This window comes from Metabacillus sp. 22489 (genome assembly GCF_052044855.1).
In the GTDB taxonomy this organism is placed as follows: Bacteria; Bacillota; Bacilli; order Bacillales; family Bacillaceae; genus Metabacillus; species Metabacillus niabensis.
Map to the genome: position 1 here is coordinate 57,672 of NZ_JBQENT010000009.1, position 57,671 is coordinate 115,342.

65 protein-coding genes (2 of these 65 cut by a window edge) are annotated in these 57,671 nt (G+C 34.1%); 8 read left to right on the forward strand and 57 right to left on the reverse strand.

The features are described 5' to 3' along the window. A protein-coding gene (locus ACTJJ9_RS07735) for a DEAD/DEAH box helicase (RefSeq protein WP_440768583.1) crosses the window boundary here: on the reverse strand, window positions 1-658 show its 5' end (the start). It extends 1,610 nt beyond the left edge of the window; 658 of the gene's 2,268 nt are visible here — the first part of the coding sequence; it begins with the start codon at window positions 656-658; the stop codon falls past the left edge of the window. Between the two features lie 249 nt (window positions 659-907). Next, window positions 908-1,405 (reverse strand): PTS sugar transporter subunit IIA, encoded by a 498-nt coding sequence (locus tag ACTJJ9_RS07740; protein ID WP_095302181.1) that lies wholly within the window; start codon window positions 1,403-1,405, stop codon window positions 908-910. Window positions 1,406-1,595: 190 nt separating this feature from the next. Here ACTJJ9_RS07740 and ACTJJ9_RS07745 point away from each other — a divergent pair, with 190 nt between their 5' ends. Then, window positions 1,596-2,075, forward strand: a complete 480-nt coding sequence (locus ACTJJ9_RS07745; protein ID WP_170944444.1) for an Hsp20/alpha crystallin family protein — start codon at window positions 1,596-1,598, stop codon at window positions 2,073-2,075. Window positions 2,076-2,209: 134 nt separating this feature from the next. Here ACTJJ9_RS07745 and ACTJJ9_RS07750 read toward each other — a convergent pair whose 3' ends face one another. Then, entirely contained in the window at window positions 2,210-2,335 is a 126-nt protein-coding gene (locus tag ACTJJ9_RS07750; RefSeq protein WP_255451847.1) for a hypothetical protein, read from the reverse strand. A gap of 120 nt (window positions 2,336-2,455) precedes the next feature. Between ACTJJ9_RS07750 and ACTJJ9_RS07755 the strand changes: the two genes are divergently transcribed. Both ACTJJ9_RS07755 and ACTJJ9_RS07760 read left to right on the forward strand, forming a co-directional pair. Further along, window positions 2,456-2,644, forward strand: a complete 189-nt coding sequence (locus ACTJJ9_RS07755) for a hypothetical protein (protein ID WP_095302183.1) — start codon at window positions 2,456-2,458, stop codon at window positions 2,642-2,644. 6 nt (window positions 2,645-2,650) lie between these two features. Continuing rightward, window positions 2,651-2,899 carry a sigma-G-dependent sporulation-specific acid-soluble spore protein CsgA gene (locus tag ACTJJ9_RS07760; protein ID WP_095302184.1) on the forward strand — a complete coding sequence of 83 codons (249 nt, stop codon included), beginning with the start codon at window positions 2,651-2,653 and terminating at the stop codon, window positions 2,897-2,899. A 64-nt stretch (window positions 2,900-2,963) separates the two neighbouring features. On the opposite strand, the gene ACTJJ9_RS07765 is transcribed toward ACTJJ9_RS07760, so the two are convergent. Further along, window positions 2,964-3,389: a YppG family protein gene (locus tag ACTJJ9_RS07765; protein WP_095302185.1), complete on the reverse strand. Its 426-nt coding sequence runs from the start codon at window positions 3,387-3,389 to the stop codon at window positions 2,964-2,966. 121 nt (window positions 3,390-3,510) lie between these two features. Here ACTJJ9_RS07765 and ACTJJ9_RS07770 point away from each other — a divergent pair, with 121 nt between their 5' ends. Next, window positions 3,511-3,678 (forward strand): hypothetical protein, encoded by a 168-nt coding sequence (locus tag ACTJJ9_RS07770; protein ID WP_186324174.1) that lies wholly within the window; start codon window positions 3,511-3,513, stop codon window positions 3,676-3,678. An 84-nt stretch (window positions 3,679-3,762) separates the two neighbouring features. Here ACTJJ9_RS07770 and ACTJJ9_RS07775 read toward each other — a convergent pair whose 3' ends face one another. Next, window positions 3,763-4,125 (reverse strand): DUF1798 family protein, encoded by a 363-nt coding sequence (locus ACTJJ9_RS07775; RefSeq protein WP_145581516.1) that lies wholly within the window; start codon window positions 4,123-4,125, stop codon window positions 3,763-3,765. Between the two features lie 43 nt (window positions 4,126-4,168). Beyond that, the gene (locus tag ACTJJ9_RS07780) at window positions 4,169-4,429 is read right to left on the reverse strand and encodes a hypothetical protein (protein WP_095302187.1); all 261 of its coding nucleotides are present in this window, start codon (window positions 4,427-4,429) and stop codon (window positions 4,169-4,171) included. 174 nt (window positions 4,430-4,603) lie between these two features. On the opposite strand from ACTJJ9_RS07780, the gene sspM reads away from it, so the two are divergent. After that, window positions 4,604-4,702: an acid-soluble spore protein SspM gene (gene sspM, locus ACTJJ9_RS07785; RefSeq protein ID WP_095302188.1), complete on the forward strand. Its 99-nt coding sequence runs from the start codon at window positions 4,604-4,606 to the stop codon at window positions 4,700-4,702. Window positions 4,703-4,819: 117 nt separating this feature from the next. On the opposite strand, the gene ACTJJ9_RS07790 is transcribed toward sspM, so the two are convergent. After that, window positions 4,820-5,794 carry a DUF2515 domain-containing protein gene (locus ACTJJ9_RS07790; RefSeq protein ID WP_145581517.1) on the reverse strand — a complete coding sequence of 325 codons (975 nt, stop codon included), beginning with the start codon at window positions 5,792-5,794 and terminating at the stop codon, window positions 4,820-4,822. 133 nt (window positions 5,795-5,927) lie between these two features. Between ACTJJ9_RS07790 and recU the strand changes: the two genes are divergently transcribed. Continuing rightward, window positions 5,928-6,518: a Holliday junction resolvase RecU gene (gene recU / locus ACTJJ9_RS07795; protein ID WP_095302209.1), complete on the forward strand. Its 591-nt coding sequence runs from the start codon at window positions 5,928-5,930 to the stop codon at window positions 6,516-6,518. Window positions 6,519-6,591: 73 nt separating this feature from the next. After that, complete coding sequence (locus tag ACTJJ9_RS07800; RefSeq protein ID WP_145581518.1) at window positions 6,592-9,336, forward strand: PBP1A family penicillin-binding protein; 2,745 nt, start codon at window positions 6,592-6,594, stop codon at window positions 9,334-9,336. 56 nt (window positions 9,337-9,392) lie between these two features. Here ACTJJ9_RS07800 and ACTJJ9_RS07805 read toward each other — a convergent pair whose 3' ends face one another. From ACTJJ9_RS07805 to ACTJJ9_RS07885, 17 genes are all read right to left on the reverse strand, one after another. After that, window positions 9,393-9,935 carry a YpoC family protein gene (locus ACTJJ9_RS07805; protein WP_145581519.1) on the reverse strand — a complete coding sequence of 181 codons (543 nt, stop codon included), beginning with the start codon at window positions 9,933-9,935 and terminating at the stop codon, window positions 9,393-9,395. Further along, a complete protein-coding gene (gene nth, locus ACTJJ9_RS07810; protein ID WP_095302192.1) occupies window positions 9,928-10,587 on the reverse strand; it encodes an endonuclease III in 660 nt (219 codons plus the stop codon). Before nth ends, ACTJJ9_RS07805 begins: the two co-directional genes overlap by 8 nt. Window positions 10,588-10,655: 68 nt before the next feature. Then, complete coding sequence (locus ACTJJ9_RS07815; RefSeq protein ID WP_145581520.1) at window positions 10,656-11,351, reverse strand: DnaD domain-containing protein; 696 nt, start codon at window positions 11,349-11,351, stop codon at window positions 10,656-10,658. Between the two features lie 222 nt (window positions 11,352-11,573). Next, window positions 11,574-12,866, reverse strand: a complete 1,293-nt coding sequence (asnS, locus tag ACTJJ9_RS07820) for an asparagine--tRNA ligase (RefSeq protein WP_095302194.1) — start codon at window positions 12,864-12,866, stop codon at window positions 11,574-11,576. Between the two features lie 135 nt (window positions 12,867-13,001). Next, window positions 13,002-13,514, reverse strand: a complete 513-nt coding sequence (locus ACTJJ9_RS07825; RefSeq protein WP_145581521.1) for a cell wall elongation regulator TseB-like domain-containing protein — start codon at window positions 13,512-13,514, stop codon at window positions 13,002-13,004. A gap of 15 nt (window positions 13,515-13,529) precedes the next feature. Then, on the reverse strand, window positions 13,530-13,700 hold the full coding sequence (locus tag ACTJJ9_RS07830; protein WP_145581522.1) for a YpmA family protein: 171 nt from the start codon (window positions 13,698-13,700) through the stop codon (window positions 13,530-13,532). 218 nt (window positions 13,701-13,918) lie between these two features. Beyond that, entirely contained in the window at window positions 13,919-16,732 is a 2,814-nt protein-coding gene (gene dinG, locus ACTJJ9_RS07835) for an ATP-dependent DNA helicase DinG (RefSeq protein WP_145581523.1), read from the reverse strand. A gap of 243 nt (window positions 16,733-16,975) precedes the next feature. Beyond that, entirely contained in the window at window positions 16,976-17,362 is a 387-nt protein-coding gene (gene panD, locus ACTJJ9_RS07840; RefSeq protein ID WP_095302198.1) for an aspartate 1-decarboxylase, read from the reverse strand. Window positions 17,363-17,406: 44 nt separating this feature from the next. After that, a complete protein-coding gene (gene panC, locus ACTJJ9_RS07845; protein ID WP_145581524.1) occupies window positions 17,407-18,252 on the reverse strand; it encodes a pantoate--beta-alanine ligase in 846 nt (281 codons plus the stop codon). Then, window positions 18,249-19,088 (reverse strand): 3-methyl-2-oxobutanoate hydroxymethyltransferase, encoded by an 840-nt coding sequence (gene panB, locus ACTJJ9_RS07850; protein WP_145581525.1) that lies wholly within the window; start codon window positions 19,086-19,088, stop codon window positions 18,249-18,251. The genes panC and panB overlap by 4 nt, the downstream gene beginning before the upstream one ends. Window positions 19,089-19,454: 366 nt before the next feature. Then, on the reverse strand, window positions 19,455-20,438 hold the full coding sequence (locus ACTJJ9_RS07855; RefSeq protein WP_145581526.1) for a biotin--[acetyl-CoA-carboxylase] ligase: 984 nt from the start codon (window positions 20,436-20,438) through the stop codon (window positions 19,455-19,457). After that, window positions 20,408-21,622 carry a CCA tRNA nucleotidyltransferase gene (locus tag ACTJJ9_RS07860; protein WP_145581527.1) on the reverse strand — a complete coding sequence of 405 codons (1,215 nt, stop codon included), beginning with the start codon at window positions 21,620-21,622 and terminating at the stop codon, window positions 20,408-20,410. The genes ACTJJ9_RS07855 and ACTJJ9_RS07860 overlap by 31 nt, the downstream gene beginning before the upstream one ends. A gap of 29 nt (window positions 21,623-21,651) precedes the next feature. Beyond that, window positions 21,652-22,788 (reverse strand): N-acetyl-alpha-D-glucosaminyl L-malate synthase BshA, encoded by a 1,137-nt coding sequence (gene bshA, locus ACTJJ9_RS07865; RefSeq protein ID WP_095302203.1) that lies wholly within the window; start codon window positions 22,786-22,788, stop codon window positions 21,652-21,654. Then, complete coding sequence (gene bshB1 / locus ACTJJ9_RS07870) at window positions 22,785-23,498, reverse strand: bacillithiol biosynthesis deacetylase BshB1 (RefSeq protein WP_145581528.1); 714 nt, start codon at window positions 23,496-23,498, stop codon at window positions 22,785-22,787. The genes bshA and bshB1 overlap by 4 nt, the downstream gene beginning before the upstream one ends. 529 nt (window positions 23,499-24,027) lie before the next feature. Beyond that, window positions 24,028-24,432 (reverse strand): methylglyoxal synthase, encoded by a 405-nt coding sequence (gene mgsA, locus ACTJJ9_RS07875; protein WP_095302205.1) that lies wholly within the window; start codon window positions 24,430-24,432, stop codon window positions 24,028-24,030. A gap of 15 nt (window positions 24,433-24,447) precedes the next feature. Continuing rightward, window positions 24,448-25,245 (reverse strand): 4-hydroxy-tetrahydrodipicolinate reductase, encoded by a 798-nt coding sequence (gene dapB / locus ACTJJ9_RS07880; RefSeq protein WP_095302206.1) that lies wholly within the window; start codon window positions 25,243-25,245, stop codon window positions 24,448-24,450. A 15-nt stretch (window positions 25,246-25,260) separates the two neighbouring features. Beyond that, window positions 25,261-25,590: a nucleotide pyrophosphohydrolase gene (locus tag ACTJJ9_RS07885; protein ID WP_095302207.1), complete on the reverse strand. Its 330-nt coding sequence runs from the start codon at window positions 25,588-25,590 to the stop codon at window positions 25,261-25,263. A gap of 144 nt (window positions 25,591-25,734) precedes the next feature. Between ACTJJ9_RS07885 and ACTJJ9_RS07890 the strand changes: the two genes are divergently transcribed. Further along, window positions 25,735-26,607 carry a YitT family protein gene (locus tag ACTJJ9_RS07890; RefSeq protein WP_095302208.1) on the forward strand — a complete coding sequence of 291 codons (873 nt, stop codon included), beginning with the start codon at window positions 25,735-25,737 and terminating at the stop codon, window positions 26,605-26,607. A gap of 45 nt (window positions 26,608-26,652) precedes the next feature. Here the strand turns inward: ACTJJ9_RS07890 and ypjB are convergent, their stop codons facing one another. From ypjB to ACTJJ9_RS08055, 33 genes are all read right to left on the reverse strand, one after another. After that, window positions 26,653-27,444: a sporulation protein YpjB gene (gene ypjB, locus ACTJJ9_RS07895; protein WP_145581529.1), complete on the reverse strand. Its 792-nt coding sequence runs from the start codon at window positions 27,442-27,444 to the stop codon at window positions 26,653-26,655. Between the two features lie 110 nt (window positions 27,445-27,554). After that, on the reverse strand, window positions 27,555-28,151 hold the full coding sequence (locus ACTJJ9_RS07900) for a DUF1405 domain-containing protein (protein ID WP_145581530.1): 597 nt from the start codon (window positions 28,149-28,151) through the stop codon (window positions 27,555-27,557). Between the two features lie 110 nt (window positions 28,152-28,261). Continuing rightward, on the reverse strand, window positions 28,262-29,029 hold the full coding sequence (locus tag ACTJJ9_RS07905) for a menaquinol-cytochrome c reductase cytochrome b/c subunit (protein WP_095301148.1): 768 nt from the start codon (window positions 29,027-29,029) through the stop codon (window positions 28,262-28,264). Window positions 29,030-29,078: 49 nt separating this feature from the next. Further along, complete coding sequence (gene qcrB / locus ACTJJ9_RS07910) at window positions 29,079-29,753, reverse strand: menaquinol-cytochrome c reductase cytochrome b subunit (RefSeq protein WP_095301147.1); 675 nt, start codon at window positions 29,751-29,753, stop codon at window positions 29,079-29,081. Between the two features lie 4 nt (window positions 29,754-29,757). Further along, window positions 29,758-30,264: a ubiquinol-cytochrome c reductase iron-sulfur subunit gene (locus tag ACTJJ9_RS07915; RefSeq protein WP_095301146.1), complete on the reverse strand. Its 507-nt coding sequence runs from the start codon at window positions 30,262-30,264 to the stop codon at window positions 29,758-29,760. Between the two features lie 144 nt (window positions 30,265-30,408). Next, window positions 30,409-30,861 carry a YpiF family protein gene (locus ACTJJ9_RS07920; protein ID WP_145581531.1) on the reverse strand — a complete coding sequence of 151 codons (453 nt, stop codon included), beginning with the start codon at window positions 30,859-30,861 and terminating at the stop codon, window positions 30,409-30,411. 161 nt (window positions 30,862-31,022) lie between these two features. Then, window positions 31,023-31,580 (reverse strand): ReoY family proteolytic degradation factor, encoded by a 558-nt coding sequence (locus ACTJJ9_RS07925; protein WP_095301144.1) that lies wholly within the window; start codon window positions 31,578-31,580, stop codon window positions 31,023-31,025. A 78-nt stretch (window positions 31,581-31,658) separates the two neighbouring features. Further along, window positions 31,659-32,948: a tetratricopeptide repeat protein gene (locus ACTJJ9_RS07930; protein WP_440768584.1), complete on the reverse strand. Its 1,290-nt coding sequence runs from the start codon at window positions 32,946-32,948 to the stop codon at window positions 31,659-31,661. Between the two features lie 192 nt (window positions 32,949-33,140). Continuing rightward, the gene (locus ACTJJ9_RS07935; protein ID WP_145581533.1) at window positions 33,141-34,061 is read right to left on the reverse strand and encodes a hypothetical protein; all 921 of its coding nucleotides are present in this window, start codon (window positions 34,059-34,061) and stop codon (window positions 33,141-33,143) included. A gap of 153 nt (window positions 34,062-34,214) precedes the next feature. After that, window positions 34,215-35,510, reverse strand: coding sequence for a 3-phosphoshikimate 1-carboxyvinyltransferase (aroA, locus tag ACTJJ9_RS07940; RefSeq protein WP_145581534.1), 1,296 nt, complete (start codon window positions 35,508-35,510; stop codon window positions 34,215-34,217). 37 nt (window positions 35,511-35,547) lie between these two features. After that, complete coding sequence (locus ACTJJ9_RS07945; protein ID WP_095301140.1) at window positions 35,548-36,651, reverse strand: prephenate dehydrogenase; 1,104 nt, start codon at window positions 36,649-36,651, stop codon at window positions 35,548-35,550. Between the two features lie 110 nt (window positions 36,652-36,761). Beyond that, a complete protein-coding gene (gene hisC, locus ACTJJ9_RS07950; RefSeq protein ID WP_095301139.1) occupies window positions 36,762-37,847 on the reverse strand; it encodes a histidinol-phosphate transaminase in 1,086 nt (361 codons plus the stop codon). 102 nt (window positions 37,848-37,949) lie between these two features. After that, a complete protein-coding gene (gene trpA, locus ACTJJ9_RS07955; protein WP_095301138.1) occupies window positions 37,950-38,741 on the reverse strand; it encodes a tryptophan synthase subunit alpha in 792 nt (263 codons plus the stop codon). Beyond that, complete coding sequence (gene trpB, locus ACTJJ9_RS07960; RefSeq protein ID WP_145581536.1) at window positions 38,707-39,933, reverse strand: tryptophan synthase subunit beta; 1,227 nt, start codon at window positions 39,931-39,933, stop codon at window positions 38,707-38,709. The genes trpA and trpB overlap by 35 nt, the downstream gene beginning before the upstream one ends. Further along, window positions 39,917-40,570 (reverse strand): phosphoribosylanthranilate isomerase, encoded by a 654-nt coding sequence (locus ACTJJ9_RS07965; RefSeq protein WP_145581537.1) that lies wholly within the window; start codon window positions 40,568-40,570, stop codon window positions 39,917-39,919. The genes trpB and ACTJJ9_RS07965 overlap by 17 nt, the downstream gene beginning before the upstream one ends. Next, window positions 40,563-41,327 carry an indole-3-glycerol phosphate synthase TrpC gene (gene trpC / locus ACTJJ9_RS07970; protein ID WP_145581538.1) on the reverse strand — a complete coding sequence of 255 codons (765 nt, stop codon included), beginning with the start codon at window positions 41,325-41,327 and terminating at the stop codon, window positions 40,563-40,565. Before trpC ends, ACTJJ9_RS07965 begins: the two co-directional genes overlap by 8 nt. Further along, window positions 41,320-42,336: an anthranilate phosphoribosyltransferase gene (trpD, locus tag ACTJJ9_RS07975; protein ID WP_145581539.1), complete on the reverse strand. Its 1,017-nt coding sequence runs from the start codon at window positions 42,334-42,336 to the stop codon at window positions 41,320-41,322. Before trpD ends, trpC begins: the two co-directional genes overlap by 8 nt. Continuing rightward, on the reverse strand, window positions 42,308-43,849 hold the full coding sequence (gene trpE / locus ACTJJ9_RS07980) for an anthranilate synthase component I (protein ID WP_095301133.1): 1,542 nt from the start codon (window positions 43,847-43,849) through the stop codon (window positions 42,308-42,310). Before trpE ends, trpD begins: the two co-directional genes overlap by 29 nt. A gap of 311 nt (window positions 43,850-44,160) precedes the next feature. Then, window positions 44,161-44,526 carry a chorismate mutase gene (gene aroH / locus ACTJJ9_RS07985; RefSeq protein ID WP_095301132.1) on the reverse strand — a complete coding sequence of 122 codons (366 nt, stop codon included), beginning with the start codon at window positions 44,524-44,526 and terminating at the stop codon, window positions 44,161-44,163. Next, window positions 44,519-45,616: a 3-dehydroquinate synthase gene (gene aroB, locus ACTJJ9_RS07990; protein WP_145581540.1), complete on the reverse strand. Its 1,098-nt coding sequence runs from the start codon at window positions 45,614-45,616 to the stop codon at window positions 44,519-44,521. Before aroB ends, aroH begins: the two co-directional genes overlap by 8 nt. Then, window positions 45,616-46,788, reverse strand: a complete 1,173-nt coding sequence (aroC, locus tag ACTJJ9_RS07995) for a chorismate synthase (protein ID WP_095301130.1) — start codon at window positions 46,786-46,788, stop codon at window positions 45,616-45,618. The genes aroB and aroC overlap by 1 nt, the downstream gene beginning before the upstream one ends. 75 nt (window positions 46,789-46,863) lie before the next feature. Next, complete coding sequence (locus ACTJJ9_RS08000) at window positions 46,864-47,649, reverse strand: CheR family methyltransferase (RefSeq protein WP_145581541.1); 786 nt, start codon at window positions 47,647-47,649, stop codon at window positions 46,864-46,866. 153 nt (window positions 47,650-47,802) lie between these two features. Then, entirely contained in the window at window positions 47,803-48,255 is a 453-nt protein-coding gene (ndk, locus tag ACTJJ9_RS08005; RefSeq protein ID WP_095301128.1) for a nucleoside-diphosphate kinase, read from the reverse strand. Between the two features lie 112 nt (window positions 48,256-48,367). Next, entirely contained in the window at window positions 48,368-49,330 is a 963-nt protein-coding gene (hepT, locus tag ACTJJ9_RS08010; protein WP_145581542.1) for a heptaprenyl diphosphate synthase component II, read from the reverse strand. 164 nt (window positions 49,331-49,494) lie between these two features. Further along, window positions 49,495-50,214, reverse strand: coding sequence for a demethylmenaquinone methyltransferase (locus ACTJJ9_RS08015; protein WP_095301126.1), 720 nt, complete (start codon window positions 50,212-50,214; stop codon window positions 49,495-49,497). Next, entirely contained in the window at window positions 50,214-50,963 is a 750-nt protein-coding gene (locus ACTJJ9_RS08020; RefSeq protein ID WP_141231533.1) for a heptaprenyl diphosphate synthase component 1, read from the reverse strand. Before ACTJJ9_RS08020 ends, ACTJJ9_RS08015 begins: the two co-directional genes overlap by 1 nt. Before the next feature lie 406 nt (window positions 50,964-51,369). Next, complete coding sequence (mtrB, locus tag ACTJJ9_RS08025) at window positions 51,370-51,594, reverse strand: trp RNA-binding attenuation protein MtrB (RefSeq protein ID WP_095301124.1); 225 nt, start codon at window positions 51,592-51,594, stop codon at window positions 51,370-51,372. A 106-nt stretch (window positions 51,595-51,700) separates the two neighbouring features. After that, a complete protein-coding gene (gene folE, locus ACTJJ9_RS08030; RefSeq protein WP_095301123.1) occupies window positions 51,701-52,267 on the reverse strand; it encodes a GTP cyclohydrolase I FolE in 567 nt (188 codons plus the stop codon). 251 nt (window positions 52,268-52,518) lie between these two features. Continuing rightward, the gene (hbs, locus tag ACTJJ9_RS08035; protein ID WP_034332307.1) at window positions 52,519-52,797 is read right to left on the reverse strand and encodes a non-specific DNA-binding protein Hbs; all 279 of its coding nucleotides are present in this window, start codon (window positions 52,795-52,797) and stop codon (window positions 52,519-52,521) included. A 605-nt stretch (window positions 52,798-53,402) separates the two neighbouring features. After that, window positions 53,403-54,881, reverse strand: a complete 1,479-nt coding sequence (gene spoIVA / locus ACTJJ9_RS08040; RefSeq protein ID WP_095301120.1) for a stage IV sporulation protein A — start codon at window positions 54,879-54,881, stop codon at window positions 53,403-53,405. A gap of 221 nt (window positions 54,882-55,102) precedes the next feature. After that, entirely contained in the window at window positions 55,103-55,825 is a 723-nt protein-coding gene (locus ACTJJ9_RS08045) for a hypothetical protein (RefSeq protein ID WP_095301119.1), read from the reverse strand. A gap of 24 nt (window positions 55,826-55,849) precedes the next feature. Beyond that, the gene (locus tag ACTJJ9_RS08050) at window positions 55,850-56,053 is read right to left on the reverse strand and encodes a DUF2768 domain-containing protein (protein WP_145581543.1); all 204 of its coding nucleotides are present in this window, start codon (window positions 56,051-56,053) and stop codon (window positions 55,850-55,852) included. A 714-nt stretch (window positions 56,054-56,767) separates the two neighbouring features. Beyond that, window positions 56,768-57,671: the 3' portion of an NAD(P)H-dependent glycerol-3-phosphate dehydrogenase gene (locus ACTJJ9_RS08055; protein ID WP_095301117.1), read on the reverse strand. Its footprint extends 128 nt past the window's final position; the window shows 904 of its 1,032 coding nt (coding positions 129-1,032); the start codon falls outside the window, past its right edge; its stop codon occupies window positions 56,768-56,770.

Sequence of the window (57,671 nt, forward strand, 5' to 3'; positions counted from 1 at the left end):
TACTTCCATAAAATTGACAAATTCGTTTTAATCTTCGGATAACATTTGCAACATGACTCCCGAAGATTCCTCGATATATATGAAGCTCATCAATTACAACATATTTTATATTTTCAAAAAGAGAAACCCATTTTGTATGATGAGGTAAAATTGCCGAATGTAACATATCAGGATTCGTTATAACAATGTGACCTGCTTTTCTTACCTTTTGGCGAATTGATGGTGACGTATCACCATCATAAGTATATGAATTTACTTGAACACCCATTTCTGAAATGATTTCATTTAATTCGGATTTTTGATCTTGTGCTAATGCCTTAGTAGGAAATAAATATAGTGCACGACTTGTATCATCCTCTATAATCTTTTGTAATAATGGTAAATTGTAGCATATTGTTTTTCCTGATGCTGTGGGAGTAACAGCAACTAAGTTCGCTCCATCTTTTGCTAACCGATATGCATCAAATTGATGTGTATATAACTGTGAAATCCCTCTTTTTATCAATGCTTGCTTTAAACGCTCGTCGATATCTTTTGGCATTTCTACCGTTTTTGCATCTTTTGGAGGAATTGTATGCCAATGAACAATTTGTTTGCTAAATTCTTTATTTTGCTTCAATGTGTCTACAAGGTTTGATAAGGATTTCCGAAATTCCATTTTAGATACCTCACTTATCTCGACATTCAATTCATGACATTTTTTCTCTCAGTCGTAGAAAAAATCACCACTTATAAATTAATAAAACTCGTTTATATAGTAATTCATGCTTTATTGTACCGAATAAACGTTCGTAAATAAAGAAAAACTTCATTCCAATTGAGTAAGCTATGAACTCATCGAAATGAAGCAAATATTTTTAAAACTTCCATTATTACTTTATTTTTTAATTTATAGTGATTTTGATTTTCACTTAAGCTTTACTTCTATTATTGGTGATTCACCTTTTTTAACAATATCAGGTTCTGACTTTTTAATATAAGCGATACTATCACTATTTGTTATAACGATTGGTGTAATCGTACTTGCTGCTCGATCACGAATAAGCGTAAGATCTATTTCCATTAAAGGATCACCGACTTTAACCTTTTGCCCTTCTTTTACTAAAGGGGTAAATCCTTCACCGCTCAAATTTACTGTCTCAAGGCCAATATGAATTAACAATTCAACTCCTAATCGGGAACGTAATCCTATGGCATGTTTTGTATGAAATACTTGAATTACTTGACCAGCAAATGGTGCAATTACAAGATTCTCAGATGGTTCAATTGCCATTCCATCCCCCATTAATTTTTGTGAGAAAACAGGATCAGGCACATCTTCAAGTCTAACTAATTTTCCTGATAAAGGGGCGACTATTTTCTCCTCCTCTACCCTTTGTTTTTTTCCAAATAATGACTTTAACATAGTACGACTCCTCTTATACGTTATTCTTAAAACTTAGCTGTTTAATAAGATCTATAGACATTTATGTATGAAGAAAACCAAACAGTTTCAAACTCAAAGTGATATACTAACATCTTTTTAGGGACATAAACCTTTTTTTGTTCATTTCATATAATAATTTGACAAAGTATGTAAAGGAAGGATGAAAATCATGAGCAAAAAAGATAAATTTCTGCAAAACAAATCGAATGAGCTCAATGACTCAATTGACTTTTTTCAAATTGTTGATCATTTTTTTCGTTCAGACCCAATAAAGCAATTTATGAATAATGTTGACTCGATACTACTTGAAACTTTCCCACATCATCATATACATGTACGCTCATACGAAACAGATAAAAACTATCATATCGACTTGAAATTTCCACCGGTTAAAAAAGAACAAATAAAGCTAGAACTTTATCAACAATATTTAACACTAACGATTACAAACCGTGAAGAACTTAAAGAATATAATGAAAATTCTTCTACGTTCCGAAGCTTTACCTCACAGGATAGTATTTCTCGAACGATATTACTGCCATATGTAGTAAATGAAAACGAAATTAAAACTTCATTCAAAGAAGGCTCACTTTTAGTGACACTACCTAAAAAGACAAAACAAATAGAAATAAATGAAGAATTACAATAAACTATTATATAAAATTTCTCTTAATAAATCCTTAAATACGTATTATCGCATACAAAAGTCTGTAATACCTAAAGGATGAAGAACCAGATAGCTTATTGTATATCTTGGAGCTTTCTGGTTTTTCAATTCCTTTTTTAGCTATTTTTATGTGATTTGCTCCCATATTTCGGATTATCCTCAGGAGTTGGATCCCTTTGCAAATCCTTTGCAGAAGCTGTGATTTCATTGAACCCCTTTTTTAGACGTTCTTTTCTCTTCATCAGTTTCACCTCATTTTTATTTTTTCACAATTGATCTTCATTATGCTTAATGAAAAATCCAATTATTAACTTGAGAGAAATCATTAATTGGATGAAACAATACATATAGGAGGTGTTTACATGAAAGAAAAAAAGATAAACCTACCTGATTTTCATGAATTAGAAGATCGGATCATTGCTGAACCTTCACATTCACCAACTCTTGTCATCAAAACAAACCTTGATGCTGATAGTGTGACAAGCGAAAATCCATATTCACAGAACGATCAAACACCATCCAATGAATTCAAAAATTTTTTTAAGGACTGAATGTTCATGGATTTTACACTAGATTATTTAAAAGAGGCCATTTCTAATTATGACGATAGCTCAGTTTGTCAGCGAATCTTTTCTAAATTATCCAGAAGAGACTATAAATCCGAAATGGAGTTTGTCCAGGTTTTAGATGATGCAGAAATTCATTTTTTAAACAGAGTCCTGCCTGAAGAAATTAAATATGCGTTTCATAACCAGGATTTTATTAGAGGTAATCAACTTAATGAAGTGTACGAGCTGTTAATCTAATTTCCATTTTGCGATTTTAAAAAGAGCAAAGCAATTAAATACCTTTGCTCTTTTTAATACACAACTATTTAAAGATGGATGTTACTCCTTTAAATAGCCCACCCATTTGATTAACAGCATTCATCATTTGTCCAGCTGTATCAATCATTTTATTTAAATCTAATTGCCCATCAGATTTTTTAAACTGAGACATTATTGTATTCAAACCTGATGGCTGTTGTTTTAGTAATGGAGTTGGCTTCGGATATGGTGCTACGTAAGGTGAATTTATGAAGGAATTGTTAACCATTCCACTTGTTCCATCCTGGAAATAATTAGGTTGCATTGGTTGATATGGTGGTTGCATTGGTTGAAAATTTTGTTGCTGATAATAAGGTTGGTGCAGTGAATGAAAAGGTGAAGAAAATAAATTAAACGGCTGTAACGGTCGATAATATTCACCATGACCTAACCAATGCCCATTATGTTGGTAATGATTGTGACCATGCATTTTTACTCCTCCTACATTTTAGCAATACCGTGATTTATAGGTATTTTATGACTAATTTGCCTAATTGGTGAGATGTTCTACTATTTTGTAAGCAAAAATACATGAAAAGGAGGGTTTAAATATGTCTAGAGGAAAACATTTTGATCATATGGAAAAAGGACACAAACCTACCATTTCTAAACGAGGTCAAAACGTCGCAAGAAAAACAGAAGAATTAGTTGAATATGCAATTGAGCCAGTAGCAACTGAAAATAACCGTCCAGTTTCTTATAAGGTTGAAAAAAATTAATTCAATAAGCAGCAAGAAGTATTCTCGTTGGCGAATGCTTCTTGCCTTTAAAGCTATTGTTTATTCAAAAATAGAATAAATGAATTAAATGTCGTTGTGTAACTCTGTAAGCATCGTTTTAAGAATATATTCAACAGAATTATATAAATTATAAAATCGTTGGTTATTAATATCTTTATAATAGGATTGTAAAATGATTTGCTCGATATTTTCAACTGTCGATTCTATTTGAGTTAAATGTATATATTTTGGATTTGTTTTAACAATCCAATCATCAGCCAATGGTTTCCATTTTGCTGTTAGGTCTGAAACCGTTTCAAATGTTGGCTTTACTTTATTGTAGAACAATTCTTCTGTTTTTTCCGGCTTTTGTTTTATTAGTTCAAATCTCTCTTTACATTCATCAATTGCATGCAGAAGGTTCTTTGAAATCATTTCTAAGTTCATCTTGCTTCACCTCTGCCTTCATCATATCACGTTCCGAATAATATTACATATTAGTTGCTACAATCGGAAAACAAGAAGCAGGAGATGGTTTAAATCCATTATCTTTAACTGGTAATTCTTTAGCATCGATTCGGGAAATCATGTTATCTAACTTCCGATTGATTTGATAAGCATCATTTTGTAGTTGAATACCAACCTTTTCACTTTCAACCTTATCCATAAAGACTTGTTCAAGTGACAGTAGTTCTCTTTCCAACTCTTCCAGTTTTGCCTCAATTACCGTCTTTTCAATGATTTTTTTCATTTTTCTCCCTCCTTATACATATAGTCATTCGCTCATTATTTTTATCTCCCTTCAAGCTTGACAAAACTAGTTTTCATTCGCCAAAGAAAGTAAAAACAAACAATCTTCGACATTTTCCTTCGACCTGAATGGAAAAAAGGAAAATGTAGACACTATTAATAGGAGGTGCGAGACATGGCTAAAAAAAATAGCGAGAAGCAACAAGCTACTGAAGAAAAAGCTCGGAATACAGGCGATAAAAAATTGAATGGTCCTAATCGTCCGTCTACTTAATAATGAAGAAAAGTCAGTCACTAATCATTTGCTAGTCATTTCAGCAAAGGTTAGAGTCTGACTTTTTCATTTTCAGAACATTTTCATCGTAAAAGGAATCGTAAGTAGATAATAACTTTATTTCATTTTGTATTCTTGAAGTAAACTGAGGAGATGCAGTTGATTCTGTTTCTTTTGATACCATGCTGTAATTTCAAAGTTATTTGGGATTTTTCCTTCTTTAAACCATCTTTTTGTGTTTTGACCGTGAAACCAATCTTCTCTTTTTTCGTCTATTGTATGTGAAACGATTGGATAAACGGTTCGTAATAATGGTGTTTCTCTTATACGATTACCTGGCAAAAATTTTTCATAATCATATCTTGACCCTGTATGTGTGACTGTTTTCGAAAAGAGGGAAAAATGGTCAAAAAGTCCTGAATGAAAAAGGAGCCATGCTAATCTCTTCCCTAACTCTATTCTAGTTGATAAGTGTTGAAAGCGAACTGCTGAAAAGCCAAATAATTTACCCGACAAAATCGGAAACACAACAGAACTGAAATGTAATAAATCTTGCATTTTAAATGGAAGGGAATTAAAAACAAGATGGTGATATTGTTTATTTTCAATAACAGGCTTTTGAATCACATTTTGTTCGTTAATGATTAAGGCTATCATTAATCTATTTTCATCTTGGTTATTCCAAAAATGGTTCCATTCCATTTCCATAAATCTAGAAACATGAAAGGCATTTAATAAATGAAAAAGTGGCTTCTTGATTCTTTTAGACCATTTATATAGTAATAATTGTGGATATGCATCTTGGAAAATAAGCCAATTTGCCCGTTCATATGTCATAAAAAGTAAATTTCTTTGCTGTAAATTTAACGCTTTTCGGAACCATTTCCCTTGAAGGTCTGTCATGCTCCAGCCAGCATTTCTTGAAACCATACTGGCTAGGAAAGACCATTGAATTTCGGGATGAAGATAATAAAAGTCTTGATACGCATTCGTTCTTGAAATATTGTCATAATTTTTTTTTCTTGTCGTATTAACTATAGATGTGATGATTTTTTTTTCTTGATCATCGATAAATTGTTTAAATACATCCATTGTTCCACCTCTTTCACTATCGTCTCCTAATCGGATAAATTGTACACATTAACAAATTTGAAACTTTTTTAACAATACTTTTTCAATATTTTTGGTATGATAGGTAGTAGTTTCGAGGAGGAGGTACAAAATGATTTTTCGTTATCCTAACGGAAAGCCTTATAAACCAGATAAACAAATAAAAGAAAATAAACAACAGTCCATCACATATAGTAATCGTGGTATGACACTTGAAGAGGATTTAAATGAAACAAATAAATATTATTTAGAAAACCAGATAGCTGTCATACATAAAAAGCCTACTCCTGTTCAAATAGTCCATGTAGATTATCCAAGGAGAAGTGCTGCAGTAATAAAAGAGGCTTATTTTAAACAAAGCTCAACAACAGACTATAATGGTATTTATAAAGGCAAATATATTGACTTTGAGGCAAAGGAAACAAAAAATAAAACTTCCTTTCCTCTGCAAAACTTCCATGAGCATCAAATTGAGCATATGAAAAATATTTTGCATCATGGCGGAATAAGCTTTGTCATTTTATCTGCCTTTAATCAATATTATTTTTTGGAGGCTACACATTTATTAACATTTTGGGAACGCCAATCAGCTGGTGGCAGAAAGTCAATTTCGATGAAAGAAATTGCTGAATTGGCATATAAAATTCCTTTAGGCTATCAAGCAAGGATTGACTATCTTAAGATTATAGATAAACTATATTTTTAAGATAAAATAATTTTAGCAGGTTCATTTCCCCTGCTATATTTTGGTAAGCCTATTATGAAAGGTTGGTAGTAACATGTCAGAGCAATATAAAAGTCGTCAAGAACGAAAACGACAACAAACTCAACAATCACCAAAAGGAAAAAAGAAAAAAACACATAAATCAGCACCCCTATGGAAAAAAATTCTCTTAACGCTTCTCGTTATAGGAATTATCGGAATGGTCGGTGGTGGAATTACATTTGCAGCTATCGTCGCTGGTGCGCCATCATTAGATGAAAAGAAATTAAAGGATTCTTTTTCATCAACCTTATATGATATAGATGGTAAAGAAATTACTGAAATTGGTTCAGTGAAGCGAACATATGTCCCATATGAAGAAATACCTGAAGTTTTAAGAAATGCTGTTTTAGCAACAGAGGACGCACGCTTTTTTGATCATAATGGAGTTGATTTCATTCGAATTGGCGGCGCATTTGTCGCTAACGTTAAAGAAGGCTTTGGTGCTGAGGGTGGTAGTACAATTACCCAACAGGTTATTAAAAACTCCATCCTAACAACAGACAAAACAATAACTCGTAAGGTACAGGAAATTTGGTTAGCATTCCAATTAGAGAGAAAATATTCAAAACAAGAAATTCTTGAAATGTATTTAAACAAAATTTATTTTCCTGGAAACATTTACGGTGTCGCAAAAGCAGCTGAATCATTTTATGGAGAAACTGATTTAAGTAAACTTGAATTACATGAAGCGGCAATGATTGCAGGTATGCCACAAAGTCCTAACAATTATAACCCTAGAACGAATCCGGAAAGTGCTGAAAAGCGTCGGAACACCGTATTAAACTTAATGGCCAAGCATGGATATATTTCAGAGGCTGAGGCAGAGGAAGCAAAAAAGATTCCTGTCCAATCGACACTTGTAAAGCCTGAAGAAAAGGCAAATCCATATCACGCTTTTGTTGAAGAGGTTATTGAAGAAGTTAAAGAAAAGACAGATATTGACGCTGGAACAGCAGGGTTAAAAATTTATACAACGCTTGATCCAGATGCCCAACAAAAAGTTGAAGAAGTTTTAAATGGAGATTCTATGGATTATCCTGATGATAAATTACAGGCAGGAATCTCGTTAATCGATACGAAAACAGGTGAAATTCGCGCAATTGGTGGCGGACGCAACCAACCTGTTGGTGGTTTCAACTATGCAACAGATGCTAAACGACAACCAGGATCTACGATAAAGCCTGTATTAGATTACGGACCTGTTATTGAATATAAAAAATGGTCGACATATGAACAAGTAAGAGATGAGCCTTACACATATAGTGATGGAACACCTATTAATAACTGGGACCGTAGCTATAAAGGGCAAATGTCAATACGGGACGCATTAGCATATTCTCGAAACATTCCTGCATTAAAAGCATTTCAAGAGGTTGGGGCAGAAAAAGCACAAGAATTTGCAGAAGGTTTAGGGATTCCTGTTGATGGAATTGTAGAGTCTTATTCGATTGGTGGATTTGATAAAGGTGTCTCTCCTCTTCAAATGGCTGGTGCATTTAGCGCATTTGGTAATAATGGGATTTATAACGAGCCACATGCCGTGAAAAAAATTGTTTTAAGTGATGGAACTGAGATTAGCTTAGAGCCTGAACCAAAAGCTGCAATGAGTGATTATACTGCGTTTATGGTAACAGATATGATGAAGTCAGTTGTTAAGTATGGTACAGGTAAGGCAGCCAGAATTGATAATGTAAATATAGCTGGTAAAACAGGGACAACAAACTTTACTCCTGAAGAAAAGGAAAAATATGATATTCCTTCAAGAGCAGCAAAGGATGCATGGTTTGTCGGTTATAACCCTAATTATACTGCCGCTGTTTGGACTGGTTATAGTGAATTTAAAGAAGGTGAAAAGGTTTATTTAGATTCTGATGATCAGGATTTAGCAAAAGCCTTATTCAAAGAAGTTTTTGAGGAAGTAGCTGCAGGTGATACATCTGATTTTGAACAACCGAGTAGTGTCGTTCAACATGCTGTTGAAAAAGGTCATATGGAACCTGTTCTAGCAAGTGATTATACGCCTGAAAGCCAAAAGCTTTATGAATATTTTGTAAAAGGTTATGAGCCAAGTAAAAAATCTAAAAAATACAATAAACTTGCTAAGCCATCAGGCTTAAATGTTAATTATGATCAAGAATCAAATTCGATTACAATTAATTGGAATTACAAATCAGACTCCGATGTTACCTTTGAAGTAAAACAATCTATCGATAACGGCTCCTATCAGGTTGTTAGTAATTCGGGAGATTTAAGCTATACAGTAGTTGATGTAAAACCTGGTTCTGTTTACTCATTCCAAGTTGTAGCTGTAAGTGACGGTGCTCGTAGTAGTGCTGCCGCAACAAAAATTCAAGTACCTAAACTTGAAGAAGAAGTACCTGAGCTTCCGTTAGACGAAGAAGAGCCAGATGACACTACCGATGAGGAAAATCCAAATCAGGATAATAATCAAGACAATAATGGTAACAACGGTAATAACAATGGAAATAACAATGGGGATAATTCAGGAAATAACGGAAATGGTACAAATGGTAGTGGTAACGGAAATAATGGCGGTAACGATACAAATGGTAATGGTAACGGAAATAATGGCAGTAATAACAATACAGGAAATACAGGAGACACAGGTAATACTGGGGAAGAACCGAACGTAACTGTACCTGACGAAAATGATGATCAAACAACGAACCCTAATCAACAGCCTTCTCAGGATGTAACTACACCACCTCAGGATGATGGTCGTAAAGAAGAGGAATAAATTAGTAGAGAAAAAGGATTACTTTAGCATTAGTAATCCTTTTTCTTTTGCATAGATTATCTATTTTTAAGCTTGTCTATTGCTGCTTTCTTATAAAATGCTTTTTCATGTTCGATAAACAATTGTTTTAATTGGCTAAATGAGTGAAATTTTGTATAGTTTTTAATAATAAATAAGAGCCGCTCTTCAACGTTGATTGGCTTAATTTTATTCTTTAATATATTCGCATCTTCTATATTTAAGCTTTTTACAGAACTATTATTAGACCAATAAAGGCTAATGATAAATAAAGAAATACAATGAATCATTAATTCATTTGTTTCTGCATTTATTTTCCTTTTTGCAAAAGCATTGTTTATTTCCGGTACTCGTTGTTTCCATTTTTCAAATAGTAGCGGAACATATTTATTAGGTGATTCCCAAGGCTTTTCTTGCTGAGATTGAAGGACTAACATGTCATAGTAAAAAGGTTCATGATCAATCGTTTCTGAAATATTCAAACAAGAATAGTCCAGAAATGTCTCTCTATTTTTAAAAAAAGGATCGTAACGAAATGAAACAGGAATATCATATTTCTTTTGCTGATCATTTTCAAGCATGTTTTTTTTCCTTTTTCATTCTTTTTTGCCCTTCCCGACAAAGATGAAGCAACGGACAAATATCGCACTTTGGAGATTGTGCCTTACAATGGTATCGCCCGAAGAAAATCAAACGATGATGTGTTTGTGACCATTCATCTTTAGGGATTTTCCGCATGAGTGTTTTCTCTACCTCAAGTACAGAGTCCTTCCAGCGACAAATTCCTAATCGTTTGCTTACCCTTTCAACATGTGTATCTACTGCTATCGCTGGTACTCCAAATGCAACCGAAACAACTACATTTGCTGTTTTTCTCCCAACTCCAGCTAATTTAGTTAATTCTTCATGCTCTCTTGGTACTTCACCATTATATTTTTCAATTAATGTTTCACAAAGGCTTCTTATGTTTTTCGCCTTATTCCGATATAAACCAATTGACTTAATATCTGACTGTAATTCTTCTAATGAAACAGCTAAATAATCTTCTGGTTTTTTATATTTTTTAAATAGGTTTTTTGTTACCTTATTAACAAGTGCATCCGTACATTGTGCTGAAAGTGCAACAGCAATGACAAGCTCAAAAGGATTTTCATGAACTAATTCACAATGTGCATCTGGGAACATTTCAGCAAATGTATCTAAGCATTCTCGAATTTGTACTTTAGTTAGCATTATTTCACCTTCTTTTTATAGTATCGAATAAAAAACAATCTATTTGCGTACACAAAAAAGAGCTATCTCTAGCTCTCAAGCCAATTATAAAATGGTACTTTCCTTTTATATTCCTCTTGATTTTGCTGAACAGAGCTATTATTCGCTTGATGCTGCCTAAATTTTTTCGAATGATTTCGCGCCTGTTCTATCGTTCTAATTCCATTCTTTTTCCATTCAAACAGAATCCTATCGATATATCGAAAATTAAGCTTACCTGACATAACAGACTCCCTTAGTGCCGCTTTGATAATAATTGGGTCATAATCCTCCTGATCAAGCCATATCGCTAATGTTTCACACTCAATTGGTGATAAAGGTCGACCGAATTCATTCTCAAATATTGTATATAAATTTTCGTCAGCTTCTTTGTTTTTTTCTCGATTTTTTTCCTGCGATAAAAAGGTATAAAGTTTGTCCCATAATGGTTTTAAGGAGTAATTTTCAAATAGAATCGTATTTTCTTCACACTCTTCAATTGATAAAAATCCTCTTTGAATTAAACTTCTTAAGATCGAGGTACAAGTAGAAGTGGAGATTGACATGTGTTCTGAAAGCTCTGTCGGCGTAGGAAATTGATTTCCCATTTGCTTAAATTGTTGCACTTGTAAAAGCACCATTAGTTCTTCTTCATTTAAGCCTAACTTCGAATAATGTTGAAATAAAATAACAGGAATTGATACATTTCCTGTTTCCTGTAAATAAATAAATTGTTCCTTATTCATCAAACACACCTCAATTGTAAGTATAACATGTCAGGACGAAACATTGAACATAATCAGCCTCGGTTGTTTTTGGCAACTGAACGAAAGATGACTAATAAACAATAGTAATATTAATCAATAAAATCGAATTAGTTGAATATGCTTATTTTTCTCCTGCTATAAACCATATAAAAAGGCTGCTTCAATTGTAAGTTAATTGAAACAACCTTTATACATAAATTATTATGGATATAATCGATTTAATAAACGTGGGAATGGAATCGTTTCTCTTACATGTTCTACCCCGCTAATCCATGCAACAGTACGCTCAAGACCTAATCCAAAGCCTGAGTGAGGGACTGAACCATACTTTCTTAAGTCTAAATACCACTCATATGCCTTCTCATCTAATTGATGCTCCTCAATACGCTGCTTTAATAATCCGACATCATGAATACGTTCAGAACCTCCAATAATTTCTCCATATCCTTCAGGAGCAATTAAATCTGCACATAAAACAACATCTTCTCTATTTGGATCTGGCTGCATATAAAATGGCTTTAAGCTTGTTGGGTAATGTGTAATAAATACTGGCTTATCATAAGCTTCAGCTATTGCTGTTTCATGTGGAGCTCCGAAGTCATCTCCCCATTTAATATCATTAAATCCTTTTTCATTTAAGAACGTTATTGCTTCATCATATGTGATTCTTGGGAATGGAGCTGTAATTTTCTCTAACTTTGAAATATCTCTTCCAAGAGTATTCAATTCCAGCTTGCAATTTTTTAGTACATTTTGCACAATAAATGAAACATATGCTTCCTGTACTTGTAAGTTATCCTCAAATTGATAAAATGCCATCTCTGGCTCGATCATCCAAAATTCAATTAAATGACGACGTGTTTTTGATTTCTCAGCTCTAAATGTTGGACCAAAGGAAAATACTTTACCAAGTGCCATTGCAGCAGCCTCCATATATAACTGCCCGCTTTGAGAAAGGTATGCATCTTCATCAAAATATTTCGTATGGAATAATTCTGATGTTCCCTCTGGTGCACTTCCTGTAAGAATTGGTGGATCCACCTTTACAAATCCTTCATTATTGAAAAATTCATATGTAGCTCTAATGATTTCATTTCTAATTTTCATCACTGCATGTTGTCGCTTAGAACGCAACCATAAATGACGGTGATCCATTAAAAATTCAGTACCATGCTCTTTAGGAGTTATTGGGTAATCAGTTGATTCTGAAATTACTTCTACATTTGTTACACCTAGTTCATATCCAAATGGTGAACGAGTATCCTCTCTTACCGTACCTGTCACATATAAAGAAGTTTCTTGTGTGATTGATTTAGCTTTTTGGAAAATCGCTTCTTCTACTTCCTCTTTTACAACAACACCTTGAATAAACCCTGTGCCATCTCTTAACTGTAAAAAGGCAATCTTACCGCTAGAACGTTTATTTGCAAGCCAAGCACCAATTCTGACTTCTTGTCCAACATATTTTCCTACTTCTGCAATTGTTGTTTTCACTAACACTTTCCCTCCAAAACTCCGATGTCTAATCAATTATGTACTAATCAGCTTTTATTATACTTTTTTTCATTTTTTGTAGCAATGATAAACCGATTAAACATACATATTCTTTATTATTTTTATATAATTTTTTTATGAATCCTTTTCATTTTTTATCGCCATATGTTTAATAATATCCCCATTATTAAAATTAACGTAATCAAAATTGTACCTGTCTGATTTATCTATATACTTTACTTCCCAAATAGGAATTCCTTCATCCATCCCTAATGTGACAGCCACTATTTTTTCAGGATTCTTTTCTGAATTAACTTCTGCAATCGCTTCTTTTTCAGTTATTCCTTCTGATTGCTTTTTAATAGTGGGCTTATTATTTTTTTCTTCTTGAGGTACCCAAACATAAATTTTTTCATTTTTTGCGTTTTTTCCAGACATTACATGATACTTCTTTTCACCATTATAAGTTTCAATTGTATCAATTGACTTTACATCCAAATCTTTATTAGATAGTACAAATTCTTTTGATTTTTGATGTCCCTCTTCATATTGGTTTCTTGCTGTTTGATATATATTCGTAAACAAAATGATCACACCTATTAAGACAACAACAGAAACAATTAATGTAATGATCGTTTTTTTTCCCATATTAAATCAACTTCCTTACGTACGATAAATGGTAAATACAGCTTTATTTTGATCTTGCTGGTCGAGAGCTAATCCGAACATTAGATCCTCTCTTTTTAACGTGCGATTTAACAAATCAACAATCTTATATAAATCTTCTGAATGTTCAACTGTAACAGTTGAAATAACCTCAATTTTACTCTGCACTACAAATTCCTCCTACTTGAAACAAATATTGTAACTAATATGTCTGTTTTGTCTGGACACAATAACATTACAACGGCATCTAATGTTGTATCTTAATCCATTTTAACAGGTGTTAACACTTTAACATGATGATAAATTTTCTCCTAACTCACACCATTTAAGGCTGATTCAAGTTTTGAATCAGCCATTTTTTAACGGTGAAAAGGCGTTTTCATGCTTTAATCACGATTCATCCATTTCTCGATTGAATGTGTCAAAAGATGCATCGGATTTTTTTCAATTTCAAGTTCTGGAATAGAGCTTAAAAAGTCCTTCCCATACTTTGTTGTTATGATACGATGATCTAAAACAAATAATATCCCTCGATCATCCTCACTTCGAATTAATCTTCCAAATCCTTGTTTAAACCGTAGAATCGCTTCGGGAAGTGAATAATCGTAAAATGCATTTTTACCCTGTCTTTTAAACTGCTCAGATTTTGCCGCAACAATCGGATTATCAGGGGATGCAAAAGGAAGACGAACAATCATTAATGCTGTAAGCTCTTCACCAGGAAAATCAACGCCCTCCCAAAAGCTGTTTGTTCCTAATAAAATGGCTTTGTCGAATTGCTTAAAATTCTTTGTCAATCGCAAACGACTTCCACTACCTGTTCCTTGTCCGAGAATCATAAAATCCTCTAATGTTTCATCCTCTTTTAGCAATTGATACGTTTTTTTTAACATTTCATAGGATGTAAATAAGGCTAATATTTTCCCGTCTGTTATTTGTGCAACACTTCCTATATTAGCTGCAATTGCTTCAGAAAAATCATCAAGTGACACCTCATTAACATGCGGCATATCTGTTGGAATAAATAGCTTAACCTGTTTTTTATAATTAAAGGGTGACTTCAATTGTAATTGTTTTGGATAAAAATCAGTTAGTCCAACAGCATCAGTCATATATGAAAATGAATGTTTAACTGCTAACGTTGCAGAAGTGAGTATTGCACTTTTTTTATTTGCAAAGAAATGATCAGCTAAAAATTCCGAAATATCTAATGGCTGAGAATAAATGGATGCAGCATTTTTAGCCCCTTTAGAATCAATTTCAATCCACGAAACAGTTGAATCAGATTGTGAAAAAAGGATCGCATTTAGCTTATCCTTATATTCGTTAATCCGCAAAATCATTGCTTTATAATCCTCAAGAATTATCTTATCTTTAATTGAAAGGTCTGATTCTTTCATGTGAACTTGTAATGACTTATTCATTATTTTAACAATATCTGTTAAAAGAAACGATACCCTTTTTGCTAGTTCTAAAATTGCATTCCATGTTCGATTATTTTCAATTTCCAGCTCTAAGCGATAAGAGATTCGATTAATTGAACTATCCTTCGTTTTTGACAGAACAAATGCATGGATGGCAGAAAAAAACTGATGAGACTCATCCTGTAGTTCTTGGACTAGTTGGTCAATTTTAAATATAGGGCTTTGGTTGCCGAAGTTAATTTCATTCATCTTTATAAATTTTTGTAAAATACCATTTGTCTGACTTGTCCCTAACCTGTTAATGAGATTATGAATTTCTAAATAAGAAAACTTAACTCCTAATTGTTCACTTGCAACAAGATGAAAATGATGGGCTTCATCTATAATAATTTCTTGATAATCAGGTAATATCTTTTGGTCATAAACAATATCTGAAATGAGCATAGCATGATTTGTAATAATTAGATTCGCTTTTAATGCTCTTTGTTTTGCAAGTTGATAATAACAATATGCAAAGAAAGGATTTTTATTAAAGGATGAATGGTCAACGTGTAATTGACTCCATAGAGCTTTACCACCTGATGGGAGATTTAATTCATCTACATCTCCGGTTTCTGTTTCTGTTATCCAAATAAGGATTTGTGACTTTGTTAGTATGAAATCATAGTTATCTTCAGGTTCCTTTAACGCTTGTTCAAATTTTTGCAGGCACAAATAATGGCTCTGACCTTTTAGAATCGTCGCATTAAAAGAAAAAGGCATTACCTTTTCTAAAAATGGAACGTCATGATCAAGCATCTGTTCTTGTAATGTTGTTGTATAGGTGCTAACGATTATTGGTCGTTTTTGTTTTTTAGCATACAAAATAGATGGAACCAAATAGGCTAAAGTTTTTCCGCTTCCAGTTGTAGCTTCAATTAGGCTATGCTGATGTGAAGAGAAATCATCGTATATTTCCTTCATCATTACAAGCTGTTCATCTCGAACCCGAAACGTTATATAATCCTTAGTAAATTTATCGCGACTATTCTTAAAATGTGAAATAATTTCTTCTATTCCAATCTGTTCATCTATATCTTGATTTGCTTCCACCATTTGACTTCTGTTTTTTATCGCCAATGTTCTGATTATTTCAAGATGATGATGATTTTGTTTTTCAATATTCACTAATTTTTCTGCAATGATATCTTCCAATACATCTTCGAGATCACTAATAAATGATCTCGATAAGCGGGAAAGCTGTTGCAATGTAATGATCGGTAAAGACTTAAACTTCTCGAGTATTTGTATAAATAGTTCGGCTGTGACCTCAGCATCGCTATCAGCTCTGTGCGGGTTTTCATGTAGCATATCAAATTCATCACTTAAATCCGATAATTTATAACTTTTTTTCGTTGGAAACGCAATCCGTGATAGCTCAACTGTATCAAGAATAGGTCCATTAAATTGCAACCCACAACTTATTAATTCCTCTTGTAAAAAAGATAAATCAAAATATACATTATGAGCGACAAATGTAGAATTTGTAAGCAACGATTGAATTTTCTCGGCAATTTCCTCAAAGGTTGGCGCTTTGTCAACCATCTCATTCGTAATACCTGTTAATTGTTCGATAAACGGTGGGATTTTTTGTAACGGGTTAACAAAACTTACAAATTTATCAACAATTTGATCATTTACTAATACTATAGCTGCTATTTGAATAATCTTGTCCCCTTTTTTAGGGGAATTTCCTGTTGTTTCTAAATCGACTACGACAAATCGTTGCTCATTCATTCTGTGACACTCCTATAATTATGTAAAGCTTTTTATGCATGATATTTTGCTTAGGTTATTAATATATTTACTATAACATAATTTCATCCAAAACCCTCAGGTTCGTATTTATTTGTTTAGTACGATCTTGAAAAATGATAAAAACAAACATCTTAATAAACATAATAAGGGCAACACCAATACATTGTATAGTCTTTAGTGACTATATCATTGTTTTGAAGTGTTAGCCCTTATTTTTCCAAATTAGCTTAAAATGGTTGAAGCAGGTTCATGTCCAAGCATGTCAATAATTTTATTATTCTCATCCATGACGGCTATTTTTGGTTTATGTGTCGTAATTTTATCTTCGGGTATTAAGGTATAAGTTAGAATAATAATAATATCCCCTTCTTGAACAAGTCTTGCCGCAGCGCCATTCAAGCAAATAACCCCACTCCCTCTTTCGCCAGGAATAATATAAGTCTCAAAACGAGCTCCGTTATTATTATTTACAATTTGAACCTTTTCGTTTGCAATCATCCCTACCGCATCAAGTATATCCTCATCAATCGTAATACTACCTACATAGTTTAAATTTGCCTCAGTTACCCGGGCGCGATGAATTTTAGCATTTAACATTGTCCGAAACACATTTTATCACTCCAATCGTTCCATATCATCCTTATGTTTTCCCTTTAAATTTCAACGGTAATATTATCAATTAATCTTGCTTTAGAAAATTTAACTGCTATAGCTAAAATGACCTTTCCTTTTGGAACTTTGATTTCCTCGAGCTGTGGATAAGTTAATATTTCTATATAATCAATTACACCACTTGTATTTTGAGTAATATAAGCTTTAATCATTACTTTTATCTCTTCAAAATTAGTATTCCCTTTTACAATTTCCTCTTTAGCAATAACTAAGCTTCTATAAAGTGATGGAGCCTCACGTCTTTCTTCCTCATTTAAATAAACATTTCGAGAGCTTTTTGCAAGACCATCAGCTTCTCTTATTGTAGAGACTGGTACAACTTCTATCGGGAAATTTAGTTCTTCAACTAACCCTTCGACTACAGCGACCTGTTGGGCATCCTTCATTCCAAAATATGCTCTGTTAGGTTCAATAAGATGAAATAGTTTTGTTAAAATCGTAGCAACACCATCAAAATGGCCAACCCGTGATTTACCGCACAATACATTCACTCTTGATTGAACTGAGATTGTATATCCTGGAGATTGCGGATACATTTCATTAACAGACGGTAGAAAAACAAGATCAACTCCCGCGCTATTTGCTAACTCTTCATCTCTTTGCTGATCCCTCGGGTATGATTCAAAATCTTCATTTGGACCAAACTGTAAAGGATTTACGAAAATACTTAGAATCACAATATCATTATCTTTTCTTGCTTCCTCAATAAGCTTTAGATGCCCTTCATGTAAAAACCCCATTGTTGGCACGAATCCAATTGACTTTTTTTGTTTTTTATATTCAGCTATTTTACTCTTTAATTCGTCCTTAGCCGTAACTACATTCATTGCTTAACCTCTCGATATAAATTAATTTTTTCTTCCTTTTTCATGTTAAATGAATGCTTTTCTTCTGGGAATGTTCGATTTTTTACATCTCGAATGTATTCCTTGATTGATTGCTCAATTGTTGGAGAAATTGCAGCATATTGTTTTACAAACTTTGGCACTCTACCATCCAGATAACCAATTAAATCGTGGTAAACCAATACTTGACCGTCTGTATGTGGACCTGCACCAATTCCGATTGTTGGTATATCTAATTGTAACGAAATTTCTTTTGAAAGTTGTTGTGGAACACATTCTAATACAAGTGCTATTGCACCAGCTTCTTGCACTCGTTTTGCATCATCTAATAACTTCTCAGCTGCCTTTGCACTTTTTCCTTGAACTTTATACCCACCAAGAACGTTTACTGATTGCGGTGTTAAGCCTAGGTGGCCAATAACTGGAATTCCTCCATTTGTCAGTGCTAAAATTGTATCCGTAACACCATCGGCACCTTCAAGCTTTAAGCAATCAGCTCCTCCTTCTTGCATTAATCTTGTTGCATTTCTTAAAGTATCGACAGGTGACAAATGGTAGGACATAAATGGCATATCTGTGACAATAAATGTCTCCTTTGCACCACGTTTTACCGCTTTTGTATGGTGAATCATGTCATCCACTGTCACTGGAATTGTAGAATCATATCCTAATACAACCATACCTAATGAATCTCCAACAAGAATCATATCGACTCCAGCCATTTCCGCTTGCTTTGCACTTGGATAATCATAAGCTGTAATCATCGTGATCGGCTCACCTGAATGCTTCATTTTCATAAAATCTAATCTAGTTTTCATACATTCCCCTCCAAAGATTTAGAAATGCTTTTCCTATTCCCTAAAATTGCTTCACAGTCTAATGTCTTTCAAATTGTTAGCTATGTGATTCATTTTAGGGGAGGGGAAAACGATAAAAAAATCCCTCTTTCGACATAGAAAGAAGGATTTATTGTATACTTAATCAGTTTTCATCCCTCCGTCCTAGTCCTTTATGGATCAAGGCAGAATTTAGAATCATAACATTGTTTTATTTGAATCACATGAAGAAGATTCATTTTGTTAGAAAAGCAATTTCCAATAAGGTGTAGTTCTAAAAAAGATACTACCCGTTTTTCATTATAACAAAGGATTTCATTAATTACTATTCTAAAATGATAGATAAAATCATTGTTTTATTTCAATATCCGCAGAATAGATTCGTTCTATTCCATTTTCATTTGTTTCGATTAATAACGCACCATCATTATCAATGCCGATTGCTTTTCCTTCTATGACTCCATTAATTGTTCTTGCCTGTATTACTTTATTTAAACTGATCGCATAGCTTTCCCAAAGAAGCTTAATCGGTATAAAACCTTTCGATAAATATAGAGAATAAAGAGCCTCAAACTTCAACAAAATTGATTGAATAAGCTTAGATCTTTCACATAATTCGCCTGATTCGATATAGATTGAAGTAGCAATTGAACGTAATTCCTCAGGAAAATGATCCTCAAGCTGATTGACGTTAATCCCTGTGCCAATAATGACCGAGTGAACCTGATCTGCCTCAGCTTGAAGCTCAGTTAATATTCCTACAAGCTTTTTACCGTTTACTAAAATATCATTCGGCCATTTAATATCTGGCTTTAAAGTTGTTTCCTCCTCAATTGCTTGAACAATTGCCACAGCAGTAAGTAATGTTAGTTGAGGTGTATTATTTATCGGAATATTTGGCCTTATAATCATACTCATCCAAATACCTGTCCCACTCGGTGAATACCATGATCTTGCCATTCTCCCTCTTCCATTAGTCTGCTTGTCCGCAACGACAATTGTCCCTTCTTGTGCTCCTTCAGCTGCAAGAGTTTGAGCAATTTTTTGAGTAGATGTTACTTCCTCCGCAAAATGAATATTTCTCCCCATAGCTTTCGTTTGTAAACCGAGCTGGATTTCATTGCTGCTTATTTTATCAGGCTTCTTTGTAATTCTGTAACCACGTCTGCGAACAGCTTCAAGCTCATACCCCTCTTTTCTAAGGTCCTCTATATGCTTCCAAACAGCCGTTCTTGAGCAGCCAATATATTCACTAATTTTTTGACCTGATAAAAATTCACCATCAGCTTTTGAAAAGGCTTCTAACAATTTCGATCGAAGTCCTGATTGCATGTTAATAACCACTCCTTTATTGCTTTTCTTTCATTAACTACCTTATTCGTTACAACCGCCCTTTCAATTTTGCTTAATGCAACTGATACCCATGGGCCTGGATTTTGTTTTACTATTTTAATGACGTCGTGACCAGTAACTGCAAGCTCACCTCGTTCTTTAATCGGCAGCATTGCGAATCGTTGTTGTATTTTTCGTATCCGTTCGTGACAGTTTGTCCATTCCATAAGAACAACACGTAGTCTTTCAACTGACACAGCAAGCTCATCCCCTGCATCATATAACTGTTCATCGTCCCAGTCCTTATCCTTAAGCATATCAATAAATTGAATTCTTCTCTGTACTTCTTTCATTAGTTTGACTGGCAGCTTCCATCCTCTTAAAAAAGCTTCGATAGAATGAGGCTTAATTAGATATGTTAGCAGTGTCCAAAATTCTTCCTTTGTTCTTAATAAGGAAAAATCGTATTTAGAGAGCTTCATCAATTCTTGCTCCTTCTCAATTAAGCCAGGCAAAAATTGATGAATATTCAAATCTACAATTAAGTGAAGGGCATTTTGATAATTAGTCCCTTTAAGCAATTTATCAAATTCAATTGTCTTTCTTTCAATCGAAATCTTAGATAATAAATAACCGTAGTCCTTTATAGCTGTTAAGGTAGTTGGACAAAGCGCAAAGTTTAACTGGCTTACAAAACGAACCGCCCTTAGCATTCGAAGTGCATCTTCTGTAAATCTTTCGGATGCCTTACCGACTGTACGAATAACTCGCTTTTTTAAATCTTCTCGTCCATTAAAATAATCATACAGAGTTTCATGACTATCCATTGCCATTGCATTAATTGTAAAATCTCTTCGTTTTAAATCTTCTTCCAATGATGTTATGTATGTTACAGAATTCGGACGTCTAAAATCCTCATAGCCTGATTCTGCACGATATGTAGTAACTTCGTACGGTAAATTATCAAAAAGAACAATAATCGTTCCGTGCTCAGCACCAACATCAATTGTATGGTTAAATATTTGTTGGATCTCATCTGGTTTCGCGCTAGTTGCAATATCGATATCACCAATATCTCGATTTAAAAGATAGTCACGTACTGCCCCACCTACGAAAAAAGCTTCGTAACCATTATCATGTAATTTTTTTAATATTGGTTTAGCTTTTAGAAATGGTGTATCCATTTTAATACTCCTTCTTTAAGCGACTTCCATCATTTTTCCATAGAAAGCAATTCATAATACAACGATTCATATTGCGAAACAATCTTTTCCGAATGGAAGTTTTCATGGGCAATGGTTATCGCATAGTTAGACATTTTTTTGTGGAGATTTTCATTTTGTAACAATGTTATAGCTTTAAATGCTATTGCCTCTATATCACCTATTTCACAAATATAACCAGTTTCCCCTTCGTTAATCACTTCTGGGATTCCTCCAGCATTTGTTCCGATACAAGGTACTCCACAAGCCATAGCTTCTAATAGCACTAATCCGAAGCTTTCCTTTTCAGATAATAATAACATAAGATCACTTAACGAATAGAGCTCCTCTAAGTTATCTTGCTTGCCTAGGAAAAGCACCTTATCTGTAAGGCCTAACTCTCTCACTAATCTACTGACAAATGACATTTCTGGACCGTCACCAACTAATAATAGCTTTGACTTTATTTTTCTTTGAATTAATTGAAATGAATAAACAACATCCTGTACACGTTTCACTTTGCGAAAATTAGAGACATGGATGATAACCTTTTCATCAATATCGATCCCGAATTGGCTTTTCAAATGGGATGCATCTCTTTTATGATACACTCGTTCATCAATAAAATTATAAACAGTCTCAATCTCTTTTTTAGGTTGAATAAGTTCATTTGTTTGTTTTACTAATGAATTCGATACAGCTGTTACCTTATCAGATGATTCAATTCCAAATCGTATTAAATCTGTTAATGATTGATCATACCCTAAAACAGTAATATCTGTTCCATGAAGAGTTGTTACTATTTTTAAATTTTCGTCAACCATTTGTTTTGCTAAGATTGCACAAATAGCATGAGGAATTGCATAATGGACATGTAATAAATCCAATTCTTCACGTTTTGCAACTTCCGCCATTTTACTTGCTAGTGCTAAATCATATGGTGGGTATTTAAAGACAGAATATTGATTTACCTCCACTTCATGAAAGGTAATGTTGCAATATACCTTGTTTAAGCGAAAAGGTAAACTAGATGTAATAAAATGAATTTCATGTCCTCGTTCTGCAAGGAGTTTTCCTAATTCTGTTGCAACAACTCCTGAACCACCAACAGATGGATAACATGTAATACCAATCTTTAATTTTTTCATTTTGCTTCTCCAATAAAATCTTCTTTTAATAAAAGTGGTTGTTTAGCTTTAAATCCTTCTGCATATTTAACACCCACTTGTTTACCATAAAGCCTTTCTCTGCTTTCTACTGTTTCAATATATCCATTTGTTAGTGGTGTGTCTACTGAACGATCTCCCTTAACAAATTGACTTTCATATGCAGTAAGACTTGCAATTTTCTTATGAATTGTTTCAGTAATATCAATGACAAAATCAGGGCTTTGAAAACCATTTATCATATAATAAAAGACATTCTGCACACGATGTGGCGGCTGTTCCAGCGTATCTCGATATTTTCCAATACCTGACGAGAAAACTGCCTCCTCTACTAATCTCGCACAGTTCCCATGATCTGGGTGGCGATCTTCAAAATAAGGAACGAATATGTAAGTAGGCTGATACATCCTTATCACTGTGACAATTTCTTGTATTGCAGCTTCTGTAATATAAAGTCCACGATCTGGTAATGATAATTGGATTCTTGTTGTAATGCCAAGAATTTCACCAGCCCTTTTTGCTTCTTCCTGACGTATTGTAACCGTACCATTTGAAGAAAGTTCAGCCTTTGTCAAATCACAAATTCCGATTTTGTAATTTTTAAAAGAATATTTGGCAAGTGTTCCCCCCATGCCAATTTCCACATCATCTGGATGAGCACCAAATGCGAGTATGTCTAGCTTATTATTCATATTTCTCTCCCTTTTTTATAAGGTTTTAAATGATCTACATCACGTATAATAGACCAAATAATTAGCCAATTTCAAATGATTTGTCTTATTAAGTTTTTAGATAAATCGAAGTTTTTTGTTTAAATTGACCATTTGCCCCCATTATGTTGCTCCTGCTATTTTATATAAAACAAAAATATCAATCATACAAAATAATCTATTAGCTAAAATATTAATGTTCTTATGTATATTATGTTCAGTCTTAAAAATATCGTTTAGTTTTTTAAGAAGGATAGTTGTTCATAATATAAACGATACGGGCAGTTTTAAAACTTCCTTAAAAAAGTTTGAACTGCCCGTAAATAAGTATGAAATTAATCTTGGCCATTTTAAAAATAATCATGGTTTTAAAATGGTTTTGTTAAACTTTATTATTGATTTTCGCTTAAGGCATTCGCTCCAATCAACATCTATCTTAAAAATCAACAATATAATTTAATATAGACCATAAAAAATAAACTTAATCCTTGGTTCACTTCCGTTTCAATTATCAATCATTCGTTTGAATGACTTCCCGCCAATTTAAGTCACCACGCTCAAGACCACGTACTAACATTTCAGCTGTCCCCATATTTGTTGCAAGTGGAATAGAATATACGTCGCAAAGACGAAGTAATGCTGAAATATCTGGTTCGTGTGGTTGGGCAGTTAACGGATCACGGAAAAAGATAACCATATCCATATCATTCTTTGCAATAAGTGCTCCGATTTCTTGATCTCCTCCAAGGGGACCTGATTGAAAACGATGGACATTCAAACCACTTGCCTCCTGAATACGTAACCCCGTTGTCCCTGTTGCAAAAAGTTCATGCTCCTCAAATATCGGCTTGTATGCTAATACAAACTGAACAAGGTCTGTTTTCTTTTTATCATGTGCAATTAATGCAATTTTCATTGTAAACTCCCCCTTTTATTCGATAATATTTTCTAATCCATATACTAGTAAATCGACCTTCATTACGCTCTCAACAGCAAGCTTTACTCCTGACATGAATGAAGCCCGGTTGTATGAATCATGCCGGATTTTTAATGTTTGTCCATCCCCACCAAATAAAACTTCTTGATGTGCAATTAAACCTGGTAGACGTACACTATGAAGTCGAATTCCATTATATTCCGCCCCTCGCGCACCAGCGAGAATTTCTTTTTCGTTCGGATGACCTTGCTGTTTCGTTTCTCTAACAGCAGATATCATTTCCGCCGTTTTTAGACCCGTACCAGATGGTGCATCTAGCTTTTGATCGTGATGCTGTTCAATAATCTCGACATCTTGGAAATATTTAGCGGCCATTTGCGAAAATTTCATCATTAAAATTGCTCCAATCGCAAAATTCGGAGCAATAATTGCACCTATCCCTTTTTCTACTGTTAATTCCTGTAGCTCTTTTAAATCCTCTTCAGAAAAGCCAGTTGTGCCCACAACAGGTCTAACCCCATTTAGTAACGCCTTCTTCGTATGTATCTTTCCAATTTCTGGTGTTGTCAAATCGATAAGAACATGTGGATTCGTCTCAAAAAAACATTTATCAATATCTGTATAAATTGGTACATCCACATCAAATCCATCTAAATCTTTTAAACTTTTCCCCTCATACTTATGATCTACGACAGCAGCAAGAGTAAAGTTTGTTGTTTGCTCAACAAGCTTTACAGCTTCACTTCCCATTCGTCCACGAGGACCTGCTATAACTATTTTGATTTGTTCCATTGTTTCATAACTCCTTCATTCCTCAATTTTCGTCCATCTGTCTTTATCTCTTGTTTTAAACTTTTTCATTACAATGTCATGTGCCGTTTCTAAATCTATGTTTAAAGAATTGGCTAGACAAATTAAAACAAATAATACATCTCCCAGTTCTTCTTCAATGGCTTTTTCTGTTTCACTGGCTTTTTTTGGTTTTTCTCCATAGTAGTGATTAATTTCTCTCGCTAACTCTCCAACTTCCTCTGTTATACGAGCCATCATAGCTAATGGAGAGAAGTATCCTTCTTTAAATCCGCTTATGTACTCATCCACTTCACGTTGAAGGTCTTTCATTTTCTTTTGCTCCATTTGTATCACCTCATCTACTTTCTATTCAATGTTAGCTAATACGATAAAGATTTACAATTATTTCGTAATCATTTTTTGAAAATTTGCACCTTGACATTCTATCAACTATAATGTAAATCGCCATTAATTTTTTGGAGGTGCTACATGAACGGTCATTTACGTGTAAAAAATATTCTTTTCATTTTAATCGGATCTGCCATCTTTGGTTTCGGCTTAGTTCACTTTAATATGCAAAACAACCTAGCTGAAGGTGGTTTTACAGGTATTACACTAATGCTCTTTTTCCTTTTTCATATTGATCCCTCTATCAGTAATTTAGTATTAAATATTCCGTTATTTTTTATTGGTTGGCGGGTACTTGGGAGAACCTCATTTATTTACACAATGATTGGTACAGTAAGCCTCTCCTTCTACCTATGGATATTTCAAAAATATCAAATTAATATGCCACTAAATGAAGACCTGACACTTGCCGCTTTATTTGCTGGGGTATTTCTTGGTATCGGTTTAGGTACAATTTTCCGCTATGGCGGAACAACAGGTGGCGTTGATATTATTGCACGTTTATGTCATCGCTACTTTGGCTGGAGTATGGGGAAAACCATGTTTATGTTTGATTTATGTGTCATTGTTTTATCATTAATTACTTACCTTTCTTACAGAGAAGCCATGTATACACTTGTTGCTGTATTTGTTGGTGCAAGAGTCATTGATTTTATGCAAGAAGGAGCTTATGCTGCCAAAGGAGCAACTATTATTTCACAATACCCTGATAAAATAGCAGAGAGAATTATGAAAGAAATGGAACGTGGTGTCACCATTTTAAAAGGTCAAGGTTCATTTTCGAAGCAAAACCTAGATGTGTTATATTGTGTAGTAGGTAAAAATGAAATTGTCCGTTTAAAAAATGTTATCAATTCTGTAGATCCACATGCATTTGTTGCAGTAAGTGATGTACATGATGTTTTAGGCGAGGGATTTACACTTGATGAAAACAAAAACCCATTACAGCGATAGTCATTACATACTTAATAAAAAAAGCTTGAGAAATCCTCAAGCTTTTTACTCTTTATTTTGTTCCCTTTTTTCTAATTTTTCCTTTTCTCCACGGTATTTTCTCCAACCGGAATAAGATAATGATAATAAAATGATGCTACCTGTTGTTATCATCACCCACACTAAAGATGGGTCAGCTTCATCTTCTTTAACTCTTTCAAAGATTGCTTTTAATTCCTCTTCCATCAATGATAATTGTTTCACACGACTTGTTTCAGGTACATCTTGAAAGAACTTGTCGCCTATTACTGATATATGTTCATCCATTTGCTTTACTCGCCTATCATCGATATCAACTTGAATACTCGGATAGATAATTTCGTATAAACTTAAAAACTCATTCCAGTCGTGTTGAAATGACTGAATATCACCGGATTGCACATCAGTCTTAATTTGAGAAAATGTCTCCATAATCGACGATTCCATTGAACCCCAAAGAGGTTGATGTTCTGAAACCATAGCGTCTACAACAAGCCTAAATTTTGTTAAAGTTCGAACCTTTTCCTCTTTTGTCTTCTTTTCATCTAGAATAATTGATTTTGCATCCTTATGAGTACTTGAGATCATTCGAAAATGATCAAGTGAAATTGAATCCCGGTTAATCGGTATATCTTCAAATTTCATAGAAAAATAATCAAGTAGTTGGGCAGACTCACTATAACGCTCTTGTTTTGCAAGTTGGAGTGCAGTGTTAGAAATCTTATTAAGAAATTCCCAATCATATGTTTCCTCGGCATTTATTGGTTTCGTTTGGACTAACACTATGCCGATAATAAGTGCAATTAGCCATTTTCTCATCCTTGTCCCCCCTAGAACTTCTCTTAAAAATCGTATGAGGAATTGGACAAGGATAGACCAACAACTTTTGAAAAAAGAATAGAACAATGAAGAAAACCTAATCGAATTTTTTATTCAGGTATTGAAAGCTTTGTCGATTTTTTATGAATAACAAATATATATGCGATAAATAGAGAGATCATACTTAGCCAAAAAGTAAAGTAACCTATTTGACTCATATAATCGTTTAATGTTCCATAACGTGGCATCATTCCAAAAACATAATCAATAACATCATTATGTAATGTCCATACTGCTGCAATTAATAAATGCTTAAGCTTAAATCGGTAATATGGTGCATAAAGTATTCCCTGTACTGCCATAGCAAAATGAGATGCAATCAACATATAGCCCTGCCATACTAAATGACCATTTATCATTAATACGAGCAGATTCATAATTACAGCCCAAATTCCATATTTAAATAATGTCACAATAGCGAGTGCCTCTATCGTAGGGAGATTTTTCCGAAAGAGAAAAGCGACAATTACAATTGTAAAAAATAAGCTAGCAGTTGGACTATCCGGTACAAATAAAAGGAATTGTGGAGGTGTTACAGCTAGCTGATCCTTATACCAGAAATAGCCGTAAAGAGTTCCAAAAAAATTAATTACAAAAACAAGTAACAGCATAGGTTTATTACCTAGCAGATAATGAATCATTTTCAAGTTTAATCACCATACTTATTTAAATTCCAAAGAAAAAACACTATTTATTAAAATTTAACTTAAACACATTTTATAGACGTTTTCAAAAAAAAAGCTGACAAAAGTCAGCTTTATTTTGAAGTAACACCAGAAATAAATTCTGATAATACTTTTAATTCTTCATCTGTACCTTTAAAGACACCAGGAGGCATTGCTCCTTGACCGTTTTTTGCAACATCAGCGATTTTATCTGGTTCCAATCCATTATCGACAAGTGCTTTTCCTGCTGGACCACCCTCTAGATTTTCACCATGACATTGAATACAGCCTTGTGCCTCATAAATTTTATAACCGTCAGATTCTTTATCAATTTCAGCTTCAGCTTGAATCTTCCCTTGCTCTGCAGCAGCTTCCCAGTCATGAGTTACGACAGACTCCCATGTTAGATAGAATACAGCTGCAACCCCTAAAAGCATCATCCCTACAGCAACAGGACGCTTTGCTGGACGACGATGTGGACCGCGATCAAGAAACGGCGCTAACATTAATCCACCGAATGCAAGACCAGGAATGATTATTGCTCCAATTACAGTAAAAGGTCCAGAGGCATAGGAATATTTTAATAACTGGTATAAAAATAGGAAGTACCAGTCAGGTAATGGAATATACCCAGCATCAGTAGGATCAGCCACACGCTCAAGAGGTGATGGATGCGCTACTGTTAGACATAAAAAGCCGACTAAGAACACAGCACCAACTAACCATTCCTTTAAGAGGAAGTTCGGCCAGAACGCCTCTGTCTTTCCAGGATACTCCGAATAATCTTTCGGAATATTAGGTTTCCTCTCAGCAGAAATACGAGAGTCACCTACAAATTTCATACCTTTTCCGCGATGCATGATTTCCCCTCCTTACTAAGTTGTTGTCTTTAAATTCATTTCATTTATATTATAGAGGTCCGGATATACCTTGTTTTCGAATCATCACAAAGTGTGCTGCCATTAAACCGAATAATGCAGCTGGTAAGAAGAATACATGGATTGCAAAGAAGCGAGTAAGTGTTTGCGCACCTACAATTTCAGGATGTCCTGATAACAAGGTTTTAATAGTTGGCCCAATAAGCGGTACCGATTCAGCAATTTGCAAGGTAACTTTTGTTGCAAATAACGCTTTCATATCCCAAGGCAATAAATAACCCGTTAAACCTAATCCGAGCATTACAAAGAAAATTAATACCCCAACGATCCAGTTTAATTCACGTGGTTTCTTATAAGCACCTTGGAAAAATACACGTAAAGTATGTAGGAACATCATAACAATAACGAGACTTGCTCCCCAGTGATGCATACCACGTACGATTTGCCCAAATGCAACTTCATTTTGCAAATAAAATACGGATTCCCAAGCATTTTTAATATCGGGAACATAGTACATCGTTAAAAACATACCTGATAAAACTTGAATTACAGTAACAAAGAATGTTAATCCACCAAAGCAATAAACAAAGGCAGAAAAATGGTGTGCAGGGTTTACGTGTTCAGGTACTTCATGGTCAGCAATATCGCGCCACATTGGCGTAATATCCAAACGTTCGTCAACCCAATCATAGATCTTATTAAGCAATCGATTACGCCTCCCCTCGTGGTTTTGCTTTACCTAAGAATAAAAACCCGTCCTTTACTGCATGCTCATAAACATCAAGTGGTGCTAAAGGTGGTGTACCTTTAACGTTCGTACCATCTTTTTCGTAAAGTCCATAATGACAAGGACAGAAAAATCTGTTCTTGTTTGATGGGTCATTATTCCATCCAACCGTACAGCCTAAGTGCTTACAAACAGGCGATAACGCAGTGATCTTATCCCCTTCTTTAAATACCCAAGCCGATTTTGTTTCTTCAGATTCATGCCAAGCATCTTTTTGTTTGATTTTAAAGTCAAAGCGTTGTGGTTCTTCAGTTATTTCGTCTACACTTACTACTTGAACTAATTCTGATTCTTCTGCTGGTCGGAGCACAGGGTCAAGTGCAAAGCGTACCATTGGCATAAGCATACCTGCAGCCATGAAACCGCCTACACCAGTAAGCGTATAATTTAAAAATTGACGTCTTGAAACCCGATGTTTTTTCTCGCTCATCATTTTCCCCCCTCTATTGTAAGCTAAAGTCCATATAGGACATACGGAAATGATATATAAAACTAGGACATACTCATGATATATCAATCTTTCCATGAGGTCAATAAAATCATGTTTTGTAATTTTGCAAATAAAAAAATTTTTTTAATTATTCCAAGATTGTAATAAAATGTTCAAAATTTGTTCGACTTGATCTTGTAAGAGCTTTCTTTTTAAATTATCATCCATATGTTCTATAGGAACTGCCCCTAACCAAATGAGATTATTTGATAAAGATTGAGGTTTATTATGTTTTAACATCTCATCACTAGTTAGAAAAAATACATGCTTAAATTCCCTTTGTATCTCAGTTTTCCATTCTAGCAAAATTTCAAACACATTTTTTGTATTTTTCAAATATGTAAACGGTGGAAATAAATACACCCTTCCTTTTAACTGTCTTTCAAGCTCAGCTGTTACATGTGTAATAAATTCCCCTTTTGAAACAACACTTTTAAAGTCAGATTGGACCGAAACTGGAATAAGCGGAATAACAGCCGTATCAACATACTCCTTTGATTGATTGTAAACATCAACATCTTCTAAAACCCACTTCAATTCATTCACTTCCATTCCTAATAATAAATCTATTATATATCTTGCACTTTAAATTGTTAAATTAAAAAAGCTCATTTTCCCTTAGTGCATAACGCTTAATATGTAAAAAAAATGTCTAATATAATAACTCAGTAAAGATGAGTCATTATACTAGACAAAATTTATTTGTTTTTTGATTGATTGTTAAGTTGAATTAATTGAGTTGTAAGCCTGTCAAATTCCTCTTTATTTTGTTGATCAAGTGCTTCATCAATTAGTTGATACAATTTTTCCTTTTGAAACGTTTCAATCGAATGCTCTAATAGCTTTTCAGCAACTTCTCGGTCCTTCTCATTTCCAAATAAATGGTCAGGCATAAATGGATTTGCTTCCAAAACAGCAGCATATTGTGGAGATTGATATGCAGAACGGAAATTAAGCTGAATAAACAATTCTTCATCTTTATTTAACCGGATATCATGAAATGATTTCTCTGCATCAGTAGTCATAACATTTTCTTTATAAAAGCGAAATGGTACTTCCTCTACACAATGCGTTGACATAATGATTCCTCTTGGACAATACTGTGCCTGTTCAACAAAGTGTACTTTTTCCATTAATGTATCATGACTCATTAAATAGTTTAAAATCCAAACGCATTCTCTTCTCTTCAACTGATAATGATTCAAAAACCACCTGATAAAATCTTTCTTTTCATGGACAGATACAGGGGCCACCATGCAATTCCCTCCTCTGCAAATTCTGTTATCTTACTATGTTAATTCCACAAAATTAAAATAATATCCTGCTTTTATCACTTAAAAGTCATCCTCTAATTGTAGCAAAATCTCACCGATTTCGACATTTGAAGGATCATTTTTAAGCAATTGTTTAAAGATTTTTTTTGCTTCACTACGTTGCCCATCTTCTAATAGAAAGTAGGCATATTCATGTAAAAATTCTCGTTGATCCTTGAAAAAATTATATGCAAGTTGATAATGATTTAATGCCTGTGAAAACTCTTCTTTTTGATGATAAGCTCGGGCTAAATTCCATTCGAATTGTGGATCCTCTTCACCATAACGTTTACTTTCATTTATTAAATCAATGACTTCATCATATCTTTCGTCCTGTAAAAACACGTGGCTTAAAGTAATAATTGCCTCGAGATGACTTGGGTCTATCGCTATCGTCTCGCGAAGGAGTCTTTCCGCCTCATCAATTCTCCCTAATTTAATTGCAATTTTTCCTCCAAAGAGAAATAATTCTTTATTAAATTCATCAATTTTAATTCCTTGCTGAACAGTTTCAAGACTTTCATCCAAATACCCTTCATGTTCATATGCTTTAGCCAAATATAAGTATAGAGAAGAATACTGAGGGTCAATTTCTTTTAGCTTTGATAATTGTTGAATAGCTGTTTTATAAAAACCGCCCTGAAAGGCAGTCATTCCATAGCCAAGAAGAGTATTCAAATCTTCATGAGCATCTACTGCATGTTGATAGTAATCTAATGCCTCTTCAAATTGCCCATTTGCGCTTAGGCATTCTCCAAGCCTTTGAGCTAATTGTACACCTGAAATTTCTGGATGCTCGCTTACAACTTTCTCATAATACGGGATTGCATGTTTATATTGCCCCTGATGGAAATACAATTCTCCAAGAGCAAAATCGATAATGAATTCCTCTGGTAACAACTGTTTAGCTTCTAATAGTTTATGTTCACTAACTTCCGCTAATCCTTGCATTTGATATAAATCTGCCAATAACAGAAGTGCTTGTGGATAAGATTCATGTTCAACTGGAATAGTATTTAATAATTCAATTGCTTGCTCTTCTTTTTCTAAATCAATAAATATCTCGGCTAAAAACAGAGTAATTTGGATTTCTTCCGGATAAAGGAAATGGAGTTCTTCAACGATAGTATGAGCTTTATCTACAATCCCCCATTGAAAATATTGATCAGCAAGCTGAAGCTTTTCTTCATCATGAAGAGTAGGTAGAATATTTTCTAAAAGTTCTAAGCCCTGTTCGGTTTTTCCTTTATTAACAAGATCAATTGCTTCATTAAGAACTGAATTTAGCATATTTTGTTCCTTTCTCTGTATGTGATGCTTGATTATTTTTTAGCTATGAAAACAATATTGAAAAAAGCACACATGACTCAATCTTTTATCATAAATTACGTTTCATTACGTGGACTATTACTATGCCATATCTTTACGAAAAAATCTACTAATAAGTACCTTCATGATCAAATATAGTGGTATTATTCAGTAGCATTTCATTAATATTTTACATCAAATCGTCACTGATTGTGGTATAAAACGCCCTGAAATAGAAATAAAACATTCTTCACCAATTCCAGGAATAAATGACACCATTCCGTTTACTTGGATAAGCTTCCCTTGATGTGTAGTAATGACTGGATATGTTTTGTCAAAATCAATGCTCGGCCTTCCATCAGAAAGATTATGAACTTCATCATATTGATAAAGGTTATAGTTTACTTGACCACCTACATGTAAATCACCTTTAATTGGGTAAATTCCAAGTCTCATTAATACATCTCGAGATATTGGTTCACCCTCTTTTAATATCATTGGAATCGATGATAATCGATGCTCATTCATTATTTTATCCCAGATTTGAAGTGTTTTTTGTTTTTTAATTAATGAATATGTTTCTTCATTTAGATATGGAACTAAAGTTATCGGATTTGAAAACATCGCATCTCTTATCCATCCCCAAGATTTACTTAAAAGGTTATCGTATTCCTCGATATCAACAAAGATAACGCTTATATTATATCGTTTACATTTTCTTATTAGAGAAGGGGTTAATGATTTAAACGGAAGTTTAATGCCAATATAATAATCAATCGGTGAGTTAATCATTAGTTGCCTTTTTTCTTTAACGCTTGAAAGGAGATCATTTTCATTATTGACATTTGCAACGGTAACGACTGTTGTACACCCTTTTTTTATATACCTATTTGTTATTAAATGTTTGAATCCATGAAATTGAAGAGATGAATGTAGAGAAAAATCAACCATTACATGTCCTGGTGTTAATAAATATGGGCTCAAATCCATTCGCATATAACGAATATTCTCCATTGTTTGACGCATAAACTCAATACGGTTTTGATTAATTAGTAAGGACGTTTTTTGAATCCTATCTGATTTAAGTAGTCTAGCACTGTCCAAAATATAACTCATAACACTCCCCACCTTTTTATCCTCTTTAAGACAAGCTATGTAGGTCAGGTATGAATTATGATCGAATAAGTAATCTTTCAAAAAAAAAACGAACTTAATATTACTATAACTTTACATTAAGTAATATTAGGTCCGTTTTAGCATCATTTATTTTTATTTAGATAGTAATGATAAATGTTCAAAAAAGTTTGGATAAGATACCGCAATAGCATCAACATCATGTAAATCAAGCGTTCCATCTGTAATACATGCAGCAATCGCTAGCATCATACCAATTCGGTGATCTCCATGGCTCGATACTGATACATTGCCAGATAAACCCGTTTTCCCAGTAATAATCATACCATCGTCAGTTGCTTCAATCGATGCTCCAAGCTTTGATAATTCCCCAACAACAGTATCGATACGATTTGTTTCCTTTACTTTAAGTTCACTTGCATCTTTTATTACTGTTTTTCCTTCTGCTTGAGTAGCCAATAATGCGATAACAGGAATTTCATCAATTAGTTTAGGTATTAAATCTCCGCCGATTGTTATTCCCTTTAATGTAGAAGTTTTTATGATGATATCAGCAATAGGCTCAAATGAATATTGATCATGCTGAATAATTTCAATTGAAGCACCCATCATCTGCAAAACTTCTATTATTCCAGTTCTTGTAGGATTAATTCCTACATTTTTTAATATGATTTCACTATTAGGTACAATAGCTCCTGCAACAAGAAAAAATGCAGCTGATGAAATATCACCTGGGACAAAAATATTAGTTGCCTCAAGTTCTTTCCCGCCAATAACAGTTGCAGATGTAGAATCTTCCTTCACCTCTACACCAAAAGCTCTTAGCATTCTTTCCGTATGATCTCTTGATTTATGTGGTTCAATTACCGTTGTTTCCTCTTTATCAGTACGTAATCCAGCTAATAAAATTGCAGATTTAACTTGTGCACTGGCTACAGGTGATTCATACGTAAGCCCCTTCAAGTTTCCACCACGGATTGAAAGAGGTGTATATTGGCCATTTTCGCGGCCATCAATGGAAGCACCCATTAAACGTAATGGTTTTGTTACCCGTGACATCGGTCTTCTAGCGATAGATTCATCACCAATGATACATGCATGAAAAGGTGCACCAGAAAGAATACCTAACATCAATCTAGTTGTAGTGCCTGAATTACCGACATCTAAAATATCAGACGGTTCTCGTAACCCATCCATACCTTTTCCCTCAACAATTACTTTCCCATCACTAATATCAATTGAAACACCCATTTTCCGAAAACAGGAAACAGTGCTTAAACAATCCGCTCCCATTAAGAAATTTGATATTTCAGTTTTACCAGTTGCTATTGAACCAAACATTACCGCTCTATGGGAGATTGATTTGTCACCTGGAACCTCAATTGTGCCAGTAAGCCGTTGAACATTTGATAATTTTTTAGATGTTGTCATTGTTTTCACCTCAAACCTCAATTATCCTACTCAGTAGTTAAATAATAAATGTATCATAGTCTGAATATTTGCCAATACATTTAATCGCTAATTCACGATCCTGTTCTGTTTGAAAGCTCAATCTTAATACACCATAAATCTCTTCCCTTGTTTCGATTATGCGTATATTCGTTAGACTGATTTCCTCTTTTGCCAAATATCCTGTTATTTCAGATATAATACCGGGATAATCCGGGACATCGACAAACAAATCATAAAAGGATGGGATTGCTCCCTTCTGCTTTTCGGGAAGTTCATCTCGATATTGCTTAGCATGAGCAAAATAAGCAAACAACTGATTTGCATCTTCATCCTTCACATATTGTTTGATCCGTTCCATTTCAGTTATCCATTCATCAAAAAGCTCTAACAAGGGGCCTTTATTATGGAGAAGAATGTCTCGCCACATCGAAGGATTGCTTGAAGCAATTCTTGTAATATCACGGAATCCGCCTGCAGCAAGTCTTTTCACAATTGGATAATTTTCCTCATAACTTTCAGCCTGGTACACTAAACTTGCAGCAACAATATGGGGAAAATGACTTATCACTCCTGTTACTTTGTCATGCTCTTCAGGTGTCATTTCAATGATATTTGCTTTTGTTCCCGACAAAATAGACTTTAATTGGTTTAGATCCTCCGAGGTTACATATTTAGAAGGAGTTAATATGTAAAATGCATTTTCAAATAAGTGAGGTTTAGCTGCTAAAATCCCTGATTTGTGCGACCCAGCCATCGGATGTCCGCCTATGAATTTAATTCTACTATTTAAATAATAATTCGCACATTCCACTATTTTCACTTTCGTACTGCCAACATCTGTTATAATAACATCTTTTTTTAACTCAACGTTTTCGAGTTGTTCAATGATATGAATTGTTTGTTGTACAGGTGTCGAAATAAAAATCATATCCACATCAGTAAGATCTGGAAATAGAGTAAAGGAAATTTCATCTATTGCCCCAATTTTTTTCGCAAGATTTGCTTGATCCTTGTTTATATCAAATCCAAGAATATGGATCGCTGGATCGTGTTTTTTTATTGAAAGAGCAATTGATCCTCCAATTAAACCTAATCCGATTAAATAAATCTTTTTAACCAACAATATCACCTTTTTCAGCCTATCTTAGATTGCCTTTATAAAAGGGTTGAAAACTGGACTATTTAAAATAAAGAGCAGTCCTCTCTTCCAATGAAAAGAGGACTTAGGTATCAATGATTAACAAATTCCTTTAATACCTCAATAATTTCTGCATTTTGCTGCTCTGTTCCAATTGTAATTCTCAAGTGAGTTGGAAATCCAAGAGCATTACCAGAACGAACAATGTAACCTTTTTTAAGTAAAGCACCGAACACTTCATCTGAATCTCTATTAAAATCTATCAAGATAAAATTACCTTCAGAGCGGTAATAGTCTAATTTCTGTTCTTCACAAAATTGATAAAACTGTTGGAGACCTTTTTGATTTTTTTCTCTGCATTCTAATACAAAATCTACATCATCAAGTGCAGCAATTGCAGCTGCTTGTCCAATTCTACTTGTGTTAAAAGGTTCTCTTGCTGGTTCAATTTTACGAATTAAGTCTGCATTTGCAATACCATACCCTACACGAAGTGCTGCCAACCCATATGCTTTAGAAAACGTACGTAAAATAATAATATTAGGATAATCTTTAAGTAGTTCAATAGTTTGTGGGTAATCCTCAGCTACCACATATTCGTAGTATGCTTCGTCTAATACAACGAGAACATGCTTTGGAACCTTCTGCAAAAATTCTAGCAATACATTCTCTTTTATATAAGTTCCTGTTGGGTTATTTGGTGTACATACCCACATAACCGTTGTTTTCTCGTCAACTTGATTAAGCATTGCATCAAGGTCATGATCCCCATTCACGAGTGGAACTTCACGAATTTCTGTACCTTCAATTATTGCATTATGCTTATATTGAGGGAACGTTGGAGTAGCCATGACAGTATTAGTCTCAGGACTTAATAATGCTCGACAAATGATTTGGACTACTTCATCTGAGCCATTTCCAAATATTAATTCTTCTTCCCTAACCCCTAAATGATTTGCTAGTTTTGTCCGAAGAAGTGCACTATAACCATCAGGGTATATAGCTAATTGTTCCATTTCTGATAAAATTGCCTGCTTTGCTTTTTCCGAACATCCATATGGATTCTCGTTTGAAGCTAGCTTAACAACTTTTGATAGATTAAATTCTTTTTTTACTTCTTCAATTGGTTTACCAGGTTGATATGGTTTTAATGTTAGTAACTGCTCTTTTACATGCAAAACAAACACCTCTCCTTACTAAAAAACATAATCAGAGGGAATACCCTCTGAAATCATTTTGCTCATTACTATTTTTTAAATCAAGTATACATCATCTGTTCTTTAAGCACTAAATGTTCGAGCAAATGAGGTAAATTCCGAAAGTGCCTCTTCTTGATAACTCTCATTTAATAACGAAGGTTGGAGCCTTTCAATTTCACGAACTAATGCACTACCGACAACAACACCATCACATATACTTCCAAATTGTTCAACTTGTTCTTTTGTTGATACTCCAAACCCAACAACGACCGGTACGTTGCTATACCTCTTAACTTCTTCTAGAAAATCAGTAATAGAGCTATCAAACGTATTGCGAACACCAGTTACACCTAAAGAAGAAACACAATAAATAAATCCTTCAGCATTTTCTGCGATCATTTTAATACGACTTGAGGAAGTCGGAGCAACTAATGAAATAAAGGATATGGAATGCTCCTTACATTTTGCTCGTAACTCAGCGCTTTCTTCAAAAGGAATATCCGGGATCAGTAATCCATCGATTGTATTTTCTCGCAGTAAAGCGAAAAAGGATTCCTCTTCTAATTGTAACACAGGATTGTAATACGTAAATAGAATAATCGGAATATTTAAGCCTTTTTTCCTCATTTCAGGGACAAGTTTCATCGCTTTTACAATATTCATCCCATTTTTCAATGCACGGCTAGATGCCTTTTGTATTACTGGCCCGTCTGCTACTGGATCAGAGTATGGAATACCAAGCTCTATTGCAGAGGCACCAGCATCTTGTAAGGCAACTGCCAAACTAATCGTCGTTTCTGAATCCGGATCACCAGCTGTAATAAATGGAATAAATAATTTATTTTGTAACGGTTGTTTGAAGAGTGTTTTCATTTTGTTCTTCCTCCGTAAAATGAGACATTAAAGTATGAACATCTTTATCCCCTCGACCTGAAAGGCAGATTAAGATGCTTTCTTCACTAGACATATGTTTTGCATGTTCGAAAGCGGACGATAATGCATGTGCAGACTCAATAGCTGCTAATATCCCTTCTTCTTTAGCTAATAATTCAAGGGCATTCAACGCTTGTTTATCAGTAGCATATTCATATTTCACTCTTCCGATCGAAGATAAATGAGCATGCTCTGGACCAATTCCAGGATAATCAAGCCCTGCTGAAATTGAGTAAGGTTCAATAACTTGACCATATTCATCTTGTAATAAATATGTCATCGATCCATGTAAGACACCTTTTGTTCCTTTTGTAATCGTTGCTGCATGCATATCAGTATCTACGCCCAAACCGGCTGCTTCAACTGCAACCAAGTCTACATCCTCATTAATAAAAGCTGCAAACATTCCAATTGCATTGCTTCCACCACCTACACATGCCATTACTTTAGTAGGTAACGTACCTTCAATTTCTTGAAATTGGCGTTTTGCCTCATCACCAATGACTCGCTGGAATTCTCGAACAATGTATGGATATGGATGTGGACCAACGACAGAGCCAATAATATAAAAATGATCCTCACAATGCTGTACCCAGTACCGCATCGCTTCATTTGTTGCATCTTTTAATGTTTTATTTCCACTCGTAACAGGGATTACTTCTGCACCTAAAAGCTGCATCCGAAATACATTTAATTGTTGGCGTTTTACATCTTCCTCCCCCATAAACACCTTGCATTCCATTCCGAACTTTGCTGCGACAGTTGCTGTTGCTACACCATGCTGACCCGCACCTGTTTCTGCAATAACTTTCGTTTTCCCCATTCTTTTTGCCAACAAAGCTTGACCTATCGCATTGTTAATTTTATGGGCACCTGTATGATTTAAATCCTCGCGTTTTAAGTAAATTTTTGCTCCACCGAGTTTTTTCGTAACATTTTCTGCATAGGTTACTGTCGTTGGCCTACCAGAATATTCTTTTAATAAATAATGATATTCTTCCATAAAAGATGGGTCTTTCATAGCTTCATTATGTGCTTTTTCAATTTCTGCTAAAGGACTCATTAATGTTTCCGGAACAAATCTACCACCAAATTCTCCGTATCGTCCATTTTTGTCAGGATAAGTTGACATGCTGTAACATCCTTTCTTCTATTAACTGTATCTTTTTTTTGCTTTTTTTATCGTTCATTTCAATTCCACTAGATAAGTCAATTCCATGAGGTTTTAAAGTTAATAATCTATCAATATTTTGTTCATTTACTCCACCAGCAATAAAACATACTTTCTCATAAGTTGTTGCAATTTCTAGATAATTCGGTACAGCATTCCAATCAAAGCTAATACCAGTTCCACCCCACTGATTCTTCATTCGTGAGTCAATAACATATCCATCAACCACATCCTTATAATCGTTCATTTCATCTATAGTTTCTGGATGATGATGAAGTGCTTTCCAAATCGTTCCTGAAAACTTTTCTTTTACTCTCATTATATCTTCAATTCTTTCATTTCCATGAAATTGAATAACATCAATTGGTAAAACGGACAACACATCATGTAATTCAGCTTGAGATGGATTAACAAATACTGCAACTAGTTTTTTTGACGAGGCATCAACTATTTTTAACCATTCTCTTACTTTACCCGGTTCTACTCTTCGCTTACTATTAGCAAAAATAAACCCGATAAAATCTGCTGCTGATTCGGCAACTATTTTTAAATCAGCTTCTGAGCGTATACCACAATACTTAAGTAAAGGTTTATGCATGAATTTCCTCCCCAAACAACTGTTTAATTGCTATTGTTTGGTTTTCCTTTCTCATAAGGGATTCCCCAATTAACACTGCTTTTGCCCCAAACTGTTTGACAAATTGTAAATCCTCGTACGTATAAAGTCCACTTTCACTTACAAGCAATGTTTCATTAGGAATAATCCGGACCATCTCTTTCAATTGGTTAATATTCACTTCAAATGTTTTTAAATTACGATTATTAACACCTAATATTTTCGGTGTAAACATTTTTAAAACCTGTTCTAAAATGGTTTGGTCATGAACTTCTACTAGAACATCCAATTTTTTTTCTATGGCATGATCATATAGTTCCTTTAACATAGATGGCTCAAGTGCTTCTCCAATTAATAATATTGCATCAGCACCTATCCGTCTTGCCTCTTCTATTTGAATGTGGTCAATAATAAAGTCTTTTCTTAAAATCGGTAAATTTACCGACCTTTTAACATTTGTTAAGTATTCTCTTTTGCCTTGAAAAAACGGCTCATCTGTTAGTACTGATAAACAGTCAGCTCCACCTTTTTCATATGCTAATGCAATCTCCACAGGATGAAAATTTTCTTTAATCAAACCTTTTGACGGTGAAGCCTTTTTCACCTCCGCGATTAATGCTAAATCTCTATTCGGATTTAAGAGCGCTTCATAAAACGAATTATGAGGTAATTTTAAATCCTCAGGTAATACTAACTGTTTAATCTCGTCTTTTTTTGATTCAATAATTTTATTAAGCATAAGATTCCTCCACCTGATTACGTAAGACCATTAACTGCTTAATAGCAGCACCATTTCTAATCGCTTCTTTTGCAAGAATAACTCCATCTGAAAGTAAAGAAATATATCCTGCAACATATAATGCTGCAGCTGCATTAATCGCAACTATATTTTCAGCGCTTTCTGGAGCTAATCCTTTAAATATCCGCTCGATTAATTCCGCACTCTCCTTTGGATTCGACACTTTTAAATCTTTAAGATTACCTTCTTTTAATCCAACATCTGAAGGATGAAATACGTATCTAGTGATGTTTCCATTTTTTAATTCGACGATGTCTGTTTCAGTCGAAATTGAAATTTCATCAAGACCGTCACGTCCAGTTACGAGTAAAACATGCTCTGCACCTAATCGCTTCAGTGCCTCAGCCATTTTTTCCGCATAATCTGTTGAGTAAACCCCTATTACTTGTCGTTTTGCATTTGCAGGATTAGCCAGTGGACCCAATAAGTTAAAAACCGTTCGAAACCCAATTTCCTTTCGTGGATTTACAACATGTTTCATTGAAGAATGAAACATTGGTGCAAATAAAAAACTCATATTTTGTTTGTTAAGATTAGCGATTGCTTCCTCTTGAGTTGTTTGTATTGCTATTCCTAAAGTTTCGATAACATCAGCACTGCCGCTCTTTGAAGTAAACGCTCGATTACCATGCTTTGCTACCTTCACTTTAAACGATGAGGTAACAATTGCAGCGGCTGTTGATATATTAAAAGTTGATGCTCCATCGCCACCAGTACCACAAGTATCGACTACATCATGCTCGTAATCTATTGATGTCATATGCTTTTTCATCGATTTAGCAAAACCAACCAATTCATCGACCGTTTCTCCCCGCAGTCTCATAATTGATACAAGGCTTGCAATTTGACTAGGTGTCGCATTACCCGTCATAATTAAGTTCATGACTTGTTCTGCTTGTTCCTCTGATAATGTTTTCCCTTCAATGCAATGAGCTAACAACTTTTTCATCTTGTAAACCTCCTTTAGTAAATACCATTTCAGCTAATTGGATTGTTTTTAATAGCGCACTCGCTTTATTACAAGTTTCCTTCCACTCTAGCTCTGGAACACTATCCACAACAATACCAGCCCCTGCTTGCACATAAGCGATATTATTCTTTACAGTAATTGTTCGAATTGTTATACATGAGTCTATATTCCCGTCAAATCCTACATATGCGACACATCCTGCATAGCTTCCTCTAGCAGTAGGTTCAAGCTCTTGAATTATTTGCATTGCACGTATTTTTGGAGCACCTGACACAGTCCCGGCAGGAAAAGAAGATAGTAGCGCATCCATAGGATGAACATCATCCTTAAGCCTAGCAGTAACTTTTGAAATAAGATGCATAACGTGTGAAAAACGTCCAACTTCCATTAATGTAGGAGTTGTTACTGAACCATACTCAGCAACTCTTCCTAAGTCATTACGGGCTAAATCCACTAGCATATAATGTTCTGCCTTCTCTTTTTCATCATTTTTCAATTCTTCTTCAAAGAACAGATCTTCTTGAACTGTCTTTCCACGTCTTCTCGTTCCGGCAATTGGATGAATTTCTAAATGCTTATTTTGGATATATATTAATCTCTCAGGAGAGCTGCCAACCAATTCCGTATCATTAAAGCGAATATAAAACATATACGGTGATGGGTTTACCATTCGCAAAATTCGATATAATGAAAATCCATCTGTCTTAATAGGAATTTCAAATCGCTGTGATAATACCCCTTGAAAAATATCACCAGCTCGAATATATTCCTTAACCCTTTCAACATCACTGAGAAATTTACTTTTTTCGTAGTTTGAACGAATCTTTGTAAAATCAACTTGAAATTCATTTATTCCATCAATTGATAAATTGTCTGGCTGTACTTGTTGATTTAGTTTGCTAACATATTTATTTAATTTAGCTTCCGCAAATTGATAGATTGCTTTGAGGTGTTCTGGAGCATCATCACCGTTTACGCGCTCATAATGGATAAAATATAACTGTTTTTCGTGATGATCAAAGGCGATAATTGTTTCACATACAAAAAACAAACAGTTTGGTTGGTTTAAGTCATCTGTTTCATGCTTATTTACTTTTTCGATAATTGAAACGGTATCATATCCGATATAACCAACTGCTCCACCTACAAAAGGTATATCCAGCTCTGGTAATTTAATAGCTAATAGATTTTGTAAATTTTTAAAAATTGTTGTAATTGAATGCGACTTTTCAACAGTTTTTCTTTGATTATTAATGATCGAATATTCTCCTCGATCTTCTTCAATAAACAAAAATGGATTTAATCCTATAAAGGAATAACGGGACCAACTTGATTCGGCATCCTTACTCTCTAATAAATAAACAGCTTCCTTTTGAAATAACTGAAATAATTGGATTGGTGTAAATTTGTCAGAGTACACACTCCTGACAATGGGGATTGTTTGATAATGTTTACTATCTTCACAAAAAGTGGTAAATGAAGTATTTTTCATAATGACTCACTCCTCCAAATAAATTGGAGAATGAGTATTTAGGAGGTTATACTAATGAAGATTGGTTCGCACATCGATCTTTATGAAATGCCATATTTTATGTATATGACAGTTTCATTTTATAAAAAAACCCAAAAACATATGTTTTTGGGTAGACTTGTGCCGATAAAATAAAACCTCAGCTAAACTAACTCATTCTCTACTACCCTATGCTTACCTACTCTGCTAAAAACTAATTCAATCTTCCTTTTCATCGTATTATAATAAACCAATTTCTGTCAAGATTGAATTCCTTACATAAAAACCTTATGCTATTTACTTGCTAAATCTGGCCTAAGGGAAATAGCACCTTCTAAATATACATGCTGTATTTTTTCCTGACTGACATCCGTTTCTACTGTCATCATTACCCTAATACATTTTTCTAAGCTATTTGGCACTGGTATTTCTCGCATACACATCACTGGTACATATGTCCATCCTTCAATAGCTCTTAGTGCTTTTGCAGGAAAAGTTGCATCTAAATCGTCAGTTACCGTCATAATAACTTGTGCAACTCTTTCCGGATTTATATTATTTTTCTTTATCATATCTTTTAAAAGCTTACTAGTTGCCTCTAAAATTAAATGACTATCATTTTCTTCAACCGTTATCGCTCCACGAATACCCCTAATCAAGTATGCCACTCCGTTCTTTCATTCTCCATTCAGTAAGTAATGAATATAATTCATCATCAGAGAACTTTTCTTCTGTAGTTATACCGATACTTTTTAATAAAATCATTGTAATTTGTTTTGATTTTGTTTTTTTGTCTTTTTTCATTTTATTTATAAGTTGTTCTGTTGAATGTGATTCAGGAATATTAATAGGAAAACCAATACCTTTAAACCAAGCTTTTAACTCCTCATACGGTAAATTAGCATTTAGTTTTTTATTGCTTAGCCAAGTTGCAAATAACATACCAATGGCTACTGAATCACCGTGGGATAGCTTTCCATACCCAGCTTCTGCCTCAACAGCATGACCAAGTGTATGACCATAGTTTAATATAGCGCGCAGACCTAATTCCTTTTCATCCTTCGATACGACATCAGCCTTTATTTGTATTCCTTCAAGAATCATTCGTTGCAGATGCTGTTCAGTAATATCATCAATTAGTTTAATTTCTGATATTAAATAATGATAAAGTGATTCACTTCTAATAAGTGAGTGCTTGATAACTTCTGCAAAGCCAGATCTCATTTCACTTTCTGGTAAGCTTTGTAAATATAGGGTGTCATAAATAACAGCTTTAGGTTGATAAAAGGCACCGATCATATTTTTTCCTTCTGGATGATTAATTGCAACCTTTCCACCAACTGCACTATCATGTGCTAATAAAGTTGTTGGAACTTGGATAAACGGTATTCCTCTCATAAATGTTGCAGCCACAAACCCTGTTAAATCACCAACAACACCACCACCAAATGCAATAATCACAGATTTTCGATCCAATTCTTTTTCTAATGCAAAAGTATGCAGCTCATAAAACATCTCAAATGATTTCGAGGCTTCACCACTTGGAATTACGTACTTTGACGTTTCCCACTCATTACTTACTAATGAAAAAATGTCCCCCCCATATAAAGAATCTATGGAAGAATCAGTTACAATTAGTACTTTACTTGGTGATAGTTTCTTTAAAACATTAGGAATTTCTTGTTTTACGTTATGTCCGACAATGACGGGATACGAATCGACGGATGTTTTGACTGTAATTGATTGCATTAAAATCCCCTCGTGTAGTTGCGCATTTTTTCAACATTTTCCTTAATTAAATCCATACGGTCTACTCCAAATTGTTCGACAATAGCATTTGCAACTTCCCAAGCAACTACAGCTTCAGCAACAACGCTAGCTGCTGGCACAGCACAGCTATCAGAACGTTCAATGCTAGCTGTAAACGGTTCCTTCGTATCAATATCTACACTTTGTAACGGTTTATACAATGTTGGAATTGGTTTCATAACGCCTCTAACAACAATCGGCATCCCAGTTGTCATTCCGCCCTCAAATCCACCTAAACGATTCGTTTTACGTGTATAACCTTTTTCTTCAGACCATTCAATTTCATCATGTACTTGACTACCAAATTTACGCGCAGCTTCAAACCCGATGCCAAATTCTACACCTTTAAACGCGTTTATGCTAACAATTGCACCTGCAATTTTACTATCTAATTTTCGGTCATAATGTACATAGCTTCCGATGCCAGCTGGTAAACCTTCGACAACAACTTCGACAACACCACCGATCGAGTCACCATTTTCTTTAGCAGTGTCAATTGCTTCCATCATTTTCTTTTCGACATCTCGATCGAAACATCTTACTGGTGATTCTTCAGTGATAGCTAATAATTCATCTACATCCCGATAAGAGTTGTTTTCAGCCCTTACTCCACCTATTTCTAATACATGCCCTACTACCTTAATTCCTAGTTCTGCTAAAATTTGTTTAGCCAATGAACCAACTGCTACACGAACGGTCGTTTCACGTGCAGAGGAACGTTCTAAAACATTTCTCATATCGCGATGACCGTATTTCATTGCACCAACTAAATCTGCATGTCCAGGACGTGGTCGTGTAATTTGACGTTTAACTTCCTTTTCCTCTTCAGCTGAAATTGGATCCGCACCCATAATTTTCGTCCAATGCTTCCAATCATTATTTTCAACAACAAAAGAGATTGGTGAACCTAGAGATTTACCATGTCTTACTCCACCTAAAATTTTGACCTGGTCTTTTTCTATTTGCATTCTCCGTCCACGGCCATACCCCTTTTGTCTTCTCGCTAAGTCTTTATTAATATCTTCAGCTGTAAAATTTAATCCTGAAGGAACACCTTCAATAATTGCTGTTAATTGTGGTCCATGAGATTCACCTGCTGTTAAATATCTCAATACTCTCTCTCCCTTCAACGCACTAACGCTTTTAAGTAACAATATAACATAACTGTTAGAAAAATCATAGATTATTTATTTCTTTTGATAAAAAAACGTCTCAATTGATGCTAGGTTAAAGTGTTCAGAATTAAAGATTTGTTCTGTGCTTCCAACAAAAAATACACCATCTTGCTTAAGAGCATCGCTGAATTTTTTATATAAAAGTTCTTTTGCCTCTTCTGTAAAATAAATAAGCACATTGCGACATACGATTAAATCAAATTGAGATTCAAACGGATCAGCCAATAGGTTTTGTTTTTTAAATTGAACCGCCTTCATAATTTCTTCACTAACCTTGTAATTCGTTCCTTCTTGAGTGAAGTATTTTTTTTTCATCTCTAACGGAACCTCATTTAATGAACGTTCTGGATAAACACCTATTTTAGCCCTAGCAATGACATTTTCATCAATATCAGTTGCAATAATTTTCACCTTACTTAGCGGAACTAGGTTAGAAAGTACCATCGCTATCGTATAAGGCTCCTCACCTGTTGAACAAGCAGCACTCCATACTTTAAGTTGTCCATTATTCTTTTTAAGTAATTTTGGAAGAATCATCTCTTCTAAAACTTGCCATCTTTTATAATTACGATAGAATTCTGACACATTTATTGTCATTCGATCTAAAAATTCATAATATAAATTATTATCATTAGAGATCCCTTTAAAAAATTCCGAAAAGTTAGTAAATCCTCTCTTTTCATATAAGGAGGTTAATCTTCTTTTCATCTGTGCTTCTTTGTATAAAGATAAATCAATTCCAGATTTTTGCTTAATGTTTTTAATAAAAAACTCATAATCTTGATCGTACGTATCCATGTCTACTCTCCTACATCTAAGTTCCCAATTTTAAAGTCATTGACTCTACTAGAATAATTACTAGTATATCTTATCTATCTAAAAATTTGCGCAATTTTTTATAAAAACTTATGTAGCAATTTGATTTAACAAAAATAAAAAAAGCTAGCGAGGCTAGCTTTTATATATCCAATTATCTATTAACTTTTCATATTCAACAATTTCATTTTCTTGAAAAAATAATGCTATTTCTCTTTTAGCACTTTCGGGTGAATCTGATCCATGAATTATATTTTTGCTAACATATAAGCAATAATCTCCACGTATAGTGCCCGGTTCAGCGTCCATTGGATTCGTTTTTCCTATTAGCTTACGTGTAATCTCAACGACATTTTCACCTTGCCATACCATCGCAAAAACTGGTCCTGACGTAATAAACTTTAGTAAATCCTCATAAAAAGGTTTCCCTTTATGTTCTCCATAATGCTTTTCGGCGAGCTCAACTGAAACCATCATTAGTTTAGCCGCTACTAATTGTAAACCCTTTCTTTCAAAGCGATTAACAACATCACCAATAATTTGCCTTTGGACCCCATCTGGCTTTACCATTAAAAATGTTTTATCCATCATCCAATCTCCACTCCATATATTATGTATAGGCTTAAGGTTTTCAAGAAAATAATACCATGTATGGAAGGTGTTATGCAAATTCATTATGATGTTCTTCAATAGTTGCTAATTATGTTTTCCGTTTTCCGATATATTTTGCAATACTTAATAGAGTTGATTTTGCTCGGTTTTTTGGCAATGACTCTAGGATAGCAAGAGCTTTATGAAGGTATAGATCGCTTACCTTCTCTGCTCTCTCAATAACATCTGACGAAAGGATTTTATGTAAAATTGGCTTTATTTCTTCAGGAGTTGTTTTATTTGATATTCTTTCAATTTCCGACTTCATAGTTGGATCTTGAAGAGCAAATAATACAGGAAGTGTAATATTCCCTTGTAAAAGATCACTTCCAACAGGCTTTCCAAGCGCCTCTTCTGTTGATGTAAAATCTAATATATCATCTGTTATTTGAAATGACATTCCTACAAAATAACCAAACCAATAAAGCTTTCTATGTATTTCTTCAGATGCTCCTGTTGAGATAGCTCCTAACTGACAGCTAACTGCAATTAATAGAGCGGTCTTGCGTTTAATCCGTTTTAAATAGGTTCGTAGTGATTGTTCAAAACAATATTTATCTTTTATCTGTTCCAATTCTCCTAGACAAACCTCAACAATTGTTTTTGAAAGTATTTGATGTGCAAGTGGATTTTCTATTTTTGTCATAACTTCTAATGATCTAGCTAATAGATAATCACCTGTATACATTGCAACTCGATTATCCCATTTAGCTTTAACTGTTGGCTTACCTCTCCGTAATTCAGCATCGTCAATTACATCGTCATGCACAAGTGACGCCATATGAATCGTTTCTAGAGCAACTGCCACATGTTTCACAACATTGATATCATATTGTCCAAACATTGATGATAGAAGTACAAAAACAGGTCTAATCCTTTTTCCCCCAGCTTGTAACAACTCCATATTCGCTTCTTTAATAAGTGGATGTTCTGAAGCGGCTGTTTTTTCAAGTTCACGTTCAATAATTGAAAGATCAGTATTCAGAAATGAATACAATGATTTAAATTTCATACTTTTCACCTTAATACATCTTATTGGTCGATCCTGTTTTACCATCCGTTACAAATAGCCAAACTAAACTGTGTTTCTCCCCATCACATATATCATCTTGATATGTATAATGCATTATCTTTCACATTGTATTTCCTATATCTACCTAATTAAGCATTAACTATTTATTGTACATTTTCTTTCGGCTTTATTCCTAAATGCATTGCTGCAACTCCACCTGTAAATGATTTTATTTGAACATGTTCAAATCCTGCTATTTCAAACATTTTTGCTAGCTCTTTCATCCCAGGAAAATTTCGTGCAGATTCTTGTAGCCATGAATACTCTTTGTAGCTTTTAGCGAATACTTTTCCAAATAACGGCATTATATACCGGAAATATATTGCAAAAAATTGCTTGAAAACAGGTGCAGTAGGTTGTGAGGTTTCCAAGCATACAGCCTTACCGCCTGGCTTTAGTACACGATTCATTTCCTTCAATACTTGCATATAATCTGGAACATTCCTTAATCCAAACCCTATAGTAACAAAATCAAATGAATTGTCCTCAAAAGGAAGCTCCATTGCATTACCGTGTAGCAATGTCACATTTGCTAAACCTAAATTTTCAACCTTTTGTTTGCCGACCTTTAACATATTCTCACTAAAATCCAAACCAAATACTTCTCCATTTTTCCCCACTTCATTAGCTAGTGCGATACTCCAATCAGCGGTACCACAGCAGACATCTAAAGCCTTTTGACCTGGTTTCACTTGCATTCTTTTCATCGTTTCTTTTCTCCAGGCTTTATGTCTTTGGAAACTAATAACGGAATTCATTTGGTCATAGTTTTGATATATTTTCTCAAAAACACTATGGACTCTTTCTTCTTTCGATTGTTGCATTATGACAAACCTTCTTCCACTGTCTTATTATAATGTAATGTTCCATCAAAACGAATATTTTGTAGTCGTTTAAACAATATATCTTTTATCGAAGGTGTCTTAAATAAACAAACATCAAGCAAAGATGCCGTTTCTTCATAAAATGATTCATATGCTTTTTTAAAGGAGCTAATTGGGAATGGTTCTTTATTAATAATCATGCCTAGATTGCTTTGCCCGTCTTCATTATGAAATTTTTCATGAGATAGCTTTTTATATGTTAGAAACTTCTTTGAAAACAAGCTCCAAAAGTCGAGATTATAATGTTCGGTAACCTTTTGAAACAAAGTAGTTTCAACAATAAGCTCACTTTCCATTTTTGCTTGCTGAGTTAACACTTTATCATGATAGAGTTTAATTTTATGTTCATTAATCTCCTTAATTGCTTCTGCTAACGTTCGAATCATTTTGATGTCCTTTAATTCAGATAGCAACAAATAATATAACCCACTATAGTAATCACCTGCTAAAGCTGTTATTTGTCTCTGAATAAATTCGGTTGATTCCGCATCACGATGATTCGTCACTTTGTCATGTGTGTCTAGGGCAATTTGAACAAGCATGACTGTCACGATATAGCTTTCTTTTTTACTAATAGAAAGATCTATCTCATCAAAAATTGCATATAAAAGCAACAGTTTATCCTCATCAATCGTTGGTGAAGGTATATACTTCTCCACTAAGGAATGACGAATCTTTTTTTGGATCATTAATTTGATTTCCGATAATTTTACATAGATGTCCTGCAAATATATCACCCTTGTCCCCAATTTAACATTCTCTCTCTATGAATAACACATGATGAACCAATAGGTATATAATCATGATCGGATGGTAGCAATGAAAGGATACTTTTCGCTAACTTCCATATTCAAAAAACGTATGATGATTAAAATTAAACAAATTCATTATAACATATAGATGACCATTAGATCGTTTAAAATCATTTTATGGGTTGATATAAGTTTTCCTATTTTAGTGTCAATGATGCATGAAGAATGACAAAAAAATAAGAGCATATCGAGTCTTGTACGGCTCCAGCTCCTACAACATAAGCCACCTTAAAATACCGATAGGCAAACATAAATAAATGCAAAATTAAGCAGGATGACCTGCTTATTTTTTTGCCTCACTTTCTAACTCGCCAATTGCTGTTTGAATAAGTGCTTTTCCTCTAACTTTAATTGCAGACGTATGCTCTGTGAATTGAGCTATCATAACTTCGCCTTTATCTAATTTTTCAGAATGGTGAAATCTTGTATCAGAACCTCTAGTAAGCCCAATTACATTTACACCGTCTTCAATTGCTTTTATGACAACATAGTCATTTTTTGGATTCATTCTTGCACCGCCCTGATTTTTTATGTTTTATTTATATCTTATCTATATTAACATTATGTAATGATTCATTCATATTAAAAATTGCTTTTACTGCTTAAGTCAATATCTAACGTTTAATCAATGATAAAACCTCTGCTCTTGCAGCTTCATCTTTTAGAAATACTCCTCTAACAGCAGAAGTAACTGTTTTAGCTCCCGGCTTTTTTACACCTCTCATTGTCATACACATATGTTCAGCCTCAACCACAACCATTACTCCATAAGGCTCAAGTGAATGAACAATACTATCTGCTATAGACGAAGTTATTCTTTCTTGTAGCTGTGGTCTTTTTGCAACAGCTTCTACCGCACGAGCGAGTTTACTAAGTCCTGTAACCTTTCCTCCCTTTGGAATATAGGCAACATGCGCTTGACCAAAAAAGGGAACTAAATGATGTTCACACATCGAAAAGAAAGATATATCCTTTACTAAAACTAATTCCTCATGCTTCTCACCAAAGATTGTTTTAAAATGCTCAGCAGGATCTTCATTAAGACCGCTAAAAACTTCCTCATACATTTTTGCTACACGCTTAGGTGTGTCTAATAAACCTTCACGGGAAGGGTCCTCACCTATTGCTTCTAAAATTAGTGTTACTGCATGCTCAATCTTTTTTAAGTCAACCTGTCCCATTACTTTCCTCCTGAAAGTGCTTTTAATACAGATTCTAGCATATGTTCACAGCTAAAAGCAAAAATGCAGTCTATAATTAGTAGTCGAGGCAAATCAAGAATTAATCAATACATGCTAACAAGCTTCACTAGCTTGATTTTCCCTATACCTTAAGCTTAATTTTATGTTTTTTCTCATTTTAATATGAAAAGCCCCTTAGATAAGGGGCTTAACGATTGTATGTAACTTAGACATTACATGACAAACTTAACTTATTTTCCTGCAACTGCGTCTTTAAGCGCTTTACCTGGTTTGAAAGCAGGCACCTTGCTTGCAGCGATTTCGATTTCTTCACCAGTTTGAGGATTACGTCCTTTACGAGCAGCACGCTCACGAACCTCGAAGTTACCAAAACCGATAAGTTGTACTTTATCACCGTCTTTTAGTGCATCTAAAATTGTATCGAAAACAGCATCAACTGCTTTTGTTGCGTCTTTTTTAGATAATTCACTAGCTTCAGCTACTGCGTTGATAAGTTCTGTTTTATTCATGCCTTTCACCTCCTCCCAAAAGGGATGGACTCTTATTAGTCTTCATTTCTTCACAGTTTTGTTAAATTCTATACATCATAGAATATAAAATTACACTCAACACGCTTATCTTATATGATTTTATTACATAATTCAATCATTTTCATCATGAATATTGGTGTTTTAGGAAGAATCGACCAACAGAGAAAATTATTTCTTTAAAAGATTATCATAATAAATCGTGTGAATCAAGTTAATTCATAAGAAAAATCCATTAATATCAACACTTTAACTCAAATTTACAAACATTCGTTCCATTTTTATCTTATTCCGACTATTTTTAACAAATTTACTGAATTATTTTATTAATATATTTAATCTAATTGTAATAATAATTTTTTTTGAAATTTTCTGTTTTTCAATATAATTTTTCTTACTTTAACTAAACTTTCAACTTTTTTCAAGAATTTCATAAAACTATGCTCTTCACGATAGTCCCTTCCAAATAATTGTTTGAATTTTTCAGATTGATTTTTTAAAGGCTGCTTCTTAAGAGAAATTTCGAAAAAGATTAGCCTATCCACCAGCAAAAAAGAAAAAGACCTCTTTTTAGGGAGGTCTTAAGGTTATAGTATGATGGCTATTAATCCACCGGATCCTTCATTAATGATTCTTTCTAGAGTTTCTTTCAGTTTGTATCGAGCATTTTCAGGCATTAGGGATAATTTAGCCTGAATTCCCTCACGAACAATTGAACTTAAGCTGCGACCAAAAATATCAGAATTCCAAATTGATAATGGATTATCTTCAAAGTCTTGCATTAAATATCGAACTAATTCCTCTGATTGCTTTTCAGTTCCAATAATTGGTGCGAATTCTGATTCCACATCAACCTTAATCATATGGATTGATGGAGCTACAGCCTTTAATCTTACACCAAACCTTGAACCTTGTCGGATAATTTCTGGTTCATCAAGGCTCATATCCGTCAGTGCAGGTGCGGCAATTCCATATCCAGTTTGTTTGACCATTTTTAAGGCATCAGCAACTTGATCATATTCTGCTTTAGCATAGGCGAAATCCTGCATTAGTTGTAATAGATGATCCTTACCACGAATTTCAACGCCTACTACTTCTTTTAAAATTTGATCGTATAAATCATCAGGAGCATATAAGTCAATCTCAGCTATCCCTTGACCCATTTCTATTCCAGCAAGACTCGCTTTATTAATAAAATCATACTCACTAAACTGTCCTACAACACGATCAACATCTCTTAACCTTTTAATATCTTTCACTGTATCTTGTACTGCTTCTTGATAGCTTTCTCTTAACCAATGATTTTCTCTTAATACCATGACCCAGCTTGGCAAATTAACATTTACCTCTAATACTGGGAATTCATATAATGATTCTCTTAATACATTTAATACATCTGACTCCCTCATACTTTCTACACTCATTGCAAGTACAGGAATATCATATTTTTCATTTAAAGATTGTCGAAGGGCTTCTGTTTCCGGATGGTGCGGTCTTACGGTATTAATAATCATAATAAACGGTTTTCCTACCTCTTTTAGCTCGTCAATGACCCTTGCTTCAGCCTCTAAGTAGTCTGCCCGAGGTATATCCCCAATAGAACCGTCAGTTGTAATGACACATCCGATTGTAGAATGTTCTTGTATCACTTTACGAGTTCCAATTTCTGCAGCTTCATGAAAAGGTATTGGTTCTTCATACCAAGGTGTATTAATCATTCTTGGCCCATTTTCATCCTCATATCCTTTAGCTCCTGGTACAGTATAACCTACACAATCTACTAATCTAATATTGACGTCAAGTCCCTCACCAACATGGATTGAAACAGCTTGATTTGGGACAAATTTAGGCTCAGTTGTCATAATCGTTTTACCAGCTGCACTTTGTGGTAATTCGTCTTGAGCTCTAGCTTTATCTGATTCGTTTTCAATATTAGGTAAAACAACTAGCTCCATAAACTTCTTAATAAAAGTAGATTTACCTGTTCTTACTGCACCAACTACTCCTAAATATATATCGCCACCAGTTCGTTCAGCGATATCCTTGAAAATATCTACTTTTTCCAAGTGATCCCCTCCCGATTTTACAATTTGGGATAAAGCTTATCCGTCATCTATAGGACTCTATATATGTATGATGTTGTCCTATTTATTTATGACTTAGCTAACAAATTTTTTTCTACCATCATTCATATATCATTCTTAATCCATTACTTAAGCGTAAAAGAAAACCCTTCTTTTAAAGTTTATTCTTAAAAGAAGGGTTCATGACTTATTTATCTATTTTTTTATTTCTTTTCAACATAAAATACTGGTTCACCTTTATCATTTATTGTATACGGAAGCGAATAAACTGGAACAAAGTGACTATTTGACACTAAAATATCTCTAATATCATCACCTGTTTTAAAATTATGGTCATTTGATTCTAGCGCCTTATACAAATCAATTCGATAATCTACATAAACTTCAGCATTAGTATCTATGACAAATGGCAAATATTCTCCTGAAAAGGGACTTTGAACAGTTGGTGGTTCATTATATCCAAGCTTATCATAATCTAGAGTATATACATTATCAGTTATCTTCTCTTTAAATGGTGGATACCCATTCGATTGACGATATACATCAAGTCTAAGCTTTAGCTCTTGTATTGCTTCAGATATGCGAATATCAATTAACTTAACTGTTGGGTTTTCTTCAACATCGACTAAGACGTAAAGATAGACTCCCCCACTTTCAAAGGCCGTTCCTGGTGGTTCGGCTATGTATTTAGGTGAAATGGCCGAAAAATCGATTGGATATTTTTGATAAATAGGTGTTGACATGTCCCTTGTTTTTATTGGTAATAGCCCATCTGTATCCTCTTGAAATTTGTTAACTGAACTTTGAACAGCAGCAATTTGATCCTCATAGGGAATTGTATTCTTTTGTAATTTATCGTCAGGGTATAAACAACCAGCAAGTAATGCACAGCCTATAATTATAGGTAACATTTTCAAACACTTCATCGTTAACAACTTCCTTTTACCGTTTTATTCAGATACAGGTCCACTAAAAACAACAAAAAGTATGATTATTCCTGCTAGAATCATAAAAATATAGGCAAATAATGTTACTATATTTTTAATTATTCCGTTTTTAAGTTTGAAACGACTCAAATAGATTAATATGATAGCAATAAACATAAACCCCATAGAAGCAAATGAAATCCACATTTTCATTAAAGCAATACTCATAGCGTTCCCCTCCTAAAAGCAAAGAAAAAGCGCTTAATTCAGCTATTAAAACAGCTGAAAAAGCATTTTTAAATTTTTTATATTGAAAAGCTAAATAAAAATATTTTACTAAATAAATGTTCAGATTTTTTTACACCTTTAAATTATAATTTAAATTTTTATATTTCCTCTTCATTGCCTGTCAATCTTCTTCTCCGTTCCCATTTACGTACACTCTTTGTAGATTATAATATACTTTAGTATGCTTGTCCAAAGGTCATAGCTCAAATCCCCTTTAATCAGAAGGCGTTTACAATACAGATCCTATAGTACTAAAAATGAAAAAAAAACTGAAGTAAAGAGGGGACGAACTTTACTTCAGCAAGGTGAATGACTAAATTGTACCCAACATAAGAACAACTCTTAATTAACTACGTTGCATATTATGCGGTTTTTAATGATTTTGTATCCTCTAATGCCTAGAAATGTCATGTAAACTTCACAAGAAAGGTATAGTGTTCAGGCAACCAAGGAAAAAACCACCAATACATAAATTCCCGTTTTTTTTGTGAACGCAGTTTATACCTTATCGGATATATTATTACCCTTAGAATTATTCTTCTTATAGTATGCCATATATGTCATGATGGTCACATCAATAATAAAATACTTCTTTTATCAACTACATATTTTTCATCACCAAAGAAAATTTAGCTTACTGAAAGAATATATCTTTTAGCGATTCTCCATAATATTCACGAGATCTTCCATTTCATGTGTTTTTACTCGAGCCATTAATGAATCAACCGCTACCTTAGGTGACTGTCCATTGAATAAGACTTCATATAACGCTTCTGTAATTGGCATCATTACATTGTATTTTTTCGCCAGTTGGTAAGCAGCCTTTGTAGTACGAACTCCCTCAACGACCATTCCCATATTATCTAATACTTCATCTAGGTTTTGTCCCTTACCAAGTAAATGTCCTGCTCTCCAGTTACGAGAATGGACACTTGTACATGTAACAATTAAATCCCCTATACCTGTTAACCCAGAAAACGTAAGAGGATTCCCTCCCATTTTACTTCCTAATCGAGCAATTTCCGCAAGCCCTCTAGTAATGAGAGCTGCTTTTGCATTATCACCATATCCAAGTCCATCTGTGATACCCGCTGCTAACGCAATAATATTTTTTAAAGCTCCACCAATTTCGACGCCAATAACATCTGGATTCGTATACACCCGAAAATGTTGGTTCATAAATAAATCCTGTATGTATTCTGCAGCTTCCATATTTTTTGATGATGAGGTAACTGTTGTAATATGTCGTCTGCTTACTTCTTCCGCATGACTTGGTCCAGATAATACGACGACATCTTTTAATAAATGAGAAGGCATTTCCTCTTCAATTATCTCCGAAATACGCATTAATGTATTTGGTTCTATCCCCTTACTAACATGAACAATCGTCATTTCTTTTTCTAACATGCTTGATATGTCTTTAAGAACATCGCGAATAGCCTTTGTTGGAACGGCTAAAACAATGGTTTGTACCTCTTCAAGACTTTCTCTTAAATTTGAATAACCTGTTATATTACTTGGTAATTCAATACCTGGTAGATATTTTTCGTTTCTTCTC

Excerpts from the sequence above, each read along its gene's own strand:
- ACTJJ9_RS07740 (WP_095302181.1), bottom strand. The coding sequence starts at position 1,405 with ATGTTAAAGTCATTATTTGGAAAAAAACAAAGGGTAGAGGAGGAGAAA.
- ACTJJ9_RS07745 (WP_170944444.1), top strand. The coding sequence starts at position 1,596 with ATGAGCAAAAAAGATAAATTTCTGCAAAACAAATCGAATGAGCTCAAT.
- ACTJJ9_RS07750 (WP_255451847.1), bottom strand. The coding sequence starts at position 2,335 with ATGAAGAGAAAAGAACGTCTAAAAAAGGGGTTCAATGAAATCACAGCT.
- ACTJJ9_RS07755 (WP_095302183.1), top strand. The coding sequence starts at position 2,456 with ATGAAAGAAAAAAAGATAAACCTACCTGATTTTCATGAATTAGAAGAT.
- ACTJJ9_RS07760 (WP_095302184.1), top strand. The coding sequence starts at position 2,651 with ATGGATTTTACACTAGATTATTTAAAAGAGGCCATTTCTAATTATGAC.
- ACTJJ9_RS07765 (WP_095302185.1), bottom strand. The coding sequence starts at position 3,389 with ATGCATGGTCACAATCATTACCAACATAATGGGCATTGGTTAGGTCAT.
- ACTJJ9_RS07770 (WP_186324174.1), top strand. The coding sequence starts at position 3,511 with ATGTCTAGAGGAAAACATTTTGATCATATGGAAAAAGGACACAAACCT.
- ACTJJ9_RS07775 (WP_145581516.1), bottom strand. The coding sequence starts at position 4,125 with ATGAACTTAGAAATGATTTCAAAGAACCTTCTGCATGCAATTGATGAA.
- ACTJJ9_RS07780 (WP_095302187.1), bottom strand. The coding sequence starts at position 4,429 with ATGAAAAAAATCATTGAAAAGACGGTAATTGAGGCAAAACTGGAAGAG.
- sspM (WP_095302188.1), top strand. The coding sequence starts at position 4,604 with ATGGCTAAAAAAAATAGCGAGAAGCAACAAGCTACTGAAGAAAAAGCT.
- ACTJJ9_RS07790 (WP_145581517.1), bottom strand. The coding sequence starts at position 5,794 with ATGGATGTATTTAAACAATTTATCGATGATCAAGAAAAAAAAATCATC.
- ACTJJ9_RS07800 (WP_145581518.1), top strand. The coding sequence starts at position 6,592 with ATGTCAGAGCAATATAAAAGTCGTCAAGAACGAAAACGACAACAAACT.
- ACTJJ9_RS07805 (WP_145581519.1), bottom strand. The coding sequence starts at position 9,935 with ATGCTTGAAAATGATCAGCAAAAGAAATATGATATTCCTGTTTCATTT.
- nth (WP_095302192.1), bottom strand. The coding sequence starts at position 10,587 with ATGCTAACTAAAGTACAAATTCGAGAATGCTTAGATACATTTGCTGAA.
- ACTJJ9_RS07815 (WP_145581520.1), bottom strand. The coding sequence starts at position 11,351 with ATGAATAAGGAACAATTTATTTATTTACAGGAAACAGGAAATGTATCA.
- ACTJJ9_RS07825 (WP_145581521.1), bottom strand. The coding sequence starts at position 13,514 with ATGGGAAAAAAAACGATCATTACATTAATTGTTTCTGTTGTTGTCTTA.
- dinG (WP_145581523.1), bottom strand. The coding sequence starts at position 16,732 with ATGAATGAGCAACGATTTGTCGTAGTCGATTTAGAAACAACAGGAAAT.
- panC (WP_145581524.1), bottom strand. The coding sequence starts at position 18,252 with ATGAATGTAGTTACGGCTAAGGACGAATTAAAGAGTAAAATAGCTGAA.
- panB (WP_145581525.1), bottom strand. The coding sequence starts at position 19,088 with ATGAAAACTAGATTAGATTTTATGAAAATGAAGCATTCAGGTGAGCCG.
- ACTJJ9_RS07855 (WP_145581526.1), bottom strand. The coding sequence starts at position 20,438 with ATGCAATCAGGACTTCGATCGAAATTGTTAGAAGCCTTTTCAAAAGCT.
- ACTJJ9_RS07860 (WP_145581527.1), bottom strand. The coding sequence starts at position 21,622 with ATGGATACACCATTTCTAAAAGCTAAACCAATATTAAAAAAATTACAT.
- bshA (WP_095302203.1), bottom strand. The coding sequence starts at position 22,788 with ATGAAAAAATTAAAGATTGGTATTACATGTTATCCATCTGTTGGTGGT.
- bshB1 (WP_145581528.1), bottom strand. The coding sequence starts at position 23,498 with ATGAATAATAAGCTAGACATACTCGCATTTGGTGCTCATCCAGATGAT.
- mgsA (WP_095302205.1), bottom strand. The coding sequence starts at position 24,432 with ATGAAAATTGCATTAATTGCACATGATAAAAAGAAAACAGACCTTGTT.
- dapB (WP_095302206.1), bottom strand. The coding sequence starts at position 25,245 with ATGGAACAAATCAAAATAGTTATAGCAGGTCCTCGTGGACGAATGGGA.
- ACTJJ9_RS07885 (WP_095302207.1), bottom strand. The coding sequence starts at position 25,590 with ATGGAGCAAAAGAAAATGAAAGACCTTCAACGTGAAGTGGATGAGTAC.
- ACTJJ9_RS07890 (WP_095302208.1), top strand. The coding sequence starts at position 25,735 with ATGAACGGTCATTTACGTGTAAAAAATATTCTTTTCATTTTAATCGGA.
- ypjB (WP_145581529.1), bottom strand. The coding sequence starts at position 27,444 with ATGAGAAAATGGCTAATTGCACTTATTATCGGCATAGTGTTAGTCCAA.
- ACTJJ9_RS07905 (WP_095301148.1), bottom strand. The coding sequence starts at position 29,029 with ATGCATCGCGGAAAAGGTATGAAATTTGTAGGTGACTCTCGTATTTCT.
- ACTJJ9_RS07915 (WP_095301146.1), bottom strand. The coding sequence starts at position 30,264 with ATGAGCGAGAAAAAACATCGGGTTTCAAGACGTCAATTTTTAAATTAT.
- ACTJJ9_RS07925 (WP_095301144.1), bottom strand. The coding sequence starts at position 31,580 with ATGGTGGCCCCTGTATCTGTCCATGAAAAGAAAGATTTTATCAGGTGG.
- ACTJJ9_RS07935 (WP_145581533.1), bottom strand. The coding sequence starts at position 34,061 with ATGAGTTATATTTTGGACAGTGCTAGACTACTTAAATCAGATAGGATT.
- aroA (WP_145581534.1), bottom strand. The coding sequence starts at position 35,510 with ATGACAACATCTAAAAAATTATCAAATGTTCAACGGCTTACTGGCACA.
- trpA (WP_095301138.1), bottom strand. The coding sequence starts at position 38,741 with ATGAAAACACTCTTCAAACAACCGTTACAAAATAAATTATTTATTCCA.
- trpB (WP_145581536.1), bottom strand. The coding sequence starts at position 39,933 with ATGTCAACTTATCCTGACAAAAATGGACGATACGGAGAATTTGGTGGT.
- ACTJJ9_RS07965 (WP_145581537.1), bottom strand. The coding sequence starts at position 40,570 with ATGCATAAACCTTTACTTAAGTATTGTGGTATACGCTCAGAAGCTGAT.
- trpC (WP_145581538.1), bottom strand. The coding sequence starts at position 41,327 with ATGCTTAATAAAATTATTGAATCAAAAAAAGACGAGATTAAACAGTTA.
- trpD (WP_145581539.1), bottom strand. The coding sequence starts at position 42,336 with ATGAAAAAGTTGTTAGCTCATTGCATTGAAGGGAAAACATTATCAGAG.
- trpE (WP_095301133.1), bottom strand. The coding sequence starts at position 43,849 with ATGAAAAATACTTCATTTACCACTTTTTGTGAAGATAGTAAACATTAT.
- aroB (WP_145581540.1), bottom strand. The coding sequence starts at position 45,616 with ATGCAATCAATTACAGTCAAAACATCCGTCGATTCGTATCCCGTCATT.
- ACTJJ9_RS08000 (WP_145581541.1), bottom strand. The coding sequence starts at position 47,649 with ATGGATACGTACGATCAAGATTATGAGTTTTTTATTAAAAACATTAAG.
- ndk (WP_095301128.1), bottom strand. The coding sequence starts at position 48,255 with ATGGATAAAACATTTTTAATGGTAAAGCCAGATGGGGTCCAAAGGCAA.
- hepT (WP_145581542.1), bottom strand. The coding sequence starts at position 49,330 with ATGAAATTTAAATCATTGTATTCATTTCTGAATACTGATCTTTCAATT.
- ACTJJ9_RS08015 (WP_095301126.1), bottom strand. The coding sequence starts at position 50,214 with ATGCAACAATCGAAAGAAGAAAGAGTCCATAGTGTTTTTGAGAAAATA.
- ACTJJ9_RS08020 (WP_141231533.1), bottom strand. The coding sequence starts at position 50,963 with ATGATCCAAAAAAAGATTCGTCATTCCTTAGTGGAGAAGTATATACCT.
- mtrB (WP_095301124.1), bottom strand. The coding sequence starts at position 51,594 with ATGAATCCAAAAAATGACTATGTTGTCATAAAAGCAATTGAAGACGGT.
- folE (WP_095301123.1), bottom strand. The coding sequence starts at position 52,267 with ATGGGACAGGTTGACTTAAAAAAGATTGAGCATGCAGTAACACTAATT.
- hbs (WP_034332307.1), bottom strand. The coding sequence starts at position 52,797 with ATGAATAAAACAGAACTTATCAACGCAGTAGCTGAAGCTAGTGAATTA.
- ACTJJ9_RS08045 (WP_095301119.1), bottom strand. The coding sequence starts at position 55,825 with ATGAAGTGTTTGAAAATGTTACCTATAATTATAGGCTGTGCATTACTT.
- ACTJJ9_RS08050 (WP_145581543.1), bottom strand. The coding sequence starts at position 56,053 with ATGAGTATTGCTTTAATGAAAATGTGGATTTCATTTGCTTCTATGGGG.